This is a genomic window from Dietzia sp. NPDC055340 (genome assembly GCF_053645335.1).
Window position 1 is genome coordinate 56830 of the sequence record NZ_JBSHML010000008.1, and the last position, 55265, is coordinate 112094.

Annotated in this window: 59 protein-coding genes, 2 tRNA genes, 1 other RNA gene and 1 pseudogene (2 of these 63 only partly in view); 30 read left to right on the top strand and 33 right to left on the bottom strand. The window is 70.6% G+C overall.

Translation table 11 applies throughout. The features are described 5' to 3' along the window. The 5 genes and pseudogenes from recR to ffs form a co-directional block, all read right to left on the bottom strand. Positions 1-445, bottom strand: a pseudogene (recR, locus tag ACWIFB_RS07695) (recombination mediator RecR); its annotated part reaches 161 nt to the left of the window's first position; the annotation flags it as partial. A gap of 81 nt (positions 446-526) precedes the next feature. Continuing rightward, complete coding sequence (locus ACWIFB_RS07700) at positions 527-862, bottom strand: YbaB/EbfC family nucleoid-associated protein (RefSeq protein ID WP_344992187.1); 336 nt, start codon at positions 860-862, stop codon at positions 527-529. A gap of 125 nt (positions 863-987) precedes the next feature. Next, positions 988-3630: a DNA polymerase III subunit gamma and tau gene (locus ACWIFB_RS07705; protein ID WP_454057872.1), complete on the bottom strand. Its 2643-nt coding sequence runs from the start codon at positions 3628-3630 to the stop codon at positions 988-990. Positions 3631-4158: 528 nt separating this feature from the next. Then, the gene (locus tag ACWIFB_RS07710; RefSeq protein ID WP_452100121.1) at positions 4159-5427 is read right to left on the bottom strand and encodes an aminotransferase class I/II-fold pyridoxal phosphate-dependent enzyme; all 1269 of its coding nucleotides are present in this window, start codon (positions 5425-5427) and stop codon (positions 4159-4161) included. Positions 5428-5478: 51 nt separating this feature from the next. After that, positions 5479-5573, bottom strand: an RNA gene (gene ffs, locus ACWIFB_RS07715) — signal recognition particle sRNA small type. Positions 5574-5714: 141 nt separating this feature from the next. Between ffs and ACWIFB_RS07720 the strand changes: the two genes are divergently transcribed. Continuing rightward, positions 5715-5802, top strand: a tRNA-Ser gene (locus ACWIFB_RS07720). Between the two features lie 42 nt (positions 5803-5844). On the opposite strand, the gene ACWIFB_RS07725 is transcribed toward ACWIFB_RS07720, so the two are convergent. The 3 genes from ACWIFB_RS07725 to ACWIFB_RS07735 are packed head-to-tail and all read right to left on the bottom strand — an operon-like array spanning position 5845 to position 8095. Beyond that, positions 5845-7122, bottom strand: a complete 1278-nt coding sequence (locus ACWIFB_RS07725; RefSeq protein WP_454057873.1) for a PEP/pyruvate-binding domain-containing protein — start codon at positions 7120-7122, stop codon at positions 5845-5847. Next, on the bottom strand, positions 7119-7712 hold the full coding sequence (locus ACWIFB_RS07730) for a hypothetical protein (protein WP_454057874.1): 594 nt from the start codon (positions 7710-7712) through the stop codon (positions 7119-7121). Before ACWIFB_RS07730 ends, ACWIFB_RS07725 begins: the two co-directional genes overlap by 4 nt. Further along, positions 7709-8095 carry a hypothetical protein gene (locus ACWIFB_RS07735; protein ID WP_452100100.1) on the bottom strand — a complete coding sequence of 129 codons (387 nt, stop codon included), beginning with the start codon at positions 8093-8095 and terminating at the stop codon, positions 7709-7711. Before ACWIFB_RS07735 ends, ACWIFB_RS07730 begins: the two co-directional genes overlap by 4 nt. Before the next feature lie 145 nt (positions 8096-8240). Between ACWIFB_RS07735 and ACWIFB_RS07740 the strand changes: the two genes are divergently transcribed. From ACWIFB_RS07740 to nuoN, 15 genes are all read left to right on the top strand, one after another. Then, on the top strand, positions 8241-8657 hold the full coding sequence (locus tag ACWIFB_RS07740; RefSeq protein ID WP_452100101.1) for a hypothetical protein: 417 nt from the start codon (positions 8241-8243) through the stop codon (positions 8655-8657). Positions 8658-8855: 198 nt separating this feature from the next. Next, positions 8856-9215, top strand: a complete 360-nt coding sequence (locus ACWIFB_RS07745) for an NADH-quinone oxidoreductase subunit A (RefSeq protein WP_230931109.1) — start codon at positions 8856-8858, stop codon at positions 9213-9215. Positions 9216-9272: 57 nt separating this feature from the next. Beyond that, complete coding sequence (locus ACWIFB_RS07750) at positions 9273-9827, top strand: NuoB/complex I 20 kDa subunit family protein (RefSeq protein ID WP_230931110.1); 555 nt, start codon at positions 9273-9275, stop codon at positions 9825-9827. Between the two features lie 155 nt (positions 9828-9982). Further along, on the top strand, positions 9983-10621 hold the full coding sequence (locus ACWIFB_RS07755) for an NADH-quinone oxidoreductase subunit C (RefSeq protein ID WP_454057947.1): 639 nt from the start codon (positions 9983-9985) through the stop codon (positions 10619-10621). Further along, positions 10618-11967, top strand: coding sequence for an NADH dehydrogenase (quinone) subunit D (gene nuoD, locus ACWIFB_RS07760; RefSeq protein ID WP_454057875.1), 1350 nt, complete (start codon positions 10618-10620; stop codon positions 11965-11967). Before ACWIFB_RS07755 ends, nuoD begins: the two co-directional genes overlap by 4 nt. Beyond that, positions 11964-12764, top strand: coding sequence for an NADH-quinone oxidoreductase subunit NuoE (gene nuoE / locus ACWIFB_RS07765; protein WP_454057876.1), 801 nt, complete (start codon positions 11964-11966; stop codon positions 12762-12764). Before nuoD ends, nuoE begins: the two co-directional genes overlap by 4 nt. A 1-nt stretch (position 12765) precedes the next feature. Then, positions 12766-14118 (top strand): NADH-quinone oxidoreductase subunit NuoF, encoded by a 1353-nt coding sequence (gene nuoF / locus ACWIFB_RS07770; RefSeq protein ID WP_454057877.1) that lies wholly within the window; start codon positions 12766-12768, stop codon positions 14116-14118. Next, a complete protein-coding gene (locus tag ACWIFB_RS07775; protein WP_454057878.1) occupies positions 14115-16583 on the top strand; it encodes an NADH-quinone oxidoreductase subunit G in 2469 nt (822 codons plus the stop codon). The genes nuoF and ACWIFB_RS07775 overlap by 4 nt, the downstream gene beginning before the upstream one ends. Further along, positions 16580-17953 (top strand): NADH-quinone oxidoreductase subunit NuoH, encoded by a 1374-nt coding sequence (gene nuoH, locus ACWIFB_RS07780; RefSeq protein ID WP_454057879.1) that lies wholly within the window; start codon positions 16580-16582, stop codon positions 17951-17953. Before ACWIFB_RS07775 ends, nuoH begins: the two co-directional genes overlap by 4 nt. 1 nt (position 17954) lies before the next feature. Further along, entirely contained in the window at positions 17955-18503 is a 549-nt protein-coding gene (nuoI, locus tag ACWIFB_RS07785) for an NADH-quinone oxidoreductase subunit NuoI (protein WP_452100123.1), read from the top strand. Then, positions 18503-19309 carry an NADH-quinone oxidoreductase subunit J gene (locus ACWIFB_RS07790; RefSeq protein ID WP_452100107.1) on the top strand — a complete coding sequence of 269 codons (807 nt, stop codon included), beginning with the start codon at positions 18503-18505 and terminating at the stop codon, positions 19307-19309. Before nuoI ends, ACWIFB_RS07790 begins: the two co-directional genes overlap by 1 nt. Next, positions 19306-19605 (top strand): NADH-quinone oxidoreductase subunit NuoK, encoded by a 300-nt coding sequence (gene nuoK / locus ACWIFB_RS07795; protein WP_230931117.1) that lies wholly within the window; start codon positions 19306-19308, stop codon positions 19603-19605. The genes ACWIFB_RS07790 and nuoK overlap by 4 nt, the downstream gene beginning before the upstream one ends. A gap of 13 nt (positions 19606-19618) precedes the next feature. Next, the gene (gene nuoL / locus ACWIFB_RS07800; RefSeq protein ID WP_452100108.1) at positions 19619-21562 is read left to right on the top strand and encodes an NADH-quinone oxidoreductase subunit L; all 1944 of its coding nucleotides are present in this window, start codon (positions 19619-19621) and stop codon (positions 21560-21562) included. Beyond that, positions 21559-23106: an NADH-quinone oxidoreductase subunit M gene (locus ACWIFB_RS07805; RefSeq protein ID WP_454057880.1), complete on the top strand. Its 1548-nt coding sequence runs from the start codon at positions 21559-21561 to the stop codon at positions 23104-23106. The genes nuoL and ACWIFB_RS07805 overlap by 4 nt, the downstream gene beginning before the upstream one ends. Beyond that, positions 23103-24821 carry an NADH-quinone oxidoreductase subunit NuoN gene (gene nuoN, locus ACWIFB_RS07810; RefSeq protein ID WP_452100110.1) on the top strand — a complete coding sequence of 573 codons (1719 nt, stop codon included), beginning with the start codon at positions 23103-23105 and terminating at the stop codon, positions 24819-24821. Before ACWIFB_RS07805 ends, nuoN begins: the two co-directional genes overlap by 4 nt. A gap of 271 nt (positions 24822-25092) precedes the next feature. Here nuoN and ACWIFB_RS07815 read toward each other — a convergent pair whose 3' ends face one another. Beyond that, complete coding sequence (locus ACWIFB_RS07815) at positions 25093-25425, bottom strand: 4a-hydroxytetrahydrobiopterin dehydratase (protein WP_454057881.1); 333 nt, start codon at positions 25423-25425, stop codon at positions 25093-25095. A 63-nt stretch (positions 25426-25488) separates the two neighbouring features. On the opposite strand from ACWIFB_RS07815, the gene ACWIFB_RS07820 reads away from it, so the two are divergent. The 5 genes from ACWIFB_RS07820 (at position 25489) to ACWIFB_RS07840 (ending at position 28568) form a co-directional block, all read left to right on the top strand. After that, a complete protein-coding gene (locus ACWIFB_RS07820) occupies positions 25489-25716 on the top strand; it encodes a hypothetical protein (RefSeq protein WP_452100112.1) in 228 nt (75 codons plus the stop codon). Then, positions 25709-26044, top strand: coding sequence for a type II toxin-antitoxin system PemK/MazF family toxin (locus ACWIFB_RS07825; protein ID WP_454057882.1), 336 nt, complete (start codon positions 25709-25711; stop codon positions 26042-26044). The genes ACWIFB_RS07820 and ACWIFB_RS07825 overlap by 8 nt, the downstream gene beginning before the upstream one ends. A 179-nt stretch (positions 26045-26223) precedes the next feature. Then, positions 26224-27081, top strand: coding sequence for a tRNA glutamyl-Q(34) synthetase GluQRS (gluQRS, locus tag ACWIFB_RS07830; RefSeq protein ID WP_454057948.1), 858 nt, complete (start codon positions 26224-26226; stop codon positions 27079-27081). Positions 27082-27366: 285 nt separating this feature from the next. Next, positions 27367-28182, top strand: coding sequence for a queuosine precursor transporter (locus ACWIFB_RS07835; protein ID WP_454057883.1), 816 nt, complete (start codon positions 27367-27369; stop codon positions 28180-28182). Positions 28183-28214: 32 nt separating this feature from the next. After that, on the top strand, positions 28215-28568 hold the full coding sequence (locus ACWIFB_RS07840; RefSeq protein WP_452100115.1) for a CHY zinc finger protein: 354 nt from the start codon (positions 28215-28217) through the stop codon (positions 28566-28568). Between the two features lie 271 nt (positions 28569-28839). On the opposite strand, the gene tgt is transcribed toward ACWIFB_RS07840, so the two are convergent. Beyond that, the gene (tgt, locus tag ACWIFB_RS07845) at positions 28840-30126 is read right to left on the bottom strand and encodes a tRNA guanosine(34) transglycosylase Tgt (RefSeq protein WP_454057884.1); all 1287 of its coding nucleotides are present in this window, start codon (positions 30124-30126) and stop codon (positions 28840-28842) included. A 170-nt stretch (positions 30127-30296) separates the two neighbouring features. On the opposite strand from tgt, the gene ACWIFB_RS07850 reads away from it, so the two are divergent. Next, positions 30297-30914, top strand: coding sequence for a TetR/AcrR family transcriptional regulator (locus tag ACWIFB_RS07850; RefSeq protein ID WP_454057885.1), 618 nt, complete (start codon positions 30297-30299; stop codon positions 30912-30914). A 178-nt stretch (positions 30915-31092) separates the two neighbouring features. Here the strand turns inward: ACWIFB_RS07850 and ACWIFB_RS07855 are convergent. The 4 genes from ACWIFB_RS07855 to ACWIFB_RS07870 all read right to left on the bottom strand — a co-directional run bounded on the left by ACWIFB_RS07855 (position 31093) and on the right by ACWIFB_RS07870 (position 32609). After that, positions 31093-31183 (bottom strand) — tRNA-Ser (locus ACWIFB_RS07855). Between the two features lie 113 nt (positions 31184-31296). Then, a complete protein-coding gene (locus tag ACWIFB_RS07860) occupies positions 31297-31500 on the bottom strand; it encodes a CsbD family protein (protein WP_452100699.1) in 204 nt (67 codons plus the stop codon). Positions 31501-31602: 102 nt separating this feature from the next. Next, on the bottom strand, positions 31603-32073 hold the full coding sequence (locus ACWIFB_RS07865; RefSeq protein WP_454057886.1) for a nucleoside deaminase: 471 nt from the start codon (positions 32071-32073) through the stop codon (positions 31603-31605). Beyond that, positions 32070-32609: a tRNA adenosine deaminase-associated protein gene (locus ACWIFB_RS07870; RefSeq protein WP_452100697.1), complete on the bottom strand. Its 540-nt coding sequence runs from the start codon at positions 32607-32609 to the stop codon at positions 32070-32072. Before ACWIFB_RS07870 ends, ACWIFB_RS07865 begins: the two co-directional genes overlap by 4 nt. 36 nt (positions 32610-32645) lie before the next feature. Between ACWIFB_RS07870 and ACWIFB_RS07875 the strand changes: the two genes are divergently transcribed. Beyond that, on the top strand, positions 32646-33632 hold the full coding sequence (locus tag ACWIFB_RS07875; RefSeq protein WP_454057887.1) for a prephenate dehydrogenase: 987 nt from the start codon (positions 32646-32648) through the stop codon (positions 33630-33632). An 86-nt stretch (positions 33633-33718) separates the two neighbouring features. Here ACWIFB_RS07875 and ACWIFB_RS07880 read toward each other — a convergent pair whose 3' ends face one another. Further along, entirely contained in the window at positions 33719-34330 is a 612-nt protein-coding gene (locus ACWIFB_RS07880) for a putative glycolipid-binding domain-containing protein (protein WP_344992280.1), read from the bottom strand. A gap of 129 nt (positions 34331-34459) precedes the next feature. Beyond that, a complete protein-coding gene (locus ACWIFB_RS07885; RefSeq protein ID WP_454057888.1) occupies positions 34460-35932 on the bottom strand; it encodes a cytochrome P450 in 1473 nt (490 codons plus the stop codon). On the opposite strand from ACWIFB_RS07885, the gene ACWIFB_RS07890 reads away from it, so the two are divergent. The 3 genes from ACWIFB_RS07890 to ACWIFB_RS07900 all read left to right on the top strand — a co-directional run bounded on the left by ACWIFB_RS07890 (position 35931) and on the right by ACWIFB_RS07900 (position 37786). Continuing rightward, on the top strand, positions 35931-36560 hold the full coding sequence (locus tag ACWIFB_RS07890) for a hypothetical protein (RefSeq protein WP_452100693.1): 630 nt from the start codon (positions 35931-35933) through the stop codon (positions 36558-36560). The genes ACWIFB_RS07885 and ACWIFB_RS07890 overlap by 2 nt on opposite strands. A 73-nt stretch (positions 36561-36633) precedes the next feature. After that, positions 36634-37215, top strand: a complete 582-nt coding sequence (locus ACWIFB_RS07895; protein ID WP_454057889.1) for a PGPGW domain-containing protein — start codon at positions 36634-36636, stop codon at positions 37213-37215. 109 nt (positions 37216-37324) lie between these two features. Further along, a complete protein-coding gene (locus tag ACWIFB_RS07900; RefSeq protein WP_230931134.1) occupies positions 37325-37786 on the top strand; it encodes a hypothetical protein in 462 nt (153 codons plus the stop codon). Here ACWIFB_RS07900 and ACWIFB_RS07905 read toward each other — a convergent pair. From ACWIFB_RS07905 to ACWIFB_RS07925, 5 genes are all read right to left on the bottom strand, one after another. Then, on the bottom strand, positions 37741-39768 hold the full coding sequence (locus tag ACWIFB_RS07905; RefSeq protein WP_454057890.1) for a DUF2339 domain-containing protein: 2028 nt from the start codon (positions 39766-39768) through the stop codon (positions 37741-37743). The genes ACWIFB_RS07900 and ACWIFB_RS07905 overlap by 46 nt on opposite strands. A gap of 60 nt (positions 39769-39828) precedes the next feature. Continuing rightward, positions 39829-40827: an ADP-ribosylglycohydrolase family protein gene (locus tag ACWIFB_RS07910; RefSeq protein ID WP_452100689.1), complete on the bottom strand. Its 999-nt coding sequence runs from the start codon at positions 40825-40827 to the stop codon at positions 39829-39831. Positions 40828-40831: 4 nt separating this feature from the next. Further along, the gene (locus ACWIFB_RS07915; RefSeq protein ID WP_452100688.1) at positions 40832-41773 is read right to left on the bottom strand and encodes a DMT family transporter; all 942 of its coding nucleotides are present in this window, start codon (positions 41771-41773) and stop codon (positions 40832-40834) included. Positions 41774-41887: 114 nt separating this feature from the next. After that, positions 41888-42916 carry an FUSC family protein gene (locus ACWIFB_RS07920; protein ID WP_454057891.1) on the bottom strand — a complete coding sequence of 343 codons (1029 nt, stop codon included), beginning with the start codon at positions 42914-42916 and terminating at the stop codon, positions 41888-41890. A gap of 99 nt (positions 42917-43015) precedes the next feature. Further along, entirely contained in the window at positions 43016-44020 is a 1005-nt protein-coding gene (locus ACWIFB_RS07925; RefSeq protein WP_454057892.1) for a hypothetical protein, read from the bottom strand. Positions 44021-44327: 307 nt separating this feature from the next. On the opposite strand from ACWIFB_RS07925, the gene ACWIFB_RS07930 reads away from it, so the two are divergent. The 3 genes from ACWIFB_RS07930 to ACWIFB_RS07940 all read left to right on the top strand — a co-directional run bounded on the left by ACWIFB_RS07930 (position 44328) and on the right by ACWIFB_RS07940 (position 47215). Beyond that, the gene (locus ACWIFB_RS07930; RefSeq protein WP_454057893.1) at positions 44328-45608 is read left to right on the top strand and encodes a reverse transcriptase family protein; all 1281 of its coding nucleotides are present in this window, start codon (positions 44328-44330) and stop codon (positions 45606-45608) included. A gap of 219 nt (positions 45609-45827) precedes the next feature. Then, positions 45828-46175: a PadR family transcriptional regulator gene (locus ACWIFB_RS07935; RefSeq protein ID WP_452100683.1), complete on the top strand. Its 348-nt coding sequence runs from the start codon at positions 45828-45830 to the stop codon at positions 46173-46175. Continuing rightward, a complete protein-coding gene (locus ACWIFB_RS07940; RefSeq protein WP_454057894.1) occupies positions 46172-47215 on the top strand; it encodes an HAAS signaling domain-containing protein in 1044 nt (347 codons plus the stop codon). The genes ACWIFB_RS07935 and ACWIFB_RS07940 overlap by 4 nt, the downstream gene beginning before the upstream one ends. Positions 47216-47222: 7 nt before the next feature. On the opposite strand, the gene ACWIFB_RS07945 is transcribed toward ACWIFB_RS07940, so the two are convergent. The 12 genes from ACWIFB_RS07945 to ACWIFB_RS08000 form a co-directional block, all read right to left on the bottom strand. Beyond that, positions 47223-47519 (bottom strand): hypothetical protein, encoded by a 297-nt coding sequence (locus tag ACWIFB_RS07945; protein WP_454057895.1) that lies wholly within the window; start codon positions 47517-47519, stop codon positions 47223-47225. After that, positions 47516-47983, bottom strand: coding sequence for a hypothetical protein (locus tag ACWIFB_RS07950; RefSeq protein WP_454057896.1), 468 nt, complete (start codon positions 47981-47983; stop codon positions 47516-47518). The genes ACWIFB_RS07945 and ACWIFB_RS07950 overlap by 4 nt, the downstream gene beginning before the upstream one ends. Before the next feature lie 211 nt (positions 47984-48194). Beyond that, positions 48195-49127 (bottom strand): D-isomer specific 2-hydroxyacid dehydrogenase family protein, encoded by a 933-nt coding sequence (locus ACWIFB_RS07955; protein ID WP_454057897.1) that lies wholly within the window; start codon positions 49125-49127, stop codon positions 48195-48197. Positions 49128-49771: 644 nt separating this feature from the next. Continuing rightward, positions 49772-50323, bottom strand: a complete 552-nt coding sequence (locus tag ACWIFB_RS07960; protein ID WP_454057898.1) for a hypothetical protein — start codon at positions 50321-50323, stop codon at positions 49772-49774. Next, positions 50320-50811 (bottom strand): hypothetical protein, encoded by a 492-nt coding sequence (locus ACWIFB_RS07965; RefSeq protein WP_454057899.1) that lies wholly within the window; start codon positions 50809-50811, stop codon positions 50320-50322. Before ACWIFB_RS07965 ends, ACWIFB_RS07960 begins: the two co-directional genes overlap by 4 nt. Next, positions 50808-51167: a hypothetical protein gene (locus ACWIFB_RS07970; RefSeq protein ID WP_454057900.1), complete on the bottom strand. Its 360-nt coding sequence runs from the start codon at positions 51165-51167 to the stop codon at positions 50808-50810. The genes ACWIFB_RS07965 and ACWIFB_RS07970 overlap by 4 nt, the downstream gene beginning before the upstream one ends. Before the next feature lie 37 nt (positions 51168-51204). Then, complete coding sequence (locus tag ACWIFB_RS07975) at positions 51205-51378, bottom strand: zinc finger domain-containing protein (RefSeq protein ID WP_454057901.1); 174 nt, start codon at positions 51376-51378, stop codon at positions 51205-51207. Further along, positions 51375-51824 carry a hypothetical protein gene (locus tag ACWIFB_RS07980; RefSeq protein ID WP_454057902.1) on the bottom strand — a complete coding sequence of 150 codons (450 nt, stop codon included), beginning with the start codon at positions 51822-51824 and terminating at the stop codon, positions 51375-51377. Before ACWIFB_RS07980 ends, ACWIFB_RS07975 begins: the two co-directional genes overlap by 4 nt. Beyond that, positions 51821-53728, bottom strand: a complete 1908-nt coding sequence (locus ACWIFB_RS07985; protein WP_454057903.1) for an AAA family ATPase — start codon at positions 53726-53728, stop codon at positions 51821-51823. The genes ACWIFB_RS07980 and ACWIFB_RS07985 overlap by 4 nt, the downstream gene beginning before the upstream one ends. A gap of 397 nt (positions 53729-54125) precedes the next feature. Then, positions 54126-54323, bottom strand: a complete 198-nt coding sequence (locus ACWIFB_RS07990) for a hypothetical protein (RefSeq protein ID WP_454057904.1) — start codon at positions 54321-54323, stop codon at positions 54126-54128. Beyond that, positions 54320-54508, bottom strand: coding sequence for a hypothetical protein (locus tag ACWIFB_RS07995; RefSeq protein ID WP_454057905.1), 189 nt, complete (start codon positions 54506-54508; stop codon positions 54320-54322). Before ACWIFB_RS07995 ends, ACWIFB_RS07990 begins: the two co-directional genes overlap by 4 nt. Continuing rightward, a complete protein-coding gene (locus ACWIFB_RS08000) occupies positions 54505-54699 on the bottom strand; it encodes a helix-turn-helix transcriptional regulator (protein ID WP_454057906.1) in 195 nt (64 codons plus the stop codon). The genes ACWIFB_RS07995 and ACWIFB_RS08000 overlap by 4 nt, the downstream gene beginning before the upstream one ends. A 211-nt stretch (positions 54700-54910) precedes the next feature. Here ACWIFB_RS08000 and ACWIFB_RS08005 point away from each other — a divergent pair, with 211 nt between their 5' ends. Continuing rightward, positions 54911-55265, top strand: partial view of a hypothetical protein gene (locus tag ACWIFB_RS08005; RefSeq protein WP_454057907.1) — the 5' portion only. It continues 134 nt past the right edge of the window; 355 of the gene's 489 nt are visible here — the first part of the coding sequence; the start codon lies at positions 54911-54913; its stop codon lies beyond the right edge, outside the window.

Genomic DNA, 55265 nt, shown 5'->3' on the forward strand with positions numbered 1-55265 from the left:
TGGGGTCTGTCGCGATGATGATCTCGGCGATCTCGGCACCCTCGAACTCCTGGCCGACGCGGCGCATCAGTCCGGCGATCCGCAACTCGTTGGGTCCGATTCCGTTGATGGGATCGAGTGCGCCGCCGAGGACGTGGTACAGCCCGTGGAACTCGCGCGTCCGCTCGATGGCCTCGATGTCCTTGGGCTCTTCGACGACGCACACGAGGCTGGGGTCGCGGCGGGGGTCGGAGCAGATGCGGCAGCGTTCGGCGGCGGCGACGGTGCCGCAGATCTCGCAGTAGGTGACGCCCTCGACGACGGCCTGGAGTGCCGAACGGAGGCGCTCGACCGACTCCGGCTCGGCCTGCAGCAGGTGGAACGCCAGGCGTTGTGCCGACTTCGGACCGATGCCCGGCAGCTTGCCGAACTCGTCGATCAGATTCTGAACCGGTCCTTCGTACATCGCGCTTCCCGTGATCTTGCTGTCCCGGCGGCGAGAACACCGTCGGGTTGCGGGGCCCGGAACATTCCGGGCCCCGCGGGCTCACATTCCGAGGCCGCCCATCATGTCACCGAGGCCGCCGCCGGAGGCCAGCGGGCCGAGGCGGGTCTCGGCGAGCTGCTGGACCTTGACGTGAGCGTCGCCGAACGCGCCGACGAGAAGGTCCTGCAAGGTGTCGACATCCTCCGGGTCAACGACCTTCGGGTCGATCGCCACGCCGGTGACCTCACCCGTGCCGCGCATGGAGACGGTGACGAGACCGCCGCCGGCCTGGCCGTCGACCGTGCTCGCGGCGATCTCCTGCTGCGCCTCGGCGAGCTGGGCCTGCATCTGCTGGGCCTGCTGGAGGAGTGCGTTCATGTCGGGTCCGGGCTGCATCTTGGGGTCCTTTCGGCGGTGTACTGGGCTCTGCCTGTTCCTGCCCGGGGTCGGCCCCGGTCGGTCGGCACCCAGCGTAACCGTCCGATCGGACACAGTGCCGTGCCCGCGCCGCCGCGGGTGGGTCAGCGGTCGATCGGGCGGGCCCCGAGGTGCTCCTTGAGCAGTGCCAGCGCGATGTCCTCACCGGTCCGGTGGTCGAGATTCTGCGGGCCGCTGCTGCGGGCCTCGTCGACCATCTCGTCCTCGGAGATCGGCGCCGCTGGCGGCGCGTCCGGTTCGCCGGGTTCCGGTTCGGGCTCCTCGGGCGGCGGCGGGATGTCGTCGTACCCGCTCTGCCCGCCACCGGATCGGCCCTCGGTACGTCCCTGGAGTCGACGCTCCCAGCCCCGGGGTTCGGTCTGCGGGGGCGCTCCGGAAGCCCCGCCGGCCAGGCCTGCCGCGCCTCCCCTGGCCGCCGGCTGATCGGTGGCGGGGGCTGCGCCACCTGCGGGAACACTGCCGGAGGTGCACTCGATGGTCCACTCGCCACCCACGACCTCGGTGATCGAGTCGGTGATGGCGGTGGCGTTGTGCGGCTGCGCCAGTCGCTTGGCCAACGGTGCGTAGTCGTGGACCAGGTGGATCATCCGGCCGTTGACCGCGGCCACGGTCGCGCCGGCGAGCATGACCTCGACGGTCCTGGTCCGCTTACGCACGGCATCACGGATGGCGGGCCAGGCACGGCGGATGTCCTCGGCCTCAAGACCCGCGCCTGTGCGCGCGTCGGCAGCAGCGGGAGCAGCGGAAGCCGACTCTGCCGGGGCCGGTTCTGTAGCAGGTGCCGCGGGCGGGGCGGGCTGCGGAGCGGCGCCCGCCTGAGGTGACTGCCCGGGCGTCTCAGGCTGCTGTGGCCGGGCCTGCTGCTCTGCCGGGAACTGCCCCGCAGCGGGCTGCTCGCGCCACGGATCGTCCGTCGGAGCAGACGGCGGTGCGGCCCCCTGCTCGGCCTGCGAAGCATCGGACTGCTCCTCAGCCGGCGCTGCCGCCGGGGATGCGTCGTGCGGAGTCTGGTGGTCGGCCTGCTGCTGCGCCACGGATTCGCCGGGAACCACCGGCGCCGCGGGGTTCGGAGCGGCAGCCGGCTCGGCCGCGGGCTCGGGACCCCGGGGCTCGGCGGACGGCTGTGGGGGCTCTGCCTGAGCGGCTGGAGCCTGCGACTCAGGAGCCCGGGGCGCCTGCGCCTGGCCCGGCGCCTGCTCTGCGGCAGGCTCGGGCTCGGGGCTCTGCGTAGCCGGAGCAGGCTCGGGACTCTGCGTGGTCGGAGCGGGCTCGGTCGCCTGCGCGACCGGAGCGGCAGGCGGCACAGGAGCTGGCGGAGTGGGAGTGGGCACCGCCGTCGGCGGGGTCACCGCAGTCGCGCCGGCCGCGGCATCGGCGGCCTGCTGCTGCGACCGGCGGACGAACTTCGGCCGGCCTCCGGCGGGAGCCGCAGCCCCCGCGGACTGCGCTACGGGCGGGTGACCGGCGGGCGCCGTGGCCGCGTTGTCGTCGTCAGGCCTCCCGCTCCCACCCGGGGCGGAACCTCCGCCACCACCGACACCCGCGGCGGCGGCCGGGGCACCTCCCCCTACGGCGGGCCGCCCAGCCTCGAGCGACTCGACTCGCTGGAGCAGCGCGGCCACGGAATCATCCGCCGACGGCAGCAAGAGCTTGGCGCAGAGGATCTCGAGCAACAGCCGCGGCGAGGTCGCCCCACGCATCGACGCCATCCCCTCGTGCACCATGTCGGCACAGCGGGCGAGCGTGGCGGGCCCGATGTTCTCGGCCTGGCGGCGCATCGTGTCCGCCTGCTCGACAGGCGCGTCGACGAGCCCGCGCTCGATGGCCTGCGGCACCGACTGCACCATGATCAGATCGCGCAGCCGCTGCAGAAGGTCGGCCGCGAACCGGCGCGGATCGTGTCCGGCCTCGACCACCTTGTCAACGGTCCGGAACAGCGTGGCCCCGTCCCCGGCCGCCAGCGCGTCCACGGAATCGTCGATGAGCGCGACCTCGGTGGCGCCCAGCAGCGCGACGGCCCGGGGGTAGGTGATTCCCTCGTCCCCGGCGCCGGCCATCAGCTGGTCCAGCACGCTGAGGGTGTCTCGCGGCGACCCTCCACCGGCCCGGATGACCAGCGGGAACACCGTCGGGTCGACGTTCACGCCCTCCTGCTCGCTGATCCGCTCGACCAGCCCGCGCATCGACGACGGCGTGAGCAGCCGGAACGGGTAGTGGTGCGTGCGCGAGCGGATGGTCGGCAGGACCTTCTCCGGCTCGGTGGTGGCGAAGATGAAGATGAGGTGCTCCGGCGGCTCCTCCACGATCTTGAGCAACGCGTTGAAACCCGCGTTGGTGACCATGTGGGCCTCATCGATGATGAGCACCCGGTACCGCGAGGACGCCGGCGCGAAGAACGCGCGTTCACGCAGGTCGCGCGTGTCGTCCACGCCGCCGTGGCTGGCCGCGTCGAGCTCCGTGACATCCAGGGTGCCGTTGCCGCCGGGCGCGAGCGCGATGCACGAATCGCACTCACCGCACGGGTCGGGCGTGGGCCCCTGGACGCAGTTGAGCGAGCGGGCGAGGATCCGCGCGGACGAGGTCTTGCCGCAACCGCGCGGCCCGGAGAACAGGTAGGCGTGGTTGATACGACCGGAGGACAACGCCACCGAGAGCGGATCGGTGACGTGCTCCTGCCCCACGACCTCGGCGAACGAGGCGGGACGATACTTCCGATAGAGAGCCACGCCTAGAGGGTACCGAGGGGGTCTGACAACCACGATGGGGACGGCGACCGGGCCATGCGGCCGACGTGGCATGCGGGGAAATGACCGGAGGGGCCGCGCATGCGCAGCCCCTCCCGACGTCCCTCGCGCGGCGATAGGCCCCCTCAGACCCCGCGGCGCGGTTCCCGAACCGGATCATTGGCGCCGGCCCCTCGCAGCCCCTCAGCTGCACTCCGGCACCCGACCCGTGCGGCTCGGACGAGTTTGATACAACCAGACCGCCCCGAGGGGTTCAAGGCCTTCACCCTATTGACGACTGATCAACAATCGGGCCCCGCGGAGTTATCGCACGTCAAGACCGCAGACACCCGTCAGTCCCGGCACGGTTGATTTTTATAACGTGTCCCAGATCACCGGGCCGGAGATGCGCAGGTCACCCCCGAGGGAGCCGACCTCTCACGCGAACTGACGCACCGACAACAGTTGGCCCCCGAACCGGTAACGATGCCGGACCGGTTGTTGCACGCGCCGGAGGACGTGGTTGTCGGGTCAGCCAGCAGCGCGGCAGGCGGCGAGCAGCACGCACAACCCCACGACATCCATCGCGGTCTCCACCTCCACCAGCGGCGGCAGGGTCGGCGCCAGGCGGATGTGGCGATCATCCGGATCGTTGCCGTACGGGTAGGCCGACCCGGCGGGCGTCAGGGCCACGCCGAGCTCCTTGGCCAGGCGCACGGTCTCGGTCGCGGCGCCGTCGACCACCTCGAGATCGATGAAATAGCCACCCTCGGGCATCACCCAGCTCGCGACGCCGTACTCACCGAGCCGCCGGGTCAGCGCGGCATCGGCGGCCTCGAACTTCGGCGCGACGCTCTCGCGGTGCCTGAGCATGTGCGCGCGAACCCCGTCGGCGTCGCCGAAGAACCGGGCGTGCGCCAACTGGTTGACCTTGTTCGGGCCGATGGACCGGATCCCGGTGTGGCCGAGGTACCAGTCGAGGTTCGCCCTGGACGAGGAGAGGAACGACACCCCCGCCCCGGCGAAGGTGATCTTGGAGGTCGAGCAGACCTGCAGGAAGCGATTCGGGTACCCGGCCTCGGCGGCGATCGTGTCGACGTCCGGCACCTTGGGGAAGTCGTTGGTGAGCGTGTGGACGACGTAGGCGTTGTCCCAGATCACCCGGAAGTCGGGGGCGGCGGTGACCATACGGGCCAGGCGGGAGACCGTGTGGTCGTCATAGACCGCACCCGTGGGATTGGAGAAGATCGGCACGCACCACATGCCCTTGATCGACGGATCCTCCGCGACGAGCCGCTCGACCTCGTCCATGTCCGGACCGGTCGGGCCCAGCGGCACCGGCACCATCTCGATGCCCAGCGCCTCGGTGATCCCGAAGTGGCGGTCGTAACCCGGAACGGGGCACAGCCAGCGCAGCTGCGGCTCGTCCTTCCAGGGCCGGAGAGAGTCGGGCGTGCCGAACAGCATGGCGAACGTCAGCAGGTCGTACATGATCGACAGGCTCGCGTTGTCCTGCGCGATCACCCGGTCCACATCCACGCCCAGCAGCTCGGCGAAGATCGACCGCAACTCGGGCAGACCCGCACCGCCGCCGTAGTTGCGCACATCGGTCCCACCGGCCATGTGGTCGCCCTCGCCGGGCAGGGAGAGCAGGCGCTCGGACAGATCGAGCTGCTCGGGCGAGGGCTTACCGCGCGTCAGATCCAGACTCAGCCCTGTGGCCGCCAGCGCGTCAAACTCCGAGAACAGTTGCGACTCGAGCTGAGCGAGATCGGCGGTGGAGAGATCGGACAGCGCCACGGTGGCCTCCGTCGGGTTCGGCAACTGGGGTGATGGTGGTGCCCTCTAGATATAAGGGGACCCCGCGCACCCGCCAGAGCCCGCTGACCCTTGCTGCCTTCCGGCCCTGGGGGAGTTCACAGGATGGACGCCGCGCGGGGTCCGTGGACGAGTCTAGCGGTGCGACCCCCGAGCCCGCACATGACCCATCCCGCGACGCGCCCCGTCCGCCATCCACGCGCCGCCCGCGCCACGCCCGCCGTGCCGTGGTTTGCCTCCGATTAACCGGGCTGGGTAAAGTGCTCCACGGAGGATTCGCCTAGTGGCCTATGGCGCTCGCCTGGAACGCGGGTTGGGGTTTATAGCCCCTCAGGGGTTCAAATCCCCTATCCTCCGCCGCAGACGCGGCCCGGAGCTCTCGAGCCCGGGCCGCGTCTCTCATTTCGGGCCCACCAGCGTGATCGCCCCAGCATCCCCATCGATGTGGACCACTGCGTCCGCCGCGAGTCGGGCCGTCGCCGCCTCCACCCCGAGCACCGCCGGGATCCCCACCTCCCGCGCCACGATCGCCGCGTGCGAGAGCACCCCGCCGGTCTCCGTGATGACCGCCGCCGCGACGGTGAACAGCGGGGTCCACGCCGGATCGGTCTCACGGCAGACGAGCACGTCCCCCGGCCTCACCTGACGAAAGTCCGCCGGCCCCCGGACGTGACGGACACGTCCGGTGGCCGTCCCCGCCGCGCCGGCGACCCCGCGCAGCACATCTCGCCCCGGGGCCTGCGGCGCCGGGGCCGGCAACTCCGCGGTCACCGGCCGCGCCTGGAGGACCCGGATCCGGTCGCCTTCGAGCGCCCACTCCACATCCCTGGGACCACCGAGCGCCTGCGAGATCCGGACGCCGAGCGCGTGCAGCGTCCGCACGTCGTGGTCGCGGAGACACGGCCGGGCCCGGTCCGCCGCGGGCACCGGGGAGGTCACGATCCGCCCGCCGACCCGATCACCGCGTTCGGTCTTCGCCCCGATCCGACGAGCGCGCACGCCGGTCCCGTCGACGGTCCAGGAGTCCGGGGTCACCCGCCCGGAGACGAGCCCGTCGCCGATCCCCCACGCCGCCTCGATCACCGTGACCGCACCCGTGCCGCCGGCCATCCCGGGCCACGTGAACATCACTCCGGACACCTGCGGGTCGACCCACTCCTGCACCAGTACGGCCATCTCCCCCGCGTCCGCGCCGGCGCCCTCATCGCTGCGGCCGCCCCGACCACCGCGGGCCCCGAGCGCGCGATAGGCGACGGCCCGCTCGTCCCATGTCGACGCCCAGCACGCCCGGATCGCGTCGCGCACCCCGACGCGACCCCGCACGGCGAGCGCGCTGTGGTGCTGCCCCGCCGCCGAACTCCGGTCGGTGTCCTCCGATGACGACGACGAGCGCACCGCCACGCACCCCGAAGCCGATCGCCCGGTGAGACGGTCAAGCGCGCGGGCGATGGCGCCGTCGACCGAGGGAGGTAGCGCGGCGGCGAGGAGCTTCTCGCGGACCTCCTGCGGCGGCCCGGCGATGCCGAGACCGGCGACCGCGTCCCGGAAGACGGACACGGGGACCACGAATCCGGGTGGGACGTCGAACCCGGCACGCAGCAGTTCCGCCAGCGGCGCCGCCTTACCCCCGACCTCCGGGCCGCAGGCGGCATCGAGGTCGACCACGGCAGAGCTCACCGGCGCTCCCGCCCCAGCCCGGACACGAAATCCTGGTGGAGTTCGGCCCAGACCGTGTGGCACGACAGGGTGCCGACGCCGGCGATCGCGTCGTCGATGCCGTCCCGGGCCCGCGCGGCGGCGGCCCCGAACTGCCGGGGATAGCGCCCGTACCGCGGCACCGCGGGTACGAGCCGGACAATCAGCTCGTCGAGTTCCAGGTAGAGCTCGTCGAGTTCTGCGACCGTGCGGCCCCGCGCCGCGACCCGGCCGGCGGGCGTCGCCAGCTGCCATTCGGTGACCGTTCGCACCATCCGGGGATTGACCCGCTCGAATTCCGCCGCGCCCTCCTCGACGAGCTGACGCACTCCGGGCACCGACATCTCGTCGGCGTGCAGCGCCGCGTCGCGCCCACGGCCATGCTCGGTGAGGACCCAACCGCCGGATCCGGCGAACTCCACGAACTCGACCAGGCTCTTACGCTCCAGTCCGCGAAGGGCCTCCTCGGCGGTCGGCCCGGGGAGCATCGCCCGCTCGCCGACCTGGGCCGAGGAACTGAATCCTCCGAGCCTGATGGCGTGCAGTACCGGGAAGTCGGCAGCGCCCGTCACCCACCCACCTCGTTCGCCCGATCGCTCACCCGACGGAACCGCTGCTGCGCGGCCTGTGGTGTGCGGACCCGCAGCTGGCGCGCGATGTCCGGCCAGGTCAGCCCTTCTGCGCGTGCGATGAGGATCAGCGCGGACTCGAGGGCGTCCAGATCCTCACGTGCGGTCTCGATCAGGGCGAGCGCGGCGCGGATGTCGTCATGTGAGGCCTGGCCCACCGCGGAATTGGCGTGGCGGACTGCGAAGCGCAGCAGCGTCACGTCGTCGGGCGCCGCCCGGTGCGGCTGCCACGGTTGTCGCGGCAGCGCGTCAGCCCCCGCGTCGAGCAGCTGCTGCCGCGCCACCTCCACCGTCGTGGCCTCGTCCGTCTCGCCCCTGGAATCCATACACCCACGTTGGGGCATCAACGCCTCATTGTCAACAAGTCGTTGAGATGGTGGTACGGGCCCGGGTGCGAGCCCGGCCGAGTTGCACGCCCTCCCGACCCGCAACCCGGCTCCGGCGCGCGCCCACCTCGGTAGCATTACGACCGTGACGGAGACCACGGCCCCGGACGTCGCGCTTCGCGTGCTCGTCTACAGCAACGACGCCAGTACCCGCGGCCGCGTCATCTCCGCCCTGGGCACGCGCCCGCACCCGGATCTGCCGCGACTGGACCACGTCGAGGTGGCCACCTCCCCGGCCGCGATCGCCCACCTGGACGCCGGCGGGGTCGATCTGGCGATCCTCGACGGCGAGGCCGCCCCCACCGGCGGCCTGGGCCTGGCCAAGCAGCTGCGCGACGAGCTCGACAACTGCCCGCCGATCCTCGTCCTGATCGGCCGTGCCGACGACCGCTGGCTCGCGGACTGGTCCCGCGCGGACGCCTCCGTCGCCCACCCGATCGACCCACTGACGCTGCGCGACACGGTCAACGGCCTCCTCACCGGGTCCCGACCGCACCCCTGACACGCGGTCTGCCCGAAGTGCCGACACCCGTCGAAGCTATGTGAGTAGAGTCACAGTCAGTGACCGGTGAGAACCGGATCACCGGGGAGACGGGGCCCTGGAGAACCCACCACGACAGGCCGCCCGGACCCCCTGCGGTTGCAGGAGAGGTGTGCCCACAGGCACGCCCTCGACCAGGCGCGAGGGAGTGACACCGACGTGAACGAGTATGTGCCCATTCTGGTCCTCGGGGGCCTGGCCGTCGCGTTCGCCGTGTTCTCGTCGTTCGTCTCGTCACTGGCGGGGCCGAGCCGCTTCAACCGGGCCAAGGTCGAGGCCTACGAGTGCGGCATCCAGCCCACCCCGCAGCCGGCGGGCGGCGGCCGTTTCCCGGTGAAGTACTACCTCACCGCGATGCTCTTCATCATCTTCGGCATCGAGATCCTCTTCCTGTACCCGTGGGCCGTCTACTTCGACGAACTGGGCCTGTTCGGCCTGGCCGCGATGGCCCTGTTCGTCGTCAACGTCTCCGTCGCCTACGCCTACGAGTGGCGCCGCGGCGGGCTGAGCTGGGACTAGCCGGCAGCGTCCGCGACACGCGCGGACGCACGCGAGATACGGGAAAGGAGCACGGCCATGGGACTCGAGGAGAAGGTGCCGGCCGGGTTCCTGCTGACCACGGTCGAGCAGCTCGCCGGATACTTCCGCAAGGGGTCGCTGTGGCCGGCCACGTTCGGGCTGGCGTGCTGCGCGATCGAGATGATGGCCACCAGTGGCGGCCGCTACGACCTGGCGCGTTTCGGCACGGAGGTGTTCCGCGCCTCGCCGCGCCAGGCGGACCTGATGATCGTCGCGGGCCGGGTGAGTCAGAAGATGGCCCCGGTGCTGCGCCAGGTATACGACCAGATGGCCGAGCCCAAGTGGGTGCTGGCGATGGGCGTGTGCGCGTCGTCCGGCGGGATGTTCAACAACTACGCGATCGTCCAGGGCGTCGACCACATCGTGCCCGTCGACATCTACCTGCCCGGCTGCCCACCGCGCCCGGAGATGCTCATGCACGCCATCCTCACGCTGCACACCAAGATCGAGTCGATGCCGCTGGGCGTCAACCGGGTGGAGGCGGTGAAGGCCGCCGAGCAGGCCGCCCTGGACGAGCGCCCGTTGATCCCGGTTGAGGGGATGTTCCGATGACGGACAACCCGGACCGCGGCGACCCACCGGAGCTCCGTGACGCGCCCGACCGACGTGGTGTACCCGGCCGCCGCGACGCCCCCTCTACAACCGGTGAGTTCGCGGTGCCCGATGCGCACCGCGCAGGGCCGGAACTGGTCGGCGAGCGCCGCGGCATGTTCGGCGTCCGCGGGTCGGGGGACACGTCGGGGTTCGGCGGCCTGGTCCGCCCGACGGCACTGCCGGGCGGGTCGGAACCGCCGTATGAGAACGACGACGACAACGCCGTCATCGAGGGCCTCACGGCAGCCCTGCGGCGGCAGGGCGGGCCGGGCTTCGACGAGGCCGTCGAGCGGGTCGTGGTCCACGCCGGCCAGCTGACCCTGCACGTGGTGCGGGAGCACCTGGCGACGGTGGCGCGGACGCTGCGGGATGATCCCGCGCTGCGGTTCGAGATGTCGCTGGGCGCCAGCGGGGTGCACTACCCGGACGCGACCGGCCGAGAGCTGCACGTGGTGTATCCGCTGCAGTCCATCACCCACAACCGCCGCGTGATGCTGGAGACCAGCGCCCCGGATTCGGACCCGCACGTCCCGTCGCTGACCCGCGTGTATCCCACGACGGACTGGCACGAGCGGGAGACCTACGACTTCTTCGGCGTGATCTTCGACGGTCATCCGTCGCTGACCCGGATCGAGATGCCGGACGACTGGGAGGGCCACCCGCAGCGCAAGGACTACCCGCTGGGCGGCATCCCGGTGCAGTACAAGGGCGCGACCGTGCCGCCGCCGGACGAGCGGAGGGCGTACTCATGAGCACCGACCGCACCCGCGCGCGCCGCACCCGCCGCTCCGCCGGCCCGGGCAGCGACGCCTCCGACACGATCCTCACCGCCTCCGGGCAGGACTGGGACGCGATCAGCGCCGCCGCGCGCAATGCCGACGACGACCGCATCGTGGTCAACATGGGCCCGCAGCACCCGTCGACCCACGGGGTGCTGCGGTTGATCCTCGAGATCGAGGGCGAGACGGTCACGCAGGCCCGCTGTGGGATCGGCTACCTGCACACGGGGATCGAGAAGAACCTCGAGTTCCGCTACTGGACCCAGGGCGTCACCTTCGTCACCCGCATGGACTACCTGTCGCCGTTCTTCAACGAGGTGGCCTACTGCCTCGGGGTGGAGAAGCTGCTCGGGATCACCGACCGGGTCCCCGAGCGGGCGTCGGTGATCCGGGTGATGCTCATGGAGCTCAACCGCATCGCCTCCCACCTGGTCGCGGTGGCCACGGCCGGCATGGAACTGGGCGCCACCACCCCGATGCTGTTCGGGTTCCGCGATCGCGAGCTGATCCTCGACGTGTTCGAGGTGATCAGCGGGCTGCGGATGAACCATGCCTACGTCCGGCCGGGCGGGGTGGTGCAGGACCTGCCCGACGAGGCCGTGCCCATGGTCCGCGACCTGCTCGAGGTGCTGCCGGGGCGGATCCGCGAGATGGAACTGCTGCTGCGGGAGAACCCCATCTGGAAGATGCGGTTGTCCGGCATCGGCTACCTGGACCTGACCGGCTGCATGGCCCTCGGCGTGACCGGCCCGGTCCTGCGCGCGACCGGCCTGCCGCACGACGTGCGCCGCTCCGATCCCTACTGCGGCTACGAGAACTACGAGTTCGACGTGGTCACAGGGTCTGCCAGCGACTGCTACGACCGCTTCGTCATCCGCATCGACGAGATGAAGGAGTCACTGAAGATCGTCGAGCAGTGCCTGGACCGGCTCGCCCCCGGCCCGGTGATGGTCGACGACCCCAAGATCGCCTGGCCCGCCCAGCTCAAGGTCGGCCCCGACGGCCTCGGCAACTCCCAGGAGCACATCCGCCACATCATGGACAGCTCCATGGAGGCGCTGATCCACCACTTCAAGCTGGTCACCGAGGGCTTCCCCGTGCCGCCCGGCCAGGTGTACGTGCCGGTCGAGTCGCCGCGCGGCGAGCTGGGCGTGCACATGGTCTCCGACGGTGGCACCCGCCCGTACCGGGTGCACTACCGCGACCCGTCGTTCACCAACCTGCAGGCCGTCGCCGCCATGTGCGAGGGCGGGATGATCGCCGACGTGATCGCCTCCGTGGCCAGCATCGACCCCGTGATGGGAGGGGTGGACCGATGAGCACTCCGCAGCAGTCCCGCGGCGAGCCGGTGTTCCTCCAGTTCGGCCGCCTGGCCGACGAACCCGGCGAGGTCGTCCGGCCGGACGCCCGCCGCGCGTACCCCGCCGACGTGCGGGGCCGCCTCCGGGCCGACGCCGATCACATCGTCTCCCGGTATCCGCAGGCCCGCTCGGCGCTGCTGCCGCTGCTGCATCTGGTCCAGGCGGAGGACGGGTACCTGACCCCGGCCGGGATCGAGTTCTGCGCCGTCGTCGTCGACCTCTCCCCCGCCGAGGTCATGGCGGTGGCCACCTTCTACTCCATGTACCGACGCACGCCAACGGGCGACTACCTCGTCGGGGTGTGCACCAACACCCTCTGCGCGGTGATGGGCGGCGACGAGATCTACGCCGACCTCGCCGACCACCTGGGCCTCGACGGGCCCGGCACCACCGACGACGGGCGCGTCACGCTCGAACGGATCGAGTGCAACGCGGCCTGCGACTACGCGCCGGTGGTGATGGTGAACTGGGAGTTCTTCGACGACCAGACGCCCGAGGAGGCGCGGCGCGTCGTCGACGACCTGCGCGCCGGCAGGACCGTGACGCCCACGCGCGGCGCCCCGCTGTGCACGTTCCGGCAGACCTCCCGGATCCTCGCCGGCTTCCCCGACCCCCGCCCCGGCGCGAACGACGGCGCGCCCGGCGAGGCCACCCTGGCCGGACTGCGCATCGCGCGCGAGCACGACATGCGCGCGCCCGAACCCGGCGGGCCCACACGCGACGACACCGCCCCCACCCCGGACGAGGAGGCCTGACATGGCACTCGCGCCGTACCTCAGCCGCTACTGGGACGCCCCGTCCAGCTGGACGCTGGATACCTATCTCGCGCACGACGGCTACGCGGGCCTGCGCGCGGCGCTGGCCACCGATCCCGACGCGGTGACCTCCACCGTCCTCGACGCCGGCCTGCGCGGGCGCGGTGGCGCCGGCTTCCCGACCGGGCGCAAGTGGAGCTTCATCCCCCAGCAACCGGACGACGGCCCCGCGGACCCCGACGGGCCGGCAGCCAAGCCGCACTACCTGGTGGTCAACGCCGACGAGTCCGAGCCCGGCACCTGCAAGGACATGCCGCTGATGCTGGCGACGCCGCACGTGCTGATCGAGGGCGTGATCATCGCCGCGTACGCGATCCGCGCCTCGCACGCGTTCATCTACCTGCGCGGCGAGGTGGTGCCGGTGCTGCGGCGGCTGCAGGCCGCGGCGGCCGAGGCATACGAGGCCGGTTACCTCGGCGAGAACATCCTCGGCAGCGGGTTCGACCTGGAACTGGTCGTCCACGCCGGGGCCGGGGCCTACATCTGCGGCGAGGAGACCGCGCTGCTCGACTCGCTCGAGGGGCGGCGGGGCCAGCCCCGGCTGCGCCCGCCGTTCCCCGCCGTCGAGGGCCTCTACGCCTGCCCCACCGTGGTGAACAACGTCGAGTCCATCGCGAGCGTGCCGTCGATCCTGCAGCACGGCCCCGAGTGGTTCCGGTCGATGGGCTCGGAGAAATCGCCCGGCTTCACCCTGTACTCGCTGTCCGGGCACGTCACCCGGCCCGGACAGTACGAGGCGCCGCTGGGCATCACACTGCGTGAGCTGCTGGAGCTGGCCGGCGGGATCCGCGAGGGCCACACCCTGAAGTTCTGGACCCCCGGCGGTTCGTCGACCCCGATCCTCACCGATGCCCACCTGGACATGCCGCTGGACTACGAGGGCTGCGCGGCCGAGGGCACGATGCTCGGCACCAAGGCGCTGCAGATCTTCGACGACACCACGTGCGTCGTGCGGGCGGTGCTCCGGTGGTCCGAGTTCTACGCCCACGAGTCCTGCGGCAAGTGCACGCCCTGCCGCGAGGGCACCTACTGGCTCACGCAGATCATGCAGCGGCTCGAGGACGGCACCGCGAGGGAAGACGACATCGAGAGGCTGCTGGACATCTCCGACAACGTCTTCGGCAAGTCGTTCTGCGCCCTCGGCGACGCCGCGGCCACCCCGATCATGTCGTCGATCCGCCTGTTCCGCGACGAGTACCTGGCCCACATCCCCGGCGGCTGCCCGTTCGACCACCGTCGCTCCACCGTGTTCGCCGATCGCGCCACCGCCGGCGCCGGGGAGGTGCCCCGATGACCCCGCCCGCTGACGAGCAGGTCACGTTGACGATCGACGGCCGCGAGGTGTCGGTCCCCAAGGGCACGCTGATCATCCGGGCCGCCGAGCGGATGGGCGTGGAGATCCCCCGCTTCTGCGACCACCCGCTGCTCGAGCCCGCCGGGGCGTGCCGTCAGTGCATCGTCGAGGTGGAGGGCGCGCCGAAGCCGGTCACCTCGTGCACCACCCCGGTCACCCCGGACATGGTGGTGCGCACTCAGGCCACCTCCGAGGTCGCCGACAAGGCGCAGCGCGGCGTGATGGAGCTGTTGCTGATCAACCACCCGCTCGACTGCCCGGTCTGCGACAAGGGCGGCGAGTGTCCACTGCAGAACCAGGCCCTGTCCAGCGGGCACGCGCTGTCGCGGTTCACCGAGGTCAAGCGCACGTTCCCCAAGCCGCTGTCCCTGTCCTCGCAGGTGCTGCTCGACCGCGAGCGCTGCGTGATGTGCGCGCGCTGCACGCGCTTCTCCGAGCAGATCGCCGGCGATCCGCTCCTCGACCTGTTCGAGCGCGGCGCCCAGCAGCAGGTCGGCGTGTACGGCGAGGAGGGCTTCGAGTCCTACTTCTCCGGCAACACCGTCCAGATCTGCCCGGTCGGCGCCCTCACCGGCGCCGCCTACCGGTTCCGCGCCCGCCCCTTCGACCTGGTCTCCAGCCCGGCCGTGTGCGAGCACTGCGCGAGCGGCTGCGGCCAGCGCACCGACCACCGCCGCGGGAAGGTGCTCCGCCGCCTGGCCGGCAACGATCCCGAGGTCAACGAGGAGTGGAACTGCGACAAGGGCCGCTGGGCGTTCACCTACGCACGCGCTCGTGATCGCCTCACCACGCCGATGATCCGCGGCGAGGGCGGCGGCCTGGTGCCGGTGCCCTGGTCGACCGCGCTGGCGGTCGCCGCGGAGGGGCTCGCCGCGGCCCGCGGCCGGACGGGAGTGCTGGCCGGCGGGCGACTGACGGCCGAGGACGCCTACGCGTACGCCAAGTTCGCGCGGGCCGTCCTGAACACCAACGACATCGACTTCCGGGCCCGCCACCACAGCGCCGAGGAGGCTGATTTCCTCGCCGAGCGCGTGGTCGGCCGGGCGCCCGGTGGCGGCCCGCCGGCCGCGGTCACCTACTCCGATCTCGAGACGGCCCCGGTCGTCCTGCTCGTGGGTTTCGACCCGGAGGAGGAGTCGCCGATCGTTTTCCTGCGGCTGCGCCGCTGCGCCCGCGACCTCGGCCTGCCGGTGTTCGCTATCGCGCCCTTCGCCTCCCCGGCGGTGCTCAAGACCGATGCCACCCTGCTGCCGACCGTCCCCGGCGTCGAGCCACAGGTCCTCAACGCACTCGCCGCCGCCGAACCAGACCACGACGTGCTCTCCACCCTGCTGCGCCGGCCCGGCGCGGTGATCATGGTCGGCGAACGCCTCGGCGCGATCCCGGGCGGCCTGCCCGCCGCGGCCGCGCTCGCCGACGCCACCGGCGCCCGCCTGGCCTGGGTCCCCCGCCGCGCCGGCGAGCGCGGTGCCCTCGAAGCCGGGTGTCTGCCGGGCCTGCTGCCGGGAGGCCGGCCCGTGACCGACGCCGCCGCCCGCCACGCGCTCGCGGAGCTGTGGCGTTGCGACGAGCTGCCCACCGCTCCCGGCCGCGCCACCACCGAGCAGCTCGAGGCCGCCGCCGCGGGCGAACTCGACGCGCTGCTCATCGCGGGGGTCGAGGCCGCGGACCTGCCCGACCCGGCCGCCGCCCTCGCCGCCGTCGAGTCCGCCGGGTTCGTGGTGAGCATCGAGCTGCGCCGAAGCGAGATCACCGACCGCGCGGACGTGGTCCTGCCCATCGCGCCCACCGCCGAGAAGTCCGGCACCTACCTGACCTGGGAGGGCCGCCCGCGCCCGTTCGCCGCCGCGCTGACCGGCACCGATGCGATGCCCGATCTGCGTGTCCTCAATGCCCTCGCCGAGGAGACGGGCGCCTGGTTCGGCCTGCAGGACGTCGAGTCCGCACGCCGGGAGATGGCCGCCGTGCGCGAGGCCCTCAGCCCGGCATCCGCGCGCGCAGATGCACAGGCGCGCACCGATGCCTCGCAGCCGCACGCCGGCACCGCTCCAGAACGAGGGCAGGCCGTGCTGGCCACCTGGCGGATGCTCCTCGACGCCGGCCGCCTCCAGGACGGGGAGCCGCATCTGGCCGGAACCGCGCGCCGCCCGGTCGCGCGGATGTCGCCGGGCACCGCGGCCGAGATCGGGGCCGTCGACGACCAGCCGGTGACCGTCTCGACCGACCGCGGCGCGATCACCCTGCCGCTGGCCGTCACCGAGATGCCGGACCGCGTGGTGTGGCTGCCGCAGAACTCGCCGGGCTCGGCGGTGGGCGTCACGCTCGGGTCGGCCGCCGGCGACCTCGTGGACATCGCGGCCGGAGGCGACACGCCGGACGACACCGCCGGGGAGGGGGCGTCATGACCCGCCCGCACCTGCTCGCCGCGACCGGCTCGGAACTCGCGACGACGAGCGCCGACCTGACCGCGTTCGGCACGGACCCGTGGTGGCTCGTGCTGGTCAAGGTGCTCGGGGTGTTCGTGTTCCTGGTGGTGACCGTGCTCGCGGCGATCTACCTCGAGCGCAAGATCCTCGCCTGGATGCAGATGCGGATCGGCCCCAACCGCGTCGGCCCGTTCGGCATCCTGCAGAGCCTGGCCGACGGCGTGAAGATCGCCCTCAAGGAGGGGCTGATCCCCAAGGGCGTCGACAAGCCGATCTTCCTGCTCGCCCCGGTCATCGCGGTGATCCCGGCATTCATGGCGTTCGCCGTGATCCCCTTCGGACCGGAGGTCTCGATCCTCGGCCACCGGACCCCGCTCCAGCTCACCGACCTGCACGTGGGCGTGCTCTACATCCTCGCCGTGACCTCGATCGGCGTGTACGGGATCGTGCTGGCCGGCTGGTCGTCCGGCTCCACGTACCCGCTGCTCGGCGGCCTGAGGTCCACGGCCCAGGTGATCAGCTACGAGATCGCCATGGCGCTGTCCTTCGTGGGCGTGTTCCTGTTCGCCGGCACCATGTCCACCTCGGGGATCGTCGACGCGCAGTCGCGGGTGTGGTTCGTGTTCCTGCTGCTGCCGTCGTTCTGCATCTACGTGATCTCGATGGTCGGCGAGACCAACCGCGCCCCCTTCGACCTGCCCGAGGCCGAGGGTGAGCTCGTGGGCGGCTTCCACACCGAGTACTCGTCGCTGCGGTTCGCGATGTTCATGCTCGCCGAGTACGTCAACATGACCACGGTCTCCGCCCTCGCCGCGACCCTGTTCCTGGGCGGCTGGCGGGCCCCGCTGCCGTTCTCCCTCCTCCCCGGCGCCGACTCCGGATGGTGGGCGCTGTTGTGGTTCGTCATCAAGGTGTGGGGCTTCCTGTTCGTGTTCATGTGGCTGCGCGCCACCCTCCCGCGCCTGCGCTACGACCAGTTCATGGCCTTCGGCTGGAAGGTGCTCATCCCCGTCTCCCTGGCCTGGGTGATGGTGGTGGCCGCCATCCGGGTGATCGTCGGCCCGGAGTCGGCGCTGCTGACGCCCGCCATGGTGATCGCGGGACTGGCCGCGGTGGCCGTCATCGTCGTCGTCAGGCGTGTCCTTTCCCGACGCGGCGCCGCGCACGACGGCCCCCGACCCGGCCCGGCCACCTCCGCCGTCGGCTCCGGCGCCTCCGACCCGTCCCCGTTCGACCCGACCTCATTCGACCCGGCCCCGTTCAACCCCACCGCCGGCGGCTTCCCCGTCCCCCCGCTCCCCCACCAGCGCTTCGCCACGCCGCCGACCAAGGAGGCCCGCCATGCCTGAGGTGCCCAGGTTCCTCGAGCCCCTCGCCGGGTTCGGGGTGACGTTCGGGACGATGTTCAAGCCCGCCCACACCGAGCAGTACCCCGAGGAGAAGGTGCCGGTCGCGCCCCGCTACCACGGGCGACACCAGCTCAACCGGTACGCCGACGGGCTCGAGAAGTGCATCGGCTGTGAGCTGTGCGCGTGGGCGTGCCCGGCGGATGCGATCTTCGTCGAGGGCGCGGACAACACCGCCGAAGAGCGCTACTCCCCCGGCGAGCGGTACGGACGGAACTACCAGATCAACTACCTGCGCTGCATCGGCTGCGGGCTGTGCGTCGAGGCGTGCCCGACCCGCGCGCTGACCATGACGAACGACTACGAGATGGCCGACGACAACCGCACCGACCTCATCTACACCAAGGACGACCTGCTCGCGCCGCTGCGCACCGGCATGGTCCCGGCGCCGCACGACCTGTACCCGGGCGCCGACCACGGCGACTACTACCGCGGCGAGATCACCGGCTCCGCGCCCGAGCAGGGCGAGCCGTACGACGGGGAGGCGAGCTGATGTCCGGCGGCGAGTCGGTGCTGTTCTGGGTCCTCGCGGTGATCGCGGTGGCCGGGGCGCTGGGCGTGGTCTCGGCGACCAAGGCCGTCTACTCGGCGCTGTGCCTGGCGGCGACCATGGTGTCGCTGGCGGTGATGTACATGGCGCAGGGTGCGGTGTTCCTGGGGGTGGGGCAGATCGTGGTCTACACGGGCGCGGTGATGATGCTGTTCCTGTTCGTGGTGATGCTCATCGGCGTGGAGTCCTCGGACTCGCTGGTCGAGCGGATCCGCGGGCACCGGGTCGCGGCGATCGTGGCGGGGCTCGGGTTCGGCATCCTGCTGGCCACCGGCCTGGCGCGGGCGCAGCTGGGGCCGTTCGCCGGCTTCGGGCCCGACCATCAGGACGTGCCCGCACTCGCCGAGCTGCTGTTCACGCGGCACGTGTGGGCGTTCGAGCTGACCGGCGTGCTGCTCATCATCGCCACTCTCGGCGCCATGGTGCTGGCGCACCGCGAGCGGTTCACCGGCCGGCTGACCCAGCGACAGCTGTCCGAGCAGCGGTTCCTCGACTGGCAGCGCGACGACTCCGCCCGCGTCACCCCGCTGCCCAGCCCGGGCGTGTACGCGCGGCGCAACGCCGCCGACCAGCCCGCCCGACTGCCCGACGGCTCCGACGCCCCCGACTCGGTCAGCGACGTGCTGCGCCGGCACAGCGATCGTGCGGCGGCCGGCGGCGAGCTGGAGTCCGGCGAGGCGGGCGGGTCCGGCGCCGGCGAGGCGGCCGGGCCCCGCGCGCGGGGCCGCCGAGGCGGTGCGCGGCGATGAGCCCCGAGTATTACCTCTACCTGTCCGCGATCCTGTTCACGATCGGCGCCGCCGGCTTCCTGCTGCGCCGCAACGCGATCGTGGTCTTCATGTGCATCGAGTTGATGCTCAACGCCACCAACCTCGCGCTGGTGACGTTCGCGCGGATGCACGGCGACGTCACGGGCCAGGTCATCGCGTTCTTCGTCATGGTGGTCGCCGCCGCGGAGGTCGTGATCGGGCTGGCGATCATCATGTCCATCTACCGTTCGCGCAGGTCGGCGTCGGTCGACGACGCCGACCTACTGAGGTACTAGGGGGACGACGACGATGACATCCACCGCCCTCGCGCACACCCTCGCGCCGGCCGTCGCCGACCCCGCCCTCTGGCTCGTCCCCGCATTGCCCCTGCTCGGCGCGGTACTCCTGCTGCTGATCGGGCGACGCGCGAACGCATGGGGGCATCTGCTCGCGTGCGCGGTCGCGCTGGCCGCCTTCGCGGTGGCGCTGTGGCAGTTCGTCGAGATGACCGGCCGCGGTGCCGGCGAGCGGGCCGCCACCCAGACCCTGTTCACGTGGATCTCCGTGGGCGAGCTGCACGTGGACTTCGGGCTGCGGCTGGACCAGCTGTCGATGGTGTTCGTGCTGCTCATCACCGGTGTGGGCCTGCTGATCCACATCTATTCGATCGGCTACATGGCCACCGATCCCGCGCGGCGTAAGTTCTTCGCCTACCTCAACCTGTTCCTCGCGGCGATGCTGCTGCTGGTCATGGCGGACAACTTTCTCGTCCTGTACCTGGGCTGGGAGGGCGTGGGCCTGGTCTCGTACCTGCTCATCGGGTTCTGGCAGCACAAGCCCTCCGCCGCGACCGCGGCCAAGAAGGCGTTCCTCGTCAACCGCGTCGGCGACATCGGACTGGCCATCGCGCTGTTCGTCATGGTCACCCAGCTGGGCACGCTGAGCTACGAGGGCGTGTTCGCGGCCGTCGACGGGCCGGCCAGCACAGTCCTGGTCACGGCGCTCGGGCTGCTATTGCTGGTGGGTGCGTGCGCCAAGTCGGCACAGGTGCCGCTGCAGTCCTGGCTCGGCGACGCGATGGAGGGCCCCACCCCGGTCTCTGCGCTCATCCACGCAGCGACCATGGTCACCGCGGGCGTCTACCTCATCACCCGCGCGAACCCGATCTTCGACGCCGCCCCCACGGCCCGGACCGCGGTGATCGTCGTGGGCGCGGTGACGCTGCTGTTCGGCGCGATCGTCGGCTGCGCGAAGGACGACATCAAGAAGGTGCTGGCCGCCTCCACCATGAGCCAGGTCGGCTACATGGTCATGGCGGCCGGCTTCGGCCCCGCCGGGTACGCGCTGGCGATCATGCACCTGCTAACCCACGGTTTCTTCAAGGCCGGGCTGTTCCTCGGCGCCGGCTCGGTGATGCACGGGCTCGACGACGAAGTGGACATGCGCCGCTACGGGGCCCTGCGCGCGGTCATGCCCATCACCTTCGTCACATTCGGCCTGGGGTACCTGGCGATCATCGGCGTCCCGCCGTTCGCCGGCTTCTACTCGAAGGAGGGCATCATCTCTGCCGCGTTCGACCTGGGCAGCACGGCGGGGGCGGGCTCGGTCGGCGGCTACCTGCTCGGGGCGCTCGCGCTGCTCGGCGCCGGACTGACCGCCTTTTACATGACCCGCGTGATGATCCTGACCTTCTTCGGTCCCAAGCGCTGGCACACGGAGGCCCACCCACACGAGTCGCCGCCGGTGATGACCGGGCCGATGATCGTGATCGCGATCGGCTCGGTGCTCGCGGGGTTGGTGCTCGCCATCGGCGGCCGCCTGCAGGACTGGCTGGCCCCCGTTGTGGGCGAACACCACGCCGCGCACGTCCTGCCGGTGTGGCTGGTCACCACGCTGTCGCTGGTCGTGGTGGCCCTGGGTGTGGCGGTGGCGGTCGTTCTCTACGGCCGCAGAGCCGTCCCGGTGACCGCGCCCGAGGGCTCCGCGCTCACCCGGGCCGCCCGGCGCGACCTCTACGCCGACGACCTCAACGAGTCGCTGTTCATGCGGCCCGGCCAGGCGGTCGTGGCCGGCACGGCCGTCGTCGATCGCACCGTTGTCGCGGGCGCGGCCACCGGGGTCGCGGCGGCCGTCGGGGACGCCTCCGCCCGCGGGCGCCTCCTGCAATCCGGACTCACCCGGACCTACGCCCTGTACATGCTGGCGGGCGCCGGCCTGGTGATCGCGGCCATGCTCGTGGGAGGTACCCTGTGACCGGCCCCGGACTGCTCACCGCCCTGTGGCTGACGCCCCTGATCGGCGCCATTGTCGTCGTCGTCCTGCCCCGGGGAGCGACACGCGCGGCGAGGCCCCTCGCCCTGCTCGCCTCCCTCATCGCACTCGGCCTGGCGGTCGCCGTGGCGGTCGGCTTCTCACCCGGCGGCGAGCGCTACCAGTTCGTCGAGTCCCGGCCGTGGATCTCCGCGTTCGGCGCCACCTACTCGCTCGGCGTGGACGGCGTGGCACTGGTCATGGTGCTGCTCGCGACCGCGCTCATGCCGCTGCTCCTGCTCGCCGGGTGGCGCGACGCCGGCGGGCCCGACAGTCGGCGCGCGCAGGCCTACCCCGCGCTCATGCTGGCCACGCAGGCACTCGCGCTCGTGACGTTCCTCAGCCTCGACGTATTGCTGTTCTACGTGGCGTTCGAGGCCATGCTCATCCCGCTGTACTTCCTCATCGGCATGTTCGGCGGCGGCTCGGACGACGGGGCGGAGCGGGCGCGCGCGGCGGTGCGGTTCCTCATCTACAACCTGCTCGGCGGGCTGGTCATGCTGGCCGCGGTGATCACGCTGTATATGTACACCTCGTGGTCCGGGATCGGACCCGACGGGGGCGGCACGTTCGACTACCGGCTCATCACCGCCGCCGTGGCCGACGGCAGCCTCTCGATCCCGCCCGGTGCGATGCTGTGGCTGTTCGCCGGGTTCACGCTCGCGTTCGCGATCAAGGCGCCGCTGTGGCCCTTCCACACCTGGCTGCCCGGCGCCGCGGTGGCCGCCACGCCCGCCTCGGCGGTGCTCATGATGGCGGTGATCGACAAGGTCGGCACCTTCGCCCTGCTGCGCTACAGCCTCCCGCTGTTCCCCGAGGCCGCGCGGACCGCGGCACCCGTGCTCATCACGCTCGCGGTGATCAGCATCATCTACGGCGGACTCATGGCGATCGCCCAGACCGACCTGCTGCGGCTCATCGCGTACGCGTCGATCTCGCACTTCGGGTTCATCGTGCTGGGCATCTTCGCCGGGACCGAGCAGGCCGCCGCCGGGTCGACGCTCTACATGGTCAACCACGGGCTGGCCACGGCCACGCTGTTCCTCGTGAGCGGGTTCCTCGTGCGGCGGCACCGGATGCGCGAGATCGCCTACTACGGCGGCTTGCAGCAGGTGGCGCCCGTGCTGGCCGGGGTATTCCTCATCGCCGGGCTGGCCACGCTGTCGCTACCGGGGCTCGCGCCGTTCATCAGCGAGTTCCTGGTGTTCGTCGGCACGTTCGGTCCGTACGCCGTGGCCGCCGTGCTCGCCACCGCGACCTTCGTCCTGGCCGCGGTCTACATCCTGTGGACCTACCAGCGCGTGATGGGTGGGCCCGTTGCGCCGGGGCTCGAGTCGACCCGCGACCTGAGCGTCCGCGAACGGGTGGTGCTGGCGCCGCTCGTGGTGGCACTGGTCGCGCTGGGCTTCTACCCGCAGCCCGCGCTGGACGTGATCGATCCGGCGGTCGCCGCGACCGTCGCCCACGTGGAAGGTGCCGCCCGATGACCCCGGACATCGACTACCAGGCCGTCCTGCCCCTGCTCATCGTGCTGGGCACGGCGATCGTCTCGGTGCTCGTCGAGGCGTTCGTGCCGGCACGGGCCCGGTACGTCACCCAGCTGGCGCTGTACCTCGGCGGGCTCGCCGTCTCGCTGGTCGCGGTGCTGCTGCTCGCCGGCACGCAGGTCGTCACCGCCGAGGGCGCCGTGGCCGTCGACGGGCCGGCGCTGTTCCTGCAGGGTGCGACCGTGGTGGTGGCTCTCGGTGCCGGGCTGCTCATCAGCGAACGCGGCCGGGCCGGCGTGGCGACCGCTTCCGGACGGGTGGGCGCGGGCGCGGTGTCGGCGTTGTCTTCGTCATCGTCTCCCGGAACACGCGCGGGCACCTCCCGCGGGCCCGTCCTCGCCGGCTTCGCGCCCCAGGCCGCGCTGGCGCCGGGCGGCGACAACGAACGGGCCGCCGAGCGCGCCGGCGTCACCCAGACCGAGGTGTTCCCGCTGGTGCTGTTCGCCACCGGCGGCCTCATGCTGTTCCCCGCCGCGAACGATCTGATCACGCTGTTCATCGCGTTGGAGGTGTTGTCGCTGCCGCTGTATGTGCTGTGCGGGATGGCCCGACGACGACGACTTCTCTCGCAGGAGGCGGCGCTCAAGTACTTCCTGCTCGGGGCGTTCTCGTCGGCGATCTTCGCCTACGGCATCGCCATGATGTACGGCTATGCGGGGACCGTCGACTTCGACGGGATCGCCGCCACCGTGCGGGCCGAGGGCGGCAGCACCCTGGCGCTGATCGGGGTGGCGCTGATGTCGGTGGGGCTGCTGTTCAAGGTCGGCGCCGCGCCGTTCCACAACTGGACCCCGGACGTGTACCAGGGGGCGCCGATCTCGATCACCGCCTTCATGGCCGCAGGGACCAAACTGGCCGCGTTCGGGGCGATCCTGCGGTTCTTCTACGTGGCCGTGCCCGGGCTCGAGTCGCAGTGGGTGCCCGTGCTGTGGGCCGTGGCCGCGCTGACGATGGTCGTGGGCACCGTGGTGGGCGTGACGCAGAACGACGTCAAGCGGCTGCTCGCGTACTCGTCGGTGGCGCACGCCGGCTTCCTGCTTACGGGGATGGTCGGCGCGCCGGCCGCCGGGACTACGGCGCTGCTGTTCTACCTCGCGGTGTACGCGGTGAGCACGGTGGGGGTGTTCGCGGTGGCCGGGTTGGTCCGCGATCCCGAGGGCGCCGAGATCACCGACCTGCGCTCGTGGGCGGGGCTCGGGAGGCGGCAGCCGGCGATCGCGGGGGCGTTCGCGGTGCTCCTGCTGGCGCTCGCCGGAATCCCGCTGACCAGCGGCTTCATCGCCAAGTTCGCGGTGTTCTCCGCCGCGGTCGACGCCGGCGCGGTGTGGCTCGTGCTGATCGGTGTGCTCTCCAGCGCGATCGCGGCGTCGTTCTACGTGCGCGTGATCGTGGTGATGTTCTTCCGCGAGACGCCTGGTGGGGCGGGTGCGGGGGCTCCCGCGGGCGCGGGGGCCGCGCAGGCGTACTCGGGCGCGGCGGCCGCGCACGGGGATGTGGACGCGGCGGCGGGGTCTCCCGACGTGGCGTTCGCGCAGCGGCCGGCCACCCTCGCGGTGGTGGGTGTGTCGGTGGCGGTCACGCTGGTGCTCGGGGGCGTCCCGCAGCCGCTGTTGGACCTCGCCGGCGCGGCCTCGGCGTTCGCGTTCGCCGGCTGACCGGACCGCCGGCTGTGCGGACCGCCGGCTGACCGGACCGCCGGCTGACCGGACCGCCGATCGTCGAGTGGTCTGACCCCTTCACGTTTTCCCAAGACACCCGCTGCCGAACCCCGCATCTGCGACCACTCGACGAAACCTCGAGCCCGGTGAGCAGGCGGCGGCGCAATCTAGGGCACGCTGAGCAGCCGGCGGCGACCTCTGCCAACGGCCAGGGCGGGGCCAGTCGGGGACTCAGGCGTCGTCGACGCCCGGCGGGCGGAGCGGGCGCTCAGACGTCGTCGATGCCCAGCGGGGCCGCGTCGAACTCTCCCGACAGCGCCGACACCGCGCGTGCGAGCCGCAGGTCCCGCTGGGTGACGCCATCCACGTCGTGGCTGCGCAGGTCCAGGGTCACCTCGTCGTAGCTCCACAGCAGGTCAGGGTGGTGGTTCTGGCCGTTCGCCGCCTGCCCGATGGCGGAAACCAGGTCGATCGCGGCCTGCGGCGACTCGCATACCGCGGTGTAGGTCAGGGACCCCTCCGAGAACGCCCAGCCGGGAAGATCGGCGAGACCTTCCTCGATCTGCTCCTCGGTCAGGCGGGTGTTGTCGTCTGCGCTCATGCCGCCCAGTCTGACAGTTCGCCGCACCCCGCGCTGACCGACCCGCGAAGGTATACTCCGGGTATGACTCATACGACGATCAAGGTCAGTCGTGAGCTGCGTGACGTTCTCAAGCATCAGGCGGCCGCCGAGCACCGCACGCTGGGCGAGCATCTGGCCTATCTCGCTTCGCTCGTCGAGAAACAGCAGCGGTTCGACCGGCTTCGTGCCGAGATCGATGCATCAGATCCGGCCGATCTGGCCTCCTATCGCGAGGAGACCGACTGGTGGGATTCCGTGCAGGATGCCTGATCCCGAACCCGGCGACGTCGTGTGGGTGACCCTCGACCCCACCGTGGGCCGAGAGCAGAGCGGCCGACGGCCCGCCGTGGTGGTGTCCTCCCGCGGGCACCTCTCGATCGCTGACACCCTCGTGATCGTCGTCCCGGTGACGTCGGTTGACCGCAAGTGGTCGAACCACGTGCGACTCCGGGGCGATGTGCCCCCTCGCGGATCGTGGGCCATGACCGAGCAGGTGCGCACCATCTCCCGCCGACGTGTAGTGGGCCGCGCCGGCCGGGTGGACTCATCGACGCTGATCGAGATCCGCCGGTGGCTCACCGATTTCATCGACGACTGACAGTGCACCGGAGCCGGATCGTGTCGTCGGACCACCCCGCCTACGCTGAAATGGTGACCGCACCGACCGCCCCGTCCAGCCCGCGCCTCCCCTCGCCGAGCAGTGACGCCCGGCCCGCGGACACCGTCCGCCCACGAACGACCGGCGCCGGCCGTTACGCCCCCAGCCCGTCGGGCGACCTGCACCTCGGAAACCTGCGCACGGCGGTCATCGCCTGGCTGCTCGCGCGCGACTCGGGCCGGGCGTTCCGGATTCGGGTCGACGACCTCGACACCGCCCGTGCCCGCCCCGGCGTCGCCGAGCGTCAGCTGGCCGACCTCGCCGCGATCGGCATCGACTGGGACGGCGACATCATGTGGGAGTCCGAGCGCTTCCCCGCCTACGCCGCCGCAGCCGACCGGCTCGCCGACCACGGCCTGGTCTACGAGTGCTACTGCTCCCGCCGCGAGATCGCCGAGGCCGCGCGCGCCCCGCACTCCCCGCCGGGTTCCTACCCGGGCACCTGCCGCGACCTTCCCGAATCCGAACGTGCCCGCCGCCGCGCCGCCCTCGGCCCGGGGCGGGTCCCCGCATTGAGGCTCCGGGCCGAGCTCACCGAGCTGACGATCACCGATCGGGTCCACGGCACCTATACAGGTGTTGTGGATGACGTGGTCCTGCGCCGGGGCGACGGCGTGTGGGCGTACAACCTCGCCGTCGTCGTCGACGATGCCGCGCAGGGCGTGGACCAGGTCGTCCGCGGCGAGGACCTCCTGCCCTCCACGCCGCGCCAGGCCTACCTCGCCGACCTGCTCGGCCTCGCGCGCCCCGAGTACGTGCACGTGCCGCTCGCGGTGAACGCGGCCGGGGAGCGGCTCGCCAAGCGGGACGGCGCGGTGACGTTGGCCGACCTCGCCGAGGCGGGGACGACGACGAGGGCCGCCGTCGCCCGCATCGTGGCCTCGCTGGGTGGGCCCGAGGGCTCGGACTCGATCCACGACCTTCGGGGCCGGGTCACTTTCGCGGCCCTGCGATCCGGGCCCTGGGTGTTCGGCTGACCGGCGGGCCGATCGTCGGCTGGTCGCTGGCCGATCGCCGGCTCTGTCCCACGCGACCACGCCCCGCCCACCCGCACACCCCGGTTGCAAGACACCGCCATGCAGTTGCCAGACAAAATGTGCGTTCCAAGGGCGAGAAAACGCACCGGATGTCTTGCGACCGGAGGGGCGTGTCTTGCAACCGAGGGTGCAGGGTGGTGGCCGGGCGATGGCCGGGTGAACTCGATCGGCTGGGCGGGCCGCGAATTCGCCACGCACAGACCTCGGCGCGGATAATCGACGCCCGTGACCACTTCATCGCAGAAGAATCCAGATCCGCTCGGGACTGGGCGGCCGGACGGGAACACTTCCGAGCCGGCGCGCAGCACCCCCTCCGCCCGCGACCGGGCCGTGTTCGCCGCGGTCGCCAGCCCCTACTACGGCTACCTCATCGCCCTGTTCGTCGGCGTGATGCTCATCAGCAACGTCGCCGGTACCAAGGGCGTCCTCCTCTTCCCGGACCTGGGCTTCGAGCTCGGTTTCCTCTCGCTCGACGGGTTCGTCACCGACGGCGCCTTCCTGCTCTTCCCGCTGGCCTACGTGCTGGGCGACGTGATCAGCGAGGTCTACGGCTTCCGCGCGATGCGCCGCGTCGTGATCTCAGGGTTCGCCGTGCTCGCCCTGGCCGCGCTGACGTTCACCATCACCACGCAGCTGCCGCCGGCCCCGTTCTACGAGAACCAGGACGCGTTCGAGGCGGTGGCCGGCGTCGTGCCGCAGTTCTTCCTCGCGGGCCTGGCCGGCTACGTGGTGGGCGAGCTGCTCAACTCGTACGTGCTGGTGTGGATGAAGCGTCGCACCGGCGAGAAGAGCCTGTGGGCGCGGCTGCTCGGCTCGACCGTGGTGGGCCAGCTCGCGGACACGCTGGTGTTCTGCACGATCGCCGCGCCCGCGCTGGGCATGGTGCTCGGTTCGGGCGACTACTGGAACTACGTGGTGATCGGCTTCGTCTGGAAGACGCTGGTCGAGGCTGTCCTGCTGCCGGTGACGTACCTGGTGATCGGCTGGATCAAGAAGCGCGAGCCCACCTACCAGGCGGCCCTCGCGGACTCGACGGTCTGACCGTTGGCGACCGCGCTGGCAGACTCGGTGGCATGATCTCGCGCGACCACCCGGGCGGCGGGCGCGGTGTGCCCGCCGTCAGGGTGCTGGGCCCGACCGTCGACGACCAGACCCGATGCGTGCACTACGCGGGCCCGCTGGATGTCATCGCGATCCGCTTCCACTGCTGCGGCGAGTTCTATCCGTGTTTCCGCTGCCACGCCGAGACCGTCGACCACCCGGTCTCGGCGTGGCCGAAGGCCGAGTTCGACACCCGCGCGATCCTGTGCGGCGTCTGCCGCACCACGCTCTCGATCAGCGACTACCTCGAGGCCGACGCCTGCCCGTCGTGCGAGTCGCCGTTCAACCCGGGATGCTCGCTGCACCACTCGATCTACTTCGAGTAGCGGCCCCTGCCCCATCACCTCGTCGAGTGGTCGCAGATCCGGCAGATCCCGAAGGCTCCTCTGGGCGAATGCGAGGGGGTGAGACCACTCGACGGCGCGCCGCCTGGGAGACCCCGCGCTCCGGCGCCTTCCGGCAACCTGGCTACCACTTTGCTCAACATCGACTCCTGAAGAGAATCAATCCCTCGCGAGCGCCGCGTTGATGGCTTCGATCCGCTCCTCCGACAACATGCCTTCAGCCCCCCACGAGTCGGCAACCCCAGCCGGGCCGTCACCGCTTCTGCGCGTAGTACCGCCCCGTGAACTCCGTCTTGTAGGCGAGGTACTCGTCGGGCCCGGCGGCCATCGCGGCGCGCACGTCGTCGACGAGCCGCACCACGAACGCAAGATTGTGCAGGGTCAGCAGGGTCTGACCGAGGAACTCCTTGGCCTTGAACAGGTGGTGGATGTAAGCACGCGAGTACTCCCGCGAGACCTCGGAGAAGCCGCCCGGGTCGAGGGGCGAGTGGTCGTGGCGGAACTGCGCCCGCGTCATGTTGACGCGCCCGTCCAGCGTGTAGATACCGCCGTGCCGCGCGAGCCGGGTCGGCGCCACGCAGTCGAAGGTGTCGGCGCCGTTCTCCACCGCGGTGAAGATGTCGTCGGGCTCGCTGATCCCCAGAAGGTGCCGCGGCCGGTCCTCGGGCAACTCCTCGGTACACCAGCCCACGATCGTGCCGAGGTTCTCCTTCTCCAGTGCCCCGCCGATCCCGTAGCCGCCGAACCCACGCCGCCCCTCGGACTCGGCGCGGTCGCTCATCTCGACGAGACCCCGCACGGCCTGCCGCCGCAGGTCCTCGAACTGGGCACCCTGCACGACACCCCACAGCGACTGCCCCGGCCGGTGCGTGCGTTCCAGCGACAACCGCTCGTGCTCATCGAGGCACCGCTGCGCCCAGCGCCGGGTCCGCTCCACCGAGCTCTCCTGGTACTTGCGCGTGTTCATCAGCGTGGTGAGCTCGTCGAACGCGAACAGGATGTCGGCGCCGAGCCCGTGCTGGATCTGCATGGACACCTCCGGCGAGAAGCGGTGCCGGGAGCCGTCGAGGTGGGAGGTGAAGGTGACGCCGTCCTCGTCGACCTTCGCCAGCCGCCCCTGCCCCTTGTTCGTCGCGGAGTCGTCGGGCTTGGTCGCGGCGCCGGCGGACATCTCGATCACCTTCTTGAACCCCACGCCCAGGCTCATCACCTGGAAGCCGCCGGAGTCGGTGTACGTGGGCCCGGGCCAGCGCATGAACTCGCCCAGGCCGCCGGCGGCGTCGAGCACGTCGTGGCCGGGCTGGAGATACAGGTGGTAGGCGTTGGCGAGCACGGCCTGCGCCCCGGTCGAGCGGATCTGTTCGGGCGTCAGCGTCTTGACGGTGGCCTTGGTGCCGACGGGGATGAACGCCGGCGTGGCGATGTCCCCGTGCGGGGTGCGGATGACGGCCGTCCGCCCGCCGGCGGTGCCGTCGAGCACCATCCGCTCGCCCACGTCGAAGGTGGTGGGGCGGGTCGAGGAGGGCGCGTGGTCCGACATGCGTCCATCGTGGCACGTCGGGCGGGGCGCAACGGCCGTGCCCCTAGGATGACCGGTGGTGCCCGGGCCCCGAAAACGCGAAGGTGGGAACCGAGGCGCTGGATTCGACGACCAGCGAGATAGCCAGGACGACTGCGAGAACGACGACGAAGACGACGACAAGGTGGCCGATGACCTCAGTAGGGAGCCGGAGACTCTCTCGGCAGGAACGCAGAGCCCAGCTGGTCGGGTTCGGGATCCGGCTGCTGGAGACCACGCCGTTCCAGGCTCTGTCCCTGGACGACGTGGCCGAGCGCGCAGGCGTCTCCCGCAGTCTGATGTTCCACTACTTCCCCACGAAACTGGACTACCTCACCGAGGTCGTCCGGTCGGCGGCCGATCACGTGCTGTCGTTGACGGAGGTTCCCGAGGGCACGCATGCGGACGGCGGCACCCGGGCGATCATCACCGCGCTGGTGCGTTTCATCCAGCGGCGTCGCGACAACTACGTGGCGGTCCTGCGGTCGGGTCGGTCTGTCGATCCGGCGCTGGAGCGGGTCGTCAACAGCATGCATCGCACCATCTGCCTACGAATCCTCGCGAGCGTCGGCGTTGCCGACCCCCAGCCGATGACGCTGGTGCTCACCCGCGCCTGGCTGGCCGGGATCGAGGAGCTCGCGCTGCTGGGCGAGGAGTCGGGGCAGCCGCAGGAGTCGATCATCGATTCGGCGCTCACCACGCTGTTCGCTGTGGCGACGCTGCCGGACTTCGCCGATCCCGTCGCGACCGGGGCTCGCCCGACCCACTGATCGCCCCCAGCCCACCCCGGCCTCATCGAGAAGAGCCTTTCCCCCGTATCCGTCGAGTGGAATTGTGCCAAACGCTCTTCTCGATGAGGGGCGACGGGCGGCGGGCCTCGCGGGAGTCCTTAAGCACCTGCAACGACGAGAGCCCCGGACCTCTGAACGAGATCCGGGGCTCTCCCTTTGGCGGTGGCGGTGGGATTTGAACCCACGGTTGGGGGTTACCCAACAAAGCATTTCGAGTGCTTCACCTTCGGCCGCTCGGACACGCCACCGCGAAGTACGTTACTAGAAACCGGCCCCGTCGCGAAAATCGCCGGGGTCAGCGGCCAGTCAGCGGCCGGTCAGAGCCTGTTCAGGGCAGGCTCTGACCGGCCGAAAGACGGAGTCAGTCCTTGTTGCCGGTGATCTTGCCGGCGACCTCGTTGGCCTTGTCCTTGAGCTTCTCGGCGCCCTGCTTGAGGTTCGCCGAGCCCTGGTCGGCCTGGCCCTCGGCCTGCATGTCGCGATCACCGGAGGCCGCTCCCGCGGACTCCTTCGCGCGCCCGGCCAGCTCCTCGGCCTTGTTCGAGAACTTGTCTCCCACTCCCATGTGGTGCTCCTCTCGATCGCGGCACCGATGTGTCGGCGCCTCGTGAGGCCCACCGTACGTAGGCGAGGTGAACGACTCCACCGCTCGCGGGTCACGATCGGGTCACCGTCGGGCGCGGAAGAAGTCCTCGAGGATCGCGGCGCACTCGTCCTCGAGAACGCCTCCGCGTACCTCCGGTCGGTGCACGAGCCGTCGGTCTCGGACCACGTCCCACAGTGACCCGCAGGCCCCGGTGCGCGGCTCCCAGGCGCCGAAGACGATGTGTCCGACCCGCGCCGCCACCGCCGCCCCGGCGCACATCGTGCAGGGCTCCAGCGTCACCACCAGGGTGCAGTCCTCGAGCCGCCAGCCGTCGCCGAGCACCCGGGCGGCCTCCCGCAGCGCGAGCACCTCGGCGTGGGCGAACGGGTCGCCGTCGGCCTCGCGCCGGTTCGCGGCGGCGGCCAGCTCACGGCCGTCCGGCCCGAGCACGATCGCGCCGACGGGCACATCCCCGGCCGGCGCCCCGGCGGCCACGGCGAGCGCCCGGCGGACCAGCGTCTCGTCGGCGGCCAGGCGCGACGGTGAACTCACGAGTCGGGCAGGTGCCGCTCGAGCTCGTCGGCGAAGTCCATCCGCTCGGCCACCGACTGCAGCTGCTCGTCGGCATAGAGGTCGGTTTCGGAGACGATGATCTCCAGCACCCCCTCCGGCAGCCCGAGATCCTCGAGGATCGCCATGTCGCCCTCACCCCACGGGTCGGTGTCCTCGAGCTCCTCGTCCGACAGGTCGGGCACCTCCACGTTGAGCTCGTCGAGCACATCGGCGGCGAGGTCGTAGTCCAGCGCCGCGGTGGCATCCGACAGCAGGAGGCGCATTCCGGACGGGCCGGGCCGCAGGATCACGAAGAACTCGTGGTCCACGTCCACCAGCCCGAACGAGGCCCCCTCGGTCCGCAGCGAGCGGACCTGCCGGGCGGCGTCATCGAGGCTGGTCAACGCCGTGTCGGCCAGGCGCGTGATGTGCCAGGCCCCACCCTCCTGCATGACGCCGAGGGCGTAGCCGGTCACGGCGTCGTCGCCGGCGTCACTCCCACTGTCGCGGGAGCTTCGGTCGAAGGTGCTGGCCATGGGCTCAACCGTAGTCGGCTGTGAGAACCTTGTCAGGTGACGGATGCGAGGAACGTGTGCGTGCTCGGCGTCGGTCTGATCGGCGGGTCGCTGATGCGGGCGCTCGGGCCTGACAGGGCGTTCGGATGGAACCGGTCGGCCCCCACCGCGGAGGCCGCCACGGCTGCGGGGTTCGACGTCTCCACGGATCTGGCCCACACCCTCGGTCGGGCCGCGCGGGAGGACGCCCTCGTCGTCGTCGGAGTCCCTCTCCCCGCCCTCGACGCGACGCTGGACGCGGTGGCCGAGCACGCGCCGGGCGTCGCCCTGACCGACGTGATCAGCGTCAAGCGGCCCGTCCTCGAGGCGGTGCGGCGGCGCGGCCTGGCGGCGCGGTTCGTCGGCGGGCACCCCATGGCGGGCACCGCACACTCGGGCTGGGACGCCACGGACCCGGACCTGTTCCGCGGCGCGACCTGGCTCGTCGCCGCCGACGACGACGCCGACCCCCACACCTGGCAGCGCGTCGCGGCGATGGCCGGCGACTGCGGGTCGCGCCTGATCTCGGCCACCTCCGCCGAACACGACGCGGCCGTCGCCCGGATCTCCCACGTCGGGCACGTGTTGGCCGAGGCGCTCGCGCTGGCCGGGGCGCGCGGCGGCGACCTCGCATTGGCGCTGGCGGCGGGCTCGTTCCGCGACGGCACCCGCGTCGCCGGCACCGCTCCGGACCTGGTGCGCGCGATCTGCGAGCCCAACCGCGACGCGCTGCTCTGCGTGTTGGACGAGTGTCTGGCCGACCTGGCCGCCGCGCGGGAGTCGCTGGCGACGGACGGAACGCTCGGGCCGCTGATCGACGACGGCCACCGCGCGCGCCGCGCCTACGAGGACGTGCAGGTGGGCCGGGGTGACGCCGGACGAGACGATGACGACGACAACGCCGTCACCGACGACGCGATCACGATCCGTCCCGGCGCGCCGGGGTGGCTGGACGTGCTGCGGGCCGCGGGTTCGCAGGGCCGGGCGGTACGCCTGGCCCACTGATCCGCTCTTCAGACGAGGGGCGTACGCATCGAGATGCGCAGGCGCGCCGCGGCCGGGCCGATGAGTCCCGGCTCAGTCCGGGCGAATCAGACGCGGCGGCTCAGGCCCGGAACGTCGAGGATCATGCCGTCGGCGTCGACCGTCGCGCTGGTCGAGGCGGTGGCGGTGATGCCGTGGATGTGCTCGTCATCGGAGGACATGGTGACCGTGTCCTCGGTGACCTCGAGGGTCAGCGAGTCCACCGACAGCACGCGTGCCTCCGCGGAGCCCTGCTGGGTGTTCAGGCCGAGGCGGCGGATCATGAGGCTGGCGAAGAACACGCTGTAGGTGACGTCGACGTCCTTGACGCCCTCGCCGCCGACGCGGGATCGGGTGTCGGTGGGGTCGTCGAGCAGCCACGACCCCTCGGCGTCGCACACCAGATCGATGGTGCGCTCGTACTCCTCGGTGGTCACGGTGAGACGCACGCGGCGCGGCGAACAGTCGGCCGAGATCTCCGCCTCGTACTCGACCGTAAAGGCGTCGTGATCCGAGTGGGTCGCCGAGACGATACGCCCCCGGGCGCGGGTCGCGTCACCCTTCGGGAGAACTCTGACCTGCTCGATAACCCTGCCGGTCTCAGAGATCCACGTGTACATGCGGGGAGCCGACGCACGCTGTGCTTCGGACAGCGGCGCGGGCGACTGAGAAGCGTTCACAGACTCCACGGTAGGGAAAGTGACACCGAAACGCACATCAGTCCACGTTCCGGGCGCCCGCCACCGGTTGATTTCCCGCCGCCGACGTGGCCTCGACTACCTCGGGGACGTGCGATACCGCCCGCGGAGTCAGCGCGCCTGCAGCTCCACGCGGGCCCGCCGCCACGGGTACAGCGTGACGTTGCGCGAACGCGGCCACTCGCGGCCGCGGCCCACCGGGACGAGCCGGTACCGCTGCAGCACCTGCTGGAGGATGACCTGCCCCTCCATCATCGCGAACGAGGCACCGATGCAGCGCCGCGCGCCGCCTCCGAACGGCAGCCAGGTGGTGGGCGTGGGCACGTCGCCGAGAAAGCGTTGCGGGTCGAAGTCCTGCGGCGACGGGTAGGAGTCGTCCGACCGGTGCGCCAGGACGATCGACGGCGAGATCGTCACCCCACGCGGGTACTCGCGCCCGCCCACGGTGGCCGGCTCCTGCAGCTCCCGCATGACCATCGGCACCACCGGGTGCAGGCGCAGCACCTCCTTGATGACGGCGTCGAGGTATTCGGTGTCGCCCGCGGCAGCCCCGTCCTCGTCGGCGCCGGCCGCAGCCATCTCGTCCACGCAGCGCTCCTGCACGCCCGGGTGGCGGGCCAGCTCGAGCATCGCCCACGCCATGGCGGTGGCCGTGGTCTCGTGCCCGGCGGCCACCAGCGTCATGAGCTGGTCGCGCAACTCCGCGTCGGTCAGACCCTGCGCGTCCTCCGCGGAGGCCCGCACGAGCAGCGCCAGCAGGTCGCGACGCTCGGCCAGCGCCGGGTCGCGGCGGGCCTGCTCGATCTCCTCCCCCAGGAACTCGTGGATGGCCGCCAGGTCGCGGACCTCCCGCTTCCACGGCCCGATCCCGCGTAACGCGGGCATCCCCAGGCCGATCATCACCACGGGGCCGGCGTCGACGGCGCGGGCCACGATCGGTCGCATCCGATCGAGCCGCGCGGTGTCGGAGACACCGAACACCACCCGCAGGATCACCTCGAGGGTCAGCTCGTTGAGCAGCACGTGCGCACGCACCCGCCCCGAGCGCGGCCACCGGTCCAACTGCTGGGCCGTGACCTGCTCGACGAGCCCGCGGTAGCCGGCGATCTCGCGGCGCCCGAACGCCGGCGCCAGCAACCGCCGGGCACGGGCGTGGTCGCCGCCGTCCTGGAGCAGCAGCGAGTGCACACCCAGGAGCGGCCGCAGCAGGTCATTGCCCTTACCGGCGTGGAAGACCGACGGCGAGCCGGCGAACACATCCTTGACCTGCGCCGGCTCGGAGACCGCCACGATCTTTCGCCGCTGCGGCAGCATCGTGAGCGTGAACGGCACCCCGTACCGCTTCGCCGCCGCGGGGAAGAGGACGACGGGGACCGACAGCGCGAGCAGTGCCTGCAGCAGGTTCGGCAGCCGCGGACCCGGAGGAAGACGAGTGTCCATGTCGGACACCGTACGAGCGGTGGGCGTCCCCCGCAGCCGGTCGGGCCAGACCGCGTCAGCCGCCCGGCGGAAACCGGCGGGTCGCCGGACGTTCATCACAATGGTCTCGTCGTCGTCGCCCTCGGCGCCTACCGTGGGACACATGGCTCTGCTCCCCGTGGACATGGACGCCACGCCCGAGGACATCGTCTCACTCCTGGCCGTGGACGCCGCCGTGCGCGCCGCGGTCGGACTCGAGCACCACCGCCCCACCGCCGCCGCCCTGCACTGGGTCGGCGAAGAGGACATGTGGATGGCGCTCGTGCGCCCCGGCGAGGGCCGCGCGCTGCTCGCCGGCTGGCACCACGAGTTCTCCCTCACCGAGGGCAGCGGCCGCGGCGGCGAGGCCGGCACCGACCTGGTGGGCGACGCCCCAGGCTGGTGGAGGCGCGGCGTCGAGCACGCGCGCTCCCACGACACCTACCTGGGCTTCCTGTACGGCTGGGACGGCAGCCGGTGGTGGCGCCTGGACCAACCGGTCGACGACGGATTCGACCCCGAACTCTTCCCCGCCACGCCGCTCGCGCTGCGCGACATCATCGACGGCCTCGCCGACGACACCCTGCTCGACGCGCCCGACCGGGACGCCGTGGACGCACTGATCGCCGCCGGCGCCGAACTCACCGCCGAACATCTGGCGGCCGTCCTCCACGCCCCCGACGGCTGGCCCGAGGTCGACATCGAGGCCGGGGTGCGCGCCGCCCGCGACTTCCGCACCGTCGTACCCGCCTGACGCGGTCTCTCGCGTGACCCCGGGTGCGGCCGCTCCCCCGCTCGCACGCAGCCACGGCGGATTTTCTGCCACGATGGTCCCCGTGAAACGACTCGGCTACGTCGCGATCAAGCGGCTCGCCCTCGAGACCCTGGGATGGGCGCTCGTGGTGCTCGGCATCGCGGCGTTGTTCCTACCCGGCCCCGGTCTGCTCATGTTGTTCGCCGGGATGGTCGTGCTCTCCCAGCAGTACGCGTGGTTCGAGAAGCGCGTCGATCCTGTCAAGCGGCTGGCCATGGAGGGCGCCTCGCGTGGCGTTCAGACGTGGCCGCGCATCGCCGCATCGCTGCTCGGCGTGGCCTGGCTGGCCGGGATCGGCGTCTTTTGGGGGATCCACCCGCCCGCGCCCGCGTGGTGGCCACTGTCGCCGGAGTTGTGGCTCGTCGGCGGCTGGGGCACCGGTGCGACGCTCCTCTTCTCCGCGGCCCTCGCCCTGGCGCTGCTGATCTACTCGTTCCGCCGGTTCCGCGGCAGCCCGTACGACCACGCGTTGGAGGTCGAGCGCGAGAACGAGCGCCACGCCGCCCGGCGGCTCGAGCGGCAGCAGCGCCGCGACGCCCGCCACGGTGCCGAACCGGCGCACGCCCCGAGTCGCCCCGGATCGTCACCTCGCTGATACCCGGCAGGCCCGGCGATCTACTATGATCTAGGTCACAGTCGGGACTGTCCGGGCCGCGCCGCGTATCCCCCTGCCGACCGTCCCGTCGAGAGAAGGGGCTTTCGTCGTGACCGTTCAGCTCATCGAGATCACCGAGGACGTCGCCGACCGCATGCAGGTCCTCACCACTCCGACGCCCAGCCAGGTGGGCGACGCCCGGATGATCATCATCGACCTGCTCGGCTCGGGGCCGTCGTGGCCGCTGGCCGTGCTGGTCAACCACGTATGCACCGCGTACGAGGCGCCGGACGGCGAACGCCTCATGGTCGACCTGCGCGACCGCGAGGAACTGGCCGACGACGAGCTGCGCGACGAGCCCGCGCTCAAACACGTGCGCTGGGTCCGCGCGACACGGACAGCGCTGCACGAGCTCACGTCGGCGCGCGAGGTGGTGTGGAGCCTGCCGTCGGACGACCCGGACGAGGTCGACCACCCGGAGGTGGAAGTTCTCATGTCCGGGGCGAGGCCCCGCGCGTTCCGGATCTACGTCGGCGAGCCGCTGCCCGACGGGTCCGTGTCGCTGCGGTAGCGCACCGCCACGGCCAACATGACCGCGCCGACCACGATGAACGACAACACCCGGAACAACCCGGGCAGCGTCGCGAGGTCGAGGAACAGGAGTTTAGCGAGCGCGAGCGCGCCCAGCACGAACCCGAGCTTGCGCGCGTCGGCCACGCGCGGGCTGTCGGTGAGCACGAGCCACGCGGCGCAGCAGATCCACAGCACGGTCACGACGAGGTGCGCGGCCAGGAAGCCGTTGCGCGGATCGCCGGCCAGGTCGCCGAGCACCACGCCGGCCGCCACCAGCATCACCGACAACGCCGCGAGCGCCACCACGGCCCCGACCATCACCGCGCGCGAGGATGCGCCGGGCAGTCGCCGCCCGAGCCACCAGGTCACCACGACCGCCAGCACCGCGAGGGCGAACGAGGCCGCCACGTCGACGTAGGTGAACTCGCGCACCGCCAGCCGTTCGCTCAGTGCGAGCTGCGGCTGGTTGACCCCCATGTACACCAGCAGGGCGAGCCCCGCGACGATCCCGGCGACCCACTCCAGCCACGGCCGCGCCCACCGCCCGGCGGCGAGCACGTACGCGATCGCCGTGAGCGTCAGCGCCAGACCCGTGGTGGCCTGGCCGTCGAGAGATCCCCAGGCGGCCACCAGCAGCACACTGCCGACGCACCCCGTCACCGCGGCGAGCAGTAAGCCGGCCCCGCGCCGCGCATCGCCGGCGGCGACCGCCGCCCGTCCCACCGGCCGCCCGAAGACGTAGGCCAGCCCCAGGTACGCCGCGGCGAGGACGACCCCGACGGGCCAGCCCGGTTCGAGGTAGGTGAGGACCTGGAAGGTGAGCAGGGGGACGGCGCCGGGGACGACGACGAGGGCGGCGTACTCGGCCACCGGTTCCCTGCGGGAGGAGTCGTACCAGGCCACCGCCACTGTCACGACGGCAAAGACGAGCGCGGCCACGATGAGGGCGATCTGGTCACCCTCGGGGCCGGTGTCGGAGGAGGCGAGGTAGCCGGTGAGCATGAACGCAGGCGGGACCGACCAGATCAGGCGGACCACGAGGCCGAGCTCAGCGGCGAGCACAGCGGTGGCGATGCCGACTATGACGAAGAAGATCGGCAGCTCGGGGCCGCTCGAGATGAGTGGGGACAGCGCCATCGTGCCGGCCGCGACCAGCCCGGCCAGCACCGCGGACCTCCAGCGCTGGGCCAGGATCATCCCGACCAGCGCGAGGCCGCCGACGAACATGTAGGCGGCCGGCCCCGGGATCCACTGGTAGAGCACGGAACTGGCGATCACGTCGAGCATCGCCGCGGCGAGGCCGGTCCCCACCAGCGCCAGCGCGCCGGGGTTGACGGGCCGGCCCTCGGTGGCCTCGTGCCGCGACTGCAACCGCAGGCCCAGCCCCACCAGAATGACGGCCAGGACCGCGGCGCCGATCACGCGGGCGATCGGCGGGAACAGTCCGGCCTGGATTGCCACGACCAGCAGGAACGCGACGCCCGCGAGCATGATGGCGCCACCGATCGCGGCGATGACCATGGCGGCGTTGATGCGCGAGGGCCGGGCGGGCCGACCCTGCGCCGGCACGGGCCGCCACGGCCGGTCGGCGGGCTGCGGCGACCACGGGCCGGGCTGAGCCGGCTGCGGGCCGGGCTGGCCTGGCGGGGCGCCCCGACGCGGGCCGGGCTGGCTCGGCTGGGCGCCCATCGGCGAAGGCCCCGGCCGCCACGGCCCGCCCTGGTGCGGTGGCGGGACGGGAGCCTGCGGGCGCCACGGACCGCTCGCCTGCGCCGGGGCCGGGCCGGCAGCGGGCGTCGCCTCGCGTGGTGGCGCGGCCGCGGCCGTCTCCCCCGCCCCCTGCGGCGATGGCGCCGCGGCTGGGGTGTCAAGCGCCGACAACCCCGCACGGATCTCAGCCACCTCGCCGGCGATCCGGCCCAGGCGGGCGTCGAGATCGGCCAGTGTTCGCTGTACCTGGTCAGGCTGTTCGGGGTTCACCCCTGAATCTTCTCCCGAGCCGCGCCCGGCGTCTACGGGATAGTGCCGACAAGCCACACGTCAGCCGCCGGAGTCGAGCCCAGCAGTGGAGATGGCGAGCGCGGCCAGATCGTCGCCCGTCAGTCCCGGGTAGCCGTGAATCATCTCGCGCCATCGGGTCGGGAACGCCGAGGCACCCCAGCGCGCGCCGAGCAACCCGCCGGCGATCGCGGCGACGGTGTCGGTGTCGTCGCCGATCGCGATGGCCGTGGCCAACGATTCGGCAGCGTGCCGGCACGGGTCATCGGCGGACACCGGCGTGTGGTGGATCGACGACCACGCGGCCTGGAGCGCGGTGACCACCCACCCGTTCGGAGTGAAGCGCGAGGGCAGCTCCTGCTCTGCCTCGTCGATCCGGCTCGCCCAGATGGAGCGGGCTTCGTCGTCGTCCAGGAACGCCAGCCCACTACGGATGTCGAAGACCCGCTCCCGGACCGCGCGGTCGATCGCCAGCGACCACAGGAGGCAAGCCTGGCCGGCGCTCGGATCCGCGTGCGTCAGCGCGCTCACCTCGGTCGCCGCTCGGGCGATGGCCTCCCGATCACCCAGGTGGGCGAGCGCGACGGGAGCAGTGCGCATGAGCGAGCCGTTCCCGGCGGAGCGCTCATGCCGGGCCGAGAAGCGGACAGCCGCCTCACGCACCGCGGCGGCGGTGGGTTCGGATCCGGCCGCGTGCAGGACCGCACGGGTCTGATTACCGATGTCCGACGGGCCGGAGTCGTACCAACGGCGGAAGTGCCGCGCGATCGTGGTGAGCGCCCCCTCGGCCAGCAGTCCGTCACCGCGGGAGGCCGCGTCGAGGACACACCAGGCCATGGTGGTGTCATCCGTCCACTGGCCGGGTGCGAATCCGCCGAGCCCGCCGCCGATCATGTCCGGGCCGCCGGGGCCCAGCGGCGCCGAGCCGAACTCGTAGCCCGCTCCGAGCGCGTCGCCGACCGCCGTGCCGATCATCACCCCGGCCACTCGATCCCGGAGAGCTGCCTGGTCCTCGCCGGTCGTCTTGTCGCCCGTTGTCATGCCGTCAGCCCTCCGAGTCGATGGGTTGGTTCCGCGCGCCCTGAGCGGCAGCAGCCGAACGGGAGCGCAGCACCATGGTCACGCCGATCGCACTGATGGCCATCCCCACCACCGCGATCACGGTGATCGGGACACTGAACATGAGCCACACCCACAGCATGGTCGTGGGCGGGGTGAGGTAGAGCAGCACGCTCGCCACGGTGGCCCCGCGGGTGCGGGTCACGTACACGAACATGGCGTAGCCGCCGAGCGTGGACAGGAACACCAGCCACAGCACGGCCAGCCAGAAGTCGAGTTCCGCCGGCAGCGGCGTCTGACCCGCCACCACGGAGACCGCCACCAGCGCGAGGGCCGTCACCACCATCTGCATGGTGATGGACTGCAGCAGGGACTCGGTCGGCCTGAGCTTCTGGGTGAGGACCGTGCCGGTGGTCAGCGAGAGCATCCCGGCCGCCGGGAGCAGGTAGGCCCACCACTGCGCGGACCCGCCGCCCAGGTCCCCGGAGACCACCACCGCCACGCCGGCCAGCCCCAGCACCATGCCGATCCACATGGTCGGGGTAATCCGTTCGCCCAGGATCCTCCCCGCGACCGTCGCCACCAGCAGCGGCTGGAGCGAGGCGATGAGGGCCGCCGTCCCGCCGTCGACCCCCTGGTTGACGCCCTCGAAAATCAGGAAGAGGAACCCCGCCTGGCTGAGCAGCCCGATGACCGCCTGCCGGCCCCACGCCCGTCGGTCCGTCAGGTCGACCCGCAACGCCAGGCAGACCGTCACGAGCATCACCGCGAGGATCGAGAACCGCCAACTCAGCAGCTGTAGCGGGGTGCCGCCCGCGCGGATCCCGAGCTCGGCCCCCACGAATCCTGAGCTCCACATGACGACCAGAGCCACCGACGCCAGATGGCCGGCGGTGCGGCGGTGGGCGTCTCGAGCAGGGGCGGGCATGTGCTGAGGCTACGAAGCGACCGACCTCGTCGTCGTCATACAGGGCGCGCCACCCCCGGAGCTCCAGTCGCGGTTCCACTGTGCGCGTTGGCCACCAAGACGTCGTCAAGCCACTCAAGTCTCTTGCGGCCGGGGATGCCGGACCAGATACTTGTGGCCGCCAGCCATCACGACTATTGCCAGGCCAGAGCCGACGAGCGTGTAAAGGGCGCGATCGGCGATCGCCTGCGCAACATCGTGGGTCCCCCCGGCGGTCTGCAGGACCACCGCCGGGGTGAGGAATGTGACGAACACCCAGTACGGCAGTCGCAGGTTGGCCCACGCCGCAAGGATGGTCAGCACTGCGGCGAGCGCGGCGATCAGGCCGGGCAGGTGATGGAACGCGACCACGACAACCGCAGCGGCCGTCGACCCTACAAGGGTCCCGACTACACGCTGGCTAACCCGAGTGATCGCAGACGCGTAGTAGGGCTGGACCACGACGTACATGGTCAGGACGATCCACCACGAATTGGGCGGCAGCCAGGTCAACGAGATGAACGAGGTCAGCGCTACGAGTCCTCCCATCGCCGCGGCGAAGTACACGGAGGTCCGATTCGGTACAGCCTCGGGCGGGGTGACATGCACCTTGTTGATCGCGAACGCCCCGAACGTCGCAGTCCACACACCACCGATCAGCAGAACCACCATCACCATGAGGATCGACTCCGGTGAGGCGTCCGCCGAATACCTGCCTGACGGCAGCGCCACGTGCATATCCCCTATCAACGCGAGGGCGGCGAGCGGGGCAGCGAAGGACATCATCACATGCCACCCCCGCCGGGCCGAGAGCCCCGTCGCCACGCCGAGCAGCAGCATGTACGCGGCTCCGACAACAGGCGGCAGGTCGCGCAGCAGGAGGGAGATCCCGACAATCACCGGCGTCAGCGCGGCTGCGGCAAAGGCGAGACGACGACCCGCGAACAGCCCCATGAGTGCCGGAAGCATGCCCAGATACCAGAGCGAGCCGTTCGACTTCCACGACGACAGGTCCAGCACGACGATCGGGGCGAGGACGAGTATCGCCGCCAACGCCGCCACCGCGATGCGCGTATCGGGCTTTCCCGTGCTGGACTGCGGAATCGCACCCGTTGTTGAGGTCACGATGCAAAGGTGGCACAAACTACGGAGAGTTGAGGGCGAATGCGCAGGAGGCCATCACCCCTCCCATGGACGGACCCGGCCGGTCGGCCGGTTGTCGCTTTACACGGGCATCCAGGCGGAGCCCTGCGCGTCGCGACTGAAGAACTCGTCGTCGTCAAAAATCCTGGCGACGAGGGGCAGCCGCGGCGCGCACACGTACCGCACCGCGGTGAGTCGCACCGTCACGCCCGGGAGCTCCGCTGCCAGCCGAGCGGCGATCGTCCGCCCCTCGCGGTACCAGGCGACGGGATCCACATCGGCGCTCCAGCGCGGCAACCCGTAACCGTAGCCGGGAAGTCCCAGGTCACGCCCGGTATCCACGCCGTCGGAGTCGTAATCGAGGAAGCCGCGGCGCCATTCTTCGTTCCACACTCGCAGTCGCTCCTCGAGTTCCGCGGTGAGACCCAGCGAGCGCGGCGTGGCGAAACCAATCGGCCCCTGGCCCGAACGGAGCCGGGGCGGCTGGTGGTACGGCAGCGCACCGGCCCAGAGACCCCACTCGACGCCGTACTCGGGCATGAGTTTCAGCTCGGCGGGCACGTCCGGGTCGGGCTCGTTGCCGGGCATCCGCCAGCCGACTTCTCGCTTGTAGTGGCCGGTCAGGGCGCAGACATAGTCCAACTGGTCCGCGGCGAGCCCGCACACGACGTACTTCTCCGCGCAGCAGAACACGAAGTGCTCCGGATAGTGCTCACCCAGCCGCCGGGCGAGCTCGTGGCCGCGGTCGAGCCACGCCATCTCGTCGAAGCCGTCGCGCCACACCGGCTGGTCGACCGGGCGGTCCCCGAGGTGAAGGAAGTTCGACTTGAACTCCTCGATCCACGTCTCAATCTGATCGTGCAGTTCCGCCGGGATCTGCAGGTCAGCAGCCATGCCCTGGTCATAGCCGGAGTGTCCGGGCGGAAAGACGTCGGGAGACGCCGAGATGTAGGGCCGGTAGTCGATGACCGGGTGGAGCGCGACGTGCAGACGCATCGGCCCGTGGCCCGCCTGGACCCGGCACGCCGCCCGGCACAGGTGCGACGGACGCAGCCCGTCGAAGGTTCCGTCAGGCGAGACACGCATGGGCTGCAGGGTAACCCGCGGCGTCGCGTGAAGGCGGTTCGGCAGGGCCGCCACCCTCTGACCTGCGGTGCCCTGCACAGTGCTTCCAGGGCGCCGCAGGTCAGCAGCGAATCCCTGGCAGACTGTGCGGCGTGGGCGGCGGGCGAGGCGAGAGTGGATCGATCCGATCCGTCTCAGGGGCAACCCCTGGGTACACATCACAGTTAGTTCCTGCGTCCGGTGCCGCACGGCACGCTCCGCGTGCGAATCGGCACCGCCGAGACGAGTTCAGGGTCGCCTCGCCCGCCGGCCACGGTCCCGCTGTCTGATGACCGAGCCACGCCCGCCCGCGCGACTGTCCCCTGCCGAAGTGGGCGACGCCGCCGCATGGTTCTCCCGCACCTACACCGGCTGGACCTGGCCGGAACTCCTGCGGGCCCTCGAAGCCGTCCTACCGGGCGACGTCGCGCGCGAGGTACTCCCGTCGCTGCTGATGCTCCCGCGCGAACCCCGGCACCCGGCCGAGACCCTGCGGCGAGTGCTGGCTCCGTGGACCGCCCCGCCGGCAACGCGTGCCCTGTCCTTCGACGTGTCCGAGCCGGCTCGGCCCGCCGCGGCCTTCGACGGGCTGCCCGCACTGCGCACGGCGCGCGACGTCGCCGAATGGCTGGATCTCACCATCGGCGAGCTCGAGTGGTTCGCCGATCACGGCGGCTGGCTGCGCACGGCGACTCCCGGCCTGCCCCACTATCGCGTGTGGACGCGGGAGAAGCGGGACGGGGTCCGCGTCATCGAGGCACCCAAGCCGCGACTGCGGGAGGTGCAGCGGCGGATCCTGCGGCACCTGGTCTCGCGGATCCCCGCTCACCGGGCTGCCAAGGGGTTCGTCCCGGGGTCGTCCACCGCCGACTTCGCGTGGCCGCACTCCGCGAAGCCAATCGTGTTGCGTGCGGACCTGCGTCACTGCTTTGAGAGCATCACCGCCCCGCGGATCGCAGACGTGTTCCGCCGAGCCGGATACCCGCCCGCGGTCGCCCGGCTTCTCGCCGACCTGTGCACCACCGCGACCCCTGCGGACAAGCTCCGCGGCGTCCCCTCCGAGCACGCCGCCTACCTCCGCGGCCGACATCTCCCGCAAGGGGCGCCGACGTCTCCACATCTGTCGAACCTGGTGATGCGCTCCCTGGATCGACGCCTGTACGGATACGCCGCGGCCAACGGACTCACCTACACGCGTTACGGCGATGACCTCGCGCTATCCGGGCACGAGATGAACGCCGGCCGGGCGCTGTGGGTCGTGCTCAAGGTGATCGCCTCCGAGGGGTTCACCGTCCACGCGGGCAAGGTGCGCGTCATGCGGGCGCACCAGCGCCAGACGCTCGCCGGGCTCGTCGTCAATGACCTCCCCCGGGTCAGCCGCGTCGAGTACGACAACCTCCGCGCGCTCCTCCACAACGCCCGCCGCTCCGGCGCCTCCTCCCAGAACCGCGCCGGACACCCGGACTTCCGAGCCCACGTCCTTGGGCTCATCGCCTGGGTCGGCGCGAGTGATCCCGTCCGTCGCGAGCGACTGCTGCGCATGGCCGACGAGGTCGACTGGGCGAGTTGAGTCGCCCGTCCCGGTGACGAGCGCGGGCCGCCGCGGCCAGCTCGCCTCGTCGTCGTCCCTCTGTCGTCAACTTCGCCGCTCTCCTCCCACGCGCCCACCCCTCTGACCTGCGGCGCCCCGAACACCCTGCCCAGGACACCGCAGGTCAGCCCACTGATGATCTCGCCTTCTTACTGTGTGCCATTTACATACTGTGTGACACGCACTATCGTGTGCCACATGGGCGATGAGACGGACACGGTACTCAGTACCCACCTTCAGGAGTTGCGGCGCGGCTCGGTGGTACTCGGGAGCCTGCTCGCGTGCCGGACGCCGCAGTACGGCTACGGACTCCTCACGACGCTCGCCGAGGCCGGGATCGCAACGGAGGCCAACACGCTGTACCCACTCCTGCGACGGCTCGAGAGCCAGGGACTACTCACCTCGCTCTGGCACACCGACGAGCCGCGGCCCCGCAAGTACTACGAGACGACCCCACTCGGCGCGCAGACCGCCGAACGCCTGGACTCCGAATGGCGAGCGCTGGGCATCGGCTTCACCGAACTCCGGAAGGCAGGCCAACCATGACCGCATTGACCGATCGCTACATCACCGAGGTGGTGCGCCGACTCCCTGAGAACCAGCGCGACGACATCGCCACCGAGATTGCCGCCATCATCGAGGACATGGCCGCGGCCGAACTGGATTCCGCCGTCGCACCCGGCGCCGATCCGGACGCCGCCGAACGCGCGGCGCTCGCCCGGCTCGGCGACCCGGCCGTCCTGGCCCGCCGCTACTCCGGGCAGCGGCAGTACCTCATCGGGCCGGGCACGTACCCGGTGTGGGTGCGGGTGCTGCGGTGGTTGCTACCCGTCGTCGGCGTGATCGCCGCGCTGGCCAACGGCATCGTCTACGTGGCCACCACGCCCGAGCCCGAACTGGGCGGATTGATCGGGCAGGTCGTCGGGGGTGTCGTGCCCGCGCTCCTCGGCGTCTTCGCCGCGTGGACGATCATCGTCGCGATCGTGGAACGCTCCACCCCGGACGGCACGCCCGGGCCGTTCGCGCCGTCGCCCGACTGGGATCCCGCGACCCTGGAGGCTGCCCCGCCGCGAACTGAGACCCGCGTCGACGCGATCGTGTCACTGATCGTGCTGGCCGTCCTCGCCGCCGTGCCGTTCATCCCGTCGACGTTCCTCTACATCGGGCACCTGAACAACGGCGAGCCACTCATCAATCCGGGCCTGCCGACCGCCTGGCTCGCGGGCTATCTGATCCTCCTCGCGGCACTCGCCCTGATGCAGGTGTGGCTGCTGGTCCAACCGGGCGCACGGCGTGGACGGCTGGTCATCGAGGTGGCCGTCGACGTGGCGTTCGGCGTGTTCCTCACCGCCCTCGTGCTGATCCAGGGCCAGGTGATCCACCCGGACCTCGTCGCCACAGACGCCGATGGAACGACCACCGCGATCCGGTGGGTCGTGATCATCGCGATCTGGGCGATCGTGGTGTGGGACCAGTTCGAGACCCTGCGCGCGTACCGGCGAGAGGCCCGGCGAGGGGCAGACGAGAGGCCCGGCGAGGGGCGGTCGATGCCACTCACCGGGCCTCCATCAGAGACTTCCCGCTAAGGACTCCTCAGCTACCGCCACCCGCCGGTGCGGCACCAGAGCCGCTGTCGGCCTCGGTGTCGTCGCCGCCCGCGAGGGAGGCGGTGAGGCCGGCTCCCACGCCCACGACGCTGCCGTTGACGCTGCCTGCGCCCACCGATCCGAGCGGACCGAGGATGTCGTTCGCCTGATCGGCGACCACCTGCGGGTCGATGCCGAAGTAGTTCACCAAGTTGCCGAGCCGGGGGCCGATGATGCCATCCCTGGCGCAGATGACCCCTGCCGCCGCGGGCTCGTCCGCCGGAGCGGGCGCGTCCCAGGTCACCGTCTCGCCGGCCGGCACTCGAAGACCGCTCGTGACGCCGGTGCCAAAGGTGGTGGCCGTCCCCACCAGATCGAGTCCGGGTCCACTGACAACCGCGGCGGGCTCACCGTCAGAACGGAGACGCCGCCACCACCCTGGATCGTGCCGAGCACCCCGAGCGATCCCAGGCTGTTCGGATTGATCTCACGGGGATCGATGTCGTTCTCCTCGATCGTGCTGTACGGCGCGGTGAAGCCGATGCACTGCTGGGTCGCGTCGCCCTCGTTGGTGTAGGCGACCGTTGGGCCGCCTTCCGCGTTGGGGGACACGGAAACGGGGCCGTTGAGCGCGATGCTGGCGAGCTGGAGGTCGTTGGCGACCTCCGACGAGCCCTGGGCGCCCGCCGCGCCGGCGCCGGCCAGGATGGTTCCGCCGGCAGGCGCCGCCGCCGAGGCCAGTGTTGCGATTCTCTTGCTGTGTGCCATTGCTTCTCCTCCGAACGGGCAGATCCGGCGGTACGAGACGCTCACTGTGAACGCGTGGACCCGTACCGTGGCACGCCGTCCGCCGAGCCGCGGGCAGTTTTCTCCCGCGTGAGTGAGGCTTCACTCCCCTGTGCAACACCGGAACCTCTCCGCCCCCGCAGCAACAGCCGTTCCGTCCTCGCTCCGTCACAGTCAGGCGCGTGTCCGGTGCTCAGTACCCCTTGCCGACCTCCACCAGCGACAGCAGCTCGTCCCCGGCCGCGAACCGCCGCAGGTTCTCGGCCAGGAACGGCGCCATCTCTTCCGTGAGTCGGCCGGCCGGGTTGGCGACGTGCGGGGTGATGACGACGTTGTCGAGATCGAACAGCGGGTCGTCGTCGGCCGGCGGCTCCGGGTCGGTCACGTCGAGGGCGGCCCCGCCGAGGGCGCCCGCAGCGAGTGCGCGGTACAGCGCGGCCTGGTCGATGAGTGGCCCGCGCGCGACATTGACGACCCACGAGTGTGGCTTGAGCAGCGTCAGGGTGCGGTCGTTGATCATGTGACGTGTCTCCGGCGTGTCCGGGGCCGCCAGGACGACGTGGTCCGACTGTGCGAGCGCCTCATCAGTCCGGTCAGCCGACATCGTGACGTCGGCGCCGTCGACCGTGTGCCCGGATCTGTTGACGGCGAGCACAGTCGCGCCGCACGCCTTGAGCAACGGTGTGAGCTCGCGTCCTATCCCGCCCGCTCCGATGATCGAGACCGTGGAACCCCGGAGGGTCCGGACCGCCGGGTCAACGGTTTCCTTGGCCCAGCGGGTCTTGGCCGAACGCACGATCTGCCGGGTCCCCCCGAGCAGCAGGGCGAGGGCATGCTCGGCGACTCCACGCGCGTAGAAGCCGGAAGCGTTGGTCCAGAGCCGCTTGTCGTCGATCACCTCCGCGTCGACGAAATGCTCGATGCCGGCAGTGCTGAGCGCGACCCACTCAATGGCGTCCGGCAGCTCCGGGAACCCGTCCGGCCCACCGATCCACACGAGGATCTGCGCCTCCGAGAGTGGGACGACCGATCCGCCGACGACCTCCACGGCGTCGGTCAGGTGCCGATCCTGGTTCGGCCCGATCGCTACCCGTAATCCCCGCGAGTCTCCTGAACCAGCTGCCATTGAGAACTCCTTCGTTGGCTCGCGCGCGACCTCGTCGTCGTCGATCATTCCTGAAGGTTCACACAACCGGGGCGCGTCGTCGACTGGTCACAGATCCCGCCCCCGTCGGCGCCTGTCTTGGGGAAACGCGAAGCGCTGCGACCAATCGGCGGGGCGGGGGCGCGGGGCACGGGGGCGACCAATGGGCGGAGCGCGGGGCGCGCGGGGGCGCAGGGCGGGGGTAGCGTGGGGCGGCACGCGGAGGTGCGAGAGGCGCAGGCAAGGCGGGCCCGCAAACGACGAACGCCCCCGTCACGTGGACGGGGGCGTTCTTGACGTGCGCCCGAAGGGACTCGAACCCCTAACCTCTTGTAATCGGGTCACTCTCCGCCGGGTCATTCCATGAGATTCGTTTACGACTGCCGACGTGGGGATATGCACCCTGCCCGCATGCTTTGGACCCTGCCGGGATTCGTCTAGGTTTCGATCAATGTGCTGGATAAAACATGGACGGGGTATAAACTTCCAGCACTCTCACGCGCGCGGCGTTTCGACAAAGCACAACACCCCCCACACCGCGATGGTGTGAGGGGTGCTGCCGTGCCAGCAGCGAGAGGGACACGGCATCCCGTCGCGCCCGAGAAGCGCGGCGAGGGGTTCTGGGGCTACGCGGCCCGGAGTCCGTTGTGGAACCTCGGGATGGCGTTGCGTGAGTCCTCGGCCTTACCGAACTTGTCACCGTCCCACACGATCCAGCCTCCGCCGTTCGGGTGCCGCTCCGGGTGGACGTGCTGCGACTCGTCGCCGGTACGGGGCTGGACGGTCGGGTAACCCGCCTCGGTGAGGGCGTCCCGGAGTGCGTACAGCTTCGAGTTCTGCGCCTGCACAACGCGGTCGTACTCCTGGACCGCACCCTTCATCGCCTGGTGTGCCTGCGCGGTGATCTCCCGCGCCTCCACGACAGCGGTCACCAGCTCGCACAGGCGCTTCTCGCCTGCCTTGCGCCGGCGGCGGATGTCGGCGGCCTCGTCCTGGCGGTGGGCGGCACGTTCGGCGTCGAGGGTTGCCGCGTACTCTGCACGCTTCTCCGCTTCGACAGCGGCACCAAGGGCACGATGCAGCTCGTCCTCGGGCACATGCTCACCGGCAACAGCGCGGGACCGCAGATGGTCGTACGCGATCCGCTCGGGCGTGATGGTGGTGGTCTGGTCGGTCATGCATCCTCCTGGGGGTCGTCGGTGATGGTGCTGGTCTGGTCTGCGTTTGCCACGTGCTCGGCCCACTCGGAGAACCCGGTGGCGAGTCGGTCGAGCAAGCTGTCCCCGTGGTCGTCGGTCGCGGTGAGCCGGTCGCCAAGGACGATGAGCTTGTCCGCCGATATGCCGGCGACGGTGGCGAGTGCTCGGAGCGTGCCGGCGTCGAGCTGGTCCTGGTGCAACTCTTCGATGAGTCGCCCGGTGGCGAGGTCTGCGGCCTCGGTGAACGAGTCCGTGAGTTCGGCCCTCACATCCGCGAGTCGTGCCGCTGTTGCCGCCGCCGTGGCGCTCCGGTCCCAGGTGATCCCCGCCTGCCGTGCGGCCTCGTCTACGGCCCGACGGCTGACACCTAGACGTCTGGATATGGCGTTGCGCCCTAGGCCGTCAGCAGCAAGCTGCGCCACCTGTTCGGGGTCCACTTTTCGCGCGGGTCCGGCACGCCCCGTCACGCTGCGTCCTCGGTGCGGCGTCGGGGGTCGTGCGCGTCGGCGGCATCCGATAGGGCGAGCAGTGCCGGATAGATCGCTTCAGGGTTCGCGGTAAGGATGTCCGCGATCTTGCGGCGCATCGTCTCCTGCTCTTCGGTGCCGGCGGGTAGCAGCACGCGCTTCCTGCCTATGCGCCACCTCTCGTCCACGGATCGGACGATGGACAGTAGAGCGAGGTCGACCTTGTGGCGGTCCAGTTGCCGGATGATGGACGCGGCACGGACGCCGGGGGCGTCGATCAGCCTGTCCACCAGGTCATGTACGTGGCACGCTTTCGCTTCGGTCAGGGTCAGCTTCGGACGTTTGGGTTCCGCCATCGGGGCCTCCAAGTGTCGGGGGGTGAGGGGTGAGGGGTTAGTCGGCGTCGCGGCGGAGCCGGTACAGGTTGCGGATGTACTTGTCCTGTCGTGCGAGGTGGGCAACACGGTCGCCTCTGCGGACGTTGCATCGTTCTCCCGGATGGGCTTTGCAGGTGGGGCATGAGAACGGCAGGGTGTCGGCGATGAACTTCTCTTCGTACGGGGTCATGCTGCGGCTCCTGCCTGGATCGGGTCGGTGCCCTGATATCCCTTCACGTCCTCTGCTGGTCGAAGTTCCCCATGCGGCAACATGACGGCGGCGACGACGCGGGTCTCGCCCAACCCGTTGGTCTGCATGAGGATGGCCGGGCACGGCTCGGAGTGGTACCGGTTCCCGCTTGTCTGGAAGGTGTTGACGTAGCCGGTGATCGGGGTGACTGCGGTGGTTGTCCACCAGTCGCGGGCGATGGCGACCTTCTCCGCCTGGTCCAGCAACTTCGTGGTGGGCAGGTATCCGCCGTCGCGTTCAACAATGTGGGATGTGCACGTGTACTGGTACAGCATCTTGCCTGCGGTCTCGACGCGGAACCCTGTCCGCTCGGCAACCTCTGCCGCGGTGATGCCGGGGTGATCTGCTACTGCGGCAAGTACGGGGTCCAACGGGCTGGTGGTCATGCTGCGTGCTCCTGGGCGGGGGTGCGTAGGTACTTGGTTCCGTCGATGGTGGCGATGCCCTCGGTTACGAACTGGTCGAGGATCGCGGGAACCTGGTCGCGGTAACGGGGCGATACGGACCCGGCGATGGTGCGGGCGTCTAGGCCGTAGGTGGCGGACAATGCTCCGAGAACTTCCCTGCGGGCATCGGGTGTGGCATGTGTGTCATGTGTGGCATTGGGTTCTGGATCACCGTCGTTTGCCACAGTTGCCACACTTGCCACAGTGAGGTGTAGGGGTGCGTAGAGTCCCCTCCCCGCCTTCTTGATGCGCTCGGACTTGACCAACCGCAGGAGGTAGTCGCGGGCGCGGTCGATCTCCAGGGTGTCGGCGACATACTTGGCCGCGACCGGGGTGGTCTGCTTGTTGATGAACTTGAGGATGCGCTCGGAGTCCACGCCCAGGTTCTGCGTATCGCGTGCCTGTTCTGCGGCCTTGGCTGCGGCCTCCAGACTGTCGCCGTCGATGGTCCATGAGCCATCGCTCACGGTGACGCTGTATTCACCTTCGAAGGCATCACGGCCTGTGACGCGGATCAGTCCGGTCTCTTCGTTGCGCTTGCGGGACAGGTTGATGGTGTAGTCGGCGGCACCGTTCAGTCCGTTGGTCCCGGAGGTGGAGTCCATCCAGTCCTCGCCCGCTTGCTTGCGGACGTGGTGGACGACGATGAAGGTAGAACCGGCGTGGCTGTCCGACACGCTTTTCAGTTCCACACCGATCCGGTAGTCGCGGTCGTATGCGGATTCGCCGGGGCGCGCCGGGGGCATGACGCGGCCCAGGGTGTCAAGAATGACCAGCGGGTCACGGTCCCCGTTTACGGCCATCCAGGCGTTAATCACGTCCATGACAAGCATGGGCGGCACTGCGGTGACGAAGTTGAAGTTCGCGGGGATGGGTTCATCTTGTAGGAGCTTGCGGGCGCGTGACTGTAGGCGACGTTCGCCGTCCTCCAGCGCGAGGTAGAGGACAGGTCGTGACTTGCCTACGGGGATGTGTCCGAACGCTTTACCGCCAACGGCGATGGACAGCGCGATCCCGAGCACGGCCCACGATTTGCCGATCTTCGGGGGGCCGGTGAGGAGTCCAAACCCTTCGGGGATGAGGCCGGGCACTGCAAACTTGAGTGGCGGGTAGTCCTGGTCGTCCAGCCAGTCGCCGGTCTTGATAAAGCTCAGTGGGTTGGTGTTCTTCTGGGTGGGCTTGGTCTCGATCTTCTGGAACTCTGTGATGGTGTGACCGGCGGCGATATGGTCCGCCGCATCCTTGCCGGTCTTTGCTGCCACCACGGTGATGCTGGCGGCGATGTTCTCCAGTTCGGCTGCGACCTGGTCGGCGTACTTGTGGCCCGCCTGATCGTCGTCGGCAACGATGGTGACGTGACGACCTGTGAGGGGGGTCCAGTCCCGCTTGCGTGCGGTGTTGGCCCCGCCTGAGGTGACGGCGTGCGCGCCCACCGATTCGAGGGCGTGAACGTCCTTCTCCCCCTCTACCACGAACACTTGTAGGTCTTTCCCCTCGGGCAGGTTTTCAACGCGGTACAGGGCAGTTCCGTCGGTATTCCCGGCCTGCCTGAACCGCTTGTTCGGGCTACGGTGAACGGTGCGCCCATCCGAGTATTCGTAGGTGACACCTTTGGGGTTGTCGAACAGGTCGGCGGCGGTGAGGCCAACATCTGCGAGGACAGTGCTAGTGTCCTCACCCGCGTGGCAGTGCATCAGTACCTGTCCGTCGATCTGGGTGATGCTGACGGACTTGTCGGCGGGCGAGTGGCCGGGGGCCTGGGCGGACGCGGTGCTGGCACTGGTGTCTGTCCAGTTCAGTCCTGCCGCGTGCCAGGCGTCACGTAGTCGGTCGATGGCGGTCATTCGGTCTCCTGAAACCCCGCCCAGACTGCTATGATCTGAGCATTCGGTTGGTTTAACGGACCCCTGTTGCGTGGTGGCGCGGGGGTTCGTTTTTTTGTGTTCATCGGGGCGGACGCGGTGGGCGTCCTCGGGAGTGGTGCGTTCAGGCCGCTTCGGGGCGAATGTCGCCTAGAAGGTCGTCGAGTTCATCGAGATCTACCCATGTCACGCGGGCGTCCCTCGGGCTGCGGTAGCGGGTGAGACTGCCGTCCCGGAGGCGGGCGAACAGCCAATGCCTGGACTTGTGCGCGTACGCGGCGGCCTCTACGGCTGACAGGTATTGCCGGTCTGGGCCGGGGGGCGTGGTCGTCATACACGAATTTTCCCGCGACGCTCCGGGTCCGAGTCGCACGCGAACTCACGGTTCCGCCACGGCCTCGGCGATGGCGTCGAGGAACAGCTGACGGTCCCCCTCGGCGAGGTGCGAGCGGATCACCGCCACCTCCTCCACGAGATGCAGGTACTCCAGCTCAACCAGCTTGCGAGCGACCCCGACGGGTAGGCCGTGCCGCCTGCGCACCTCCTGGGCGATGTCCTCGGTCGAGTACCACGTCATGGCAGTTCGCCCCACAGTTCGCCTTGGAGGCATTCGCGCTCCAGGCGGGCTTTCCCGTACCTGAACGCCGCGTCGAGGAACTCCCACGCTTTCAGGTCGCCTTCGACGTACTCGCGCATGTCGTCGTGAAGATGCATCGCCGCGACGGACTCATCCCGGTACGCCTTGTTCAACTCGCGGTTCACGCCGCGTCTCCCGTCTTGACGGTGTTGGCGTCCAGCCAGGCGTCGATGTCCTCGGCCCGGTACCGGATGAGCCGGCCCACCTTCACGTAGCTCGGCCCGATCCCCTTGTGCCGCCACTCGGCGAGACGTTGGACGGTCACGCCGAAGTCCTCGGCGACGGTCGGCGGGTTGAGTAGCCCCTTGCGGTTCATCCTGTCCTCCTACGGTTGGATATGCGAGCATCCTTTACTCTCACAGGACAATAGCGGTACCGTGAAGCCATGACAACCGACCACGGCAAATCCACACGTAGAATCCGTCCCCATGCGGGACAACTCGGACGACTCTCACCTCACGCCGGAACAATGGCGGGAACACCTCGCTGCCCGAGTAGGTGCTGGGATTCGGCGGAGGCGAACTGAGTTGAAACTCTCCGCACAGAAGTTGCAGGAACGGACCGCAAGCCTGGGGTTCCCGGTAGCGCGTGGCGCTATCGCAAAGCTCGAAAATGGTCAGCGCGGCGGCAAGATCGAAATCTCTGAGTTGATCGTCCTGGCGCAAGCGCTGGAAACGTCGCCCACCATGCTCCTGTGGCACGACATGCCAGACGGCGATGCCTGGTACTTGCCAACAGTGAAAGACTCCGCGTGGTACGCCCATTCTTGGTGGACCGGCGAAAGCGCTGTCAGTGTCCAGGGCGTCAACACCGGCGGTAACCGCCAAACAGCTATGGACTCTATGCGCAAGATGTCGCTAGACAACTTGATGTCAACTCGGC

Coding starts and splice junctions, on each gene's coding strand:
- ACWIFB_RS07700 (WP_344992187.1), bottom strand. CDS start 862: ATGCAGCCCGGACCCGACATGAACGCACTCCTCCAGCAGGCCCAGCAG.
- ACWIFB_RS07735 (WP_452100100.1), bottom strand. CDS start 8,095: ATGGATTCCAGGGGCGAGACGGACGAGGCCACGACGGTGGAGGTGGCG.
- ACWIFB_RS07750 (WP_230931110.1), top strand. CDS start 9,273: ATGGGACTCGAGGAGAAGGTGCCGGCCGGGTTCCTGCTGACCACGGTC.
- ACWIFB_RS07755 (WP_454057947.1), top strand. CDS start 9,983: ATGTTCGGCGTCCGCGGGTCGGGGGACACGTCGGGGTTCGGCGGCCTG.
- nuoD (WP_454057875.1), top strand. CDS start 10,618: ATGAGCACCGACCGCACCCGCGCGCGCCGCACCCGCCGCTCCGCCGGC.
- nuoE (WP_454057876.1), top strand. CDS start 11,964: ATGAGCACTCCGCAGCAGTCCCGCGGCGAGCCGGTGTTCCTCCAGTTC.
- nuoF (WP_454057877.1), top strand. CDS start 12,766: ATGGCACTCGCGCCGTACCTCAGCCGCTACTGGGACGCCCCGTCCAGC.
- ACWIFB_RS07775 (WP_454057878.1), top strand. CDS start 14,115: ATGACCCCGCCCGCTGACGAGCAGGTCACGTTGACGATCGACGGCCGC.
- nuoH (WP_454057879.1), top strand. CDS start 16,580: ATGACCCGCCCGCACCTGCTCGCCGCGACCGGCTCGGAACTCGCGACG.
- ACWIFB_RS07790 (WP_452100107.1), top strand. CDS start 18,503: ATGTCCGGCGGCGAGTCGGTGCTGTTCTGGGTCCTCGCGGTGATCGCG.
- nuoK (WP_230931117.1), top strand. CDS start 19,306: ATGAGCCCCGAGTATTACCTCTACCTGTCCGCGATCCTGTTCACGATC.
- nuoL (WP_452100108.1), top strand. CDS start 19,619: ATGACATCCACCGCCCTCGCGCACACCCTCGCGCCGGCCGTCGCCGAC.
- nuoN (WP_452100110.1), top strand. CDS start 23,103: ATGACCCCGGACATCGACTACCAGGCCGTCCTGCCCCTGCTCATCGTG.
- ACWIFB_RS07815 (WP_454057881.1), bottom strand. CDS start 25,425: ATGAGCGCAGACGACAACACCCGCCTGACCGAGGAGCAGATCGAGGAA.
- ACWIFB_RS07820 (WP_452100112.1), top strand. CDS start 25,489: ATGACTCATACGACGATCAAGGTCAGTCGTGAGCTGCGTGACGTTCTC.
- ACWIFB_RS07825 (WP_454057882.1), top strand. CDS start 25,709: ATGCCTGATCCCGAACCCGGCGACGTCGTGTGGGTGACCCTCGACCCC.
- ACWIFB_RS07840 (WP_452100115.1), top strand. CDS start 28,215: ATGATCTCGCGCGACCACCCGGGCGGCGGGCGCGGTGTGCCCGCCGTC.
- tgt (WP_454057884.1), bottom strand. CDS start 30,126: ATGTCGGACCACGCGCCCTCCTCGACCCGCCCCACCACCTTCGACGTG.
- ACWIFB_RS07850 (WP_454057885.1), top strand. CDS start 30,297: ATGACCTCAGTAGGGAGCCGGAGACTCTCTCGGCAGGAACGCAGAGCC.
- ACWIFB_RS07860 (WP_452100699.1), bottom strand. CDS start 31,500: ATGGGAGTGGGAGACAAGTTCTCGAACAAGGCCGAGGAGCTGGCCGGG.
- ACWIFB_RS07870 (WP_452100697.1), bottom strand. CDS start 32,609: ATGGCCAGCACCTTCGACCGAAGCTCCCGCGACAGTGGGAGTGACGCC.
- ACWIFB_RS07890 (WP_452100693.1), top strand. CDS start 35,931: ATGGCTCTGCTCCCCGTGGACATGGACGCCACGCCCGAGGACATCGTC.
- ACWIFB_RS07885 (WP_454057888.1), bottom strand. CDS start 35,932: ATGTGTCCCACGGTAGGCGCCGAGGGCGACGACGACGAGACCATTGTG.
- ACWIFB_RS07895 (WP_454057889.1), top strand. CDS start 36,634: ATGGTCCCCGTGAAACGACTCGGCTACGTCGCGATCAAGCGGCTCGCC.
- ACWIFB_RS07910 (WP_452100689.1), bottom strand. CDS start 40,827: ATGACAACGGGCGACAAGACGACCGGCGAGGACCAGGCAGCTCTCCGG.
- ACWIFB_RS07915 (WP_452100688.1), bottom strand. CDS start 41,773: ATGCCCGCCCCTGCTCGAGACGCCCACCGCCGCACCGCCGGCCATCTG.
- ACWIFB_RS07925 (WP_454057892.1), bottom strand. CDS start 44,020: ATGCGTGTCTCGCCTGACGGAACCTTCGACGGGCTGCGTCCGTCGCAC.
- ACWIFB_RS07930 (WP_454057893.1), top strand. CDS start 44,328: ATGACCGAGCCACGCCCGCCCGCGCGACTGTCCCCTGCCGAAGTGGGC.
- ACWIFB_RS07935 (WP_452100683.1), top strand. CDS start 45,828: ATGGGCGATGAGACGGACACGGTACTCAGTACCCACCTTCAGGAGTTG.
- ACWIFB_RS07940 (WP_454057894.1), top strand. CDS start 46,172: ATGACCGCATTGACCGATCGCTACATCACCGAGGTGGTGCGCCGACTC.
- ACWIFB_RS07950 (WP_454057896.1), bottom strand. CDS start 47,983: ATGGCACACAGCAAGAGAATCGCAACACTGGCCTCGGCGGCGGCGCCT.
- ACWIFB_RS07955 (WP_454057897.1), bottom strand. CDS start 49,127: ATGGCAGCTGGTTCAGGAGACTCGCGGGGATTACGGGTAGCGATCGGG.
- ACWIFB_RS07960 (WP_454057898.1), bottom strand. CDS start 50,323: ATGACCGACCAGACCACCACCATCACGCCCGAGCGGATCGCGTACGAC.
- ACWIFB_RS07970 (WP_454057900.1), bottom strand. CDS start 51,167: ATGGCGGAACCCAAACGTCCGAAGCTGACCCTGACCGAAGCGAAAGCG.
- ACWIFB_RS07975 (WP_454057901.1), bottom strand. CDS start 51,378: ATGACCCCGTACGAAGAGAAGTTCATCGCCGACACCCTGCCGTTCTCA.
- ACWIFB_RS07980 (WP_454057902.1), bottom strand. CDS start 51,824: ATGACCACCAGCCCGTTGGACCCCGTACTTGCCGCAGTAGCAGATCAC.
- ACWIFB_RS07985 (WP_454057903.1), bottom strand. CDS start 53,728: ATGACCGCCATCGACCGACTACGTGACGCCTGGCACGCGGCAGGACTG.
- ACWIFB_RS07990 (WP_454057904.1), bottom strand. CDS start 54,323: ATGACGTGGTACTCGACCGAGGACATCGCCCAGGAGGTGCGCAGGCGG.
- ACWIFB_RS08000 (WP_454057906.1), bottom strand. CDS start 54,699: ATGAACCGCAAGGGGCTACTCAACCCGCCGACCGTCGCCGAGGACTTC.